The organism is Streptomyces sp. NPDC088732, assembly GCF_044751205.1.
In the GTDB taxonomy this organism is placed as follows: domain Bacteria; phylum Actinomycetota; class Actinomycetes; order Streptomycetales; family Streptomycetaceae; genus Actinacidiphila.
Genome location: NZ_JBIVLI010000024.1, coordinates 57,672 through 115,030, shown reverse-complemented (window position 1 = coordinate 115,030; position 57,359 = coordinate 57,672). Strand labels below are relative to the sequence as shown.

General features: G+C 72.5%; 48 protein-coding genes and 3 pseudogenes (2 of these 51 cut by a window edge). 20 read left to right on the top strand and 31 right to left on the bottom strand.

The features are described from left to right. Positions 1–44, top strand: the end of a protein-coding gene (locus tag ACIP9H_RS33165) for a thioesterase II family protein (protein WP_401962528.1). Its footprint begins 235 nt before the window's first position; 44 of the gene's 279 nt are visible here — the last part of the coding sequence; its start codon lies beyond the left edge, outside the window; its stop codon occupies positions 42–44. Here the strand turns inward: ACIP9H_RS33165 and ACIP9H_RS33160 are convergent. The 5 genes from ACIP9H_RS33160 to ACIP9H_RS33140 all read right to left on the bottom strand — a co-directional run bounded on the left by ACIP9H_RS33160 (position 10) and on the right by ACIP9H_RS33140 (position 9,630). Next, positions 10–5,475, bottom strand: coding sequence for an amino acid adenylation domain-containing protein (locus tag ACIP9H_RS33160; RefSeq protein ID WP_401962525.1), 5,466 nt, complete (start codon positions 5,473–5,475; stop codon positions 10–12). The two genes, ACIP9H_RS33165 and ACIP9H_RS33160, sit on opposite strands and share 35 nt — an antisense overlap. Then, a complete protein-coding gene (locus ACIP9H_RS33155; RefSeq protein WP_401962523.1) occupies positions 5,472–7,526 on the bottom strand; it encodes a non-ribosomal peptide synthetase in 2,055 nt (684 codons plus the stop codon). The genes ACIP9H_RS33160 and ACIP9H_RS33155 overlap by 4 nt, the downstream gene beginning before the upstream one ends. Before the next feature lie 504 nt (positions 7,527–8,030). Beyond that, entirely contained in the window at positions 8,031–8,396 is a 366-nt protein-coding gene (locus ACIP9H_RS33150; protein ID WP_401583458.1) for a YciI family protein, read from the bottom strand. 62 nt (positions 8,397–8,458) lie between these two features. Then, on the bottom strand, positions 8,459–8,893 hold the full coding sequence (locus tag ACIP9H_RS33145) for a protein-tyrosine phosphatase family protein (protein WP_401962520.1): 435 nt from the start codon (positions 8,891–8,893) through the stop codon (positions 8,459–8,461). 14 nt (positions 8,894–8,907) lie between these two features. Then, positions 8,908–9,630, bottom strand: coding sequence for an FAD binding domain-containing protein (locus tag ACIP9H_RS33140; protein WP_401962517.1), 723 nt, complete (start codon positions 9,628–9,630; stop codon positions 8,908–8,910). 308 nt (positions 9,631–9,938) lie between these two features. Here ACIP9H_RS33140 and ACIP9H_RS33135 point away from each other — a divergent pair, with 308 nt between their 5' ends. The 3 genes from ACIP9H_RS33135 (at position 9,939) to ACIP9H_RS33125 (ending at position 14,178) form a co-directional block, all read left to right on the top strand. Next, positions 9,939–10,499 carry an NADPH-dependent FMN reductase gene (locus tag ACIP9H_RS33135; RefSeq protein ID WP_401583816.1) on the top strand — a complete coding sequence of 187 codons (561 nt, stop codon included), beginning with the start codon at positions 9,939–9,941 and terminating at the stop codon, positions 10,497–10,499. A gap of 174 nt (positions 10,500–10,673) precedes the next feature. After that, positions 10,674–12,959 (top strand): SpoIIE family protein phosphatase, encoded by a 2,286-nt coding sequence (locus ACIP9H_RS33130; RefSeq protein WP_401962514.1) that lies wholly within the window; start codon positions 10,674–10,676, stop codon positions 12,957–12,959. Between the two features lie 61 nt (positions 12,960–13,020). Beyond that, entirely contained in the window at positions 13,021–14,178 is a 1,158-nt protein-coding gene (locus ACIP9H_RS33125; RefSeq protein ID WP_401962511.1) for a methyltransferase, read from the top strand. 22 nt (positions 14,179–14,200) lie between these two features. Here ACIP9H_RS33125 and ACIP9H_RS33120 read toward each other — a convergent pair whose 3' ends face one another. Further along, the gene (locus ACIP9H_RS33120; protein ID WP_401583465.1) at positions 14,201–14,695 is read right to left on the bottom strand and encodes a hypothetical protein; all 495 of its coding nucleotides are present in this window, start codon (positions 14,693–14,695) and stop codon (positions 14,201–14,203) included. A gap of 447 nt (positions 14,696–15,142) precedes the next feature. Here ACIP9H_RS33120 and ACIP9H_RS33115 point away from each other — a divergent pair, with 447 nt between their 5' ends. The 6 genes from ACIP9H_RS33115 to ACIP9H_RS33090 all read left to right on the top strand — a co-directional run bounded on the left by ACIP9H_RS33115 (position 15,143) and on the right by ACIP9H_RS33090 (position 20,119). Continuing rightward, on the top strand, positions 15,143–15,517 hold the full coding sequence (locus tag ACIP9H_RS33115) for a hypothetical protein (RefSeq protein WP_401583466.1): 375 nt from the start codon (positions 15,143–15,145) through the stop codon (positions 15,515–15,517). A 196-nt stretch (positions 15,518–15,713) separates the two neighbouring features. Next, positions 15,714–16,094: an ArsR/SmtB family transcription factor gene (locus ACIP9H_RS33110; protein ID WP_401583467.1), complete on the top strand. Its 381-nt coding sequence runs from the start codon at positions 15,714–15,716 to the stop codon at positions 16,092–16,094. A 211-nt stretch (positions 16,095–16,305) separates the two neighbouring features. Beyond that, positions 16,306–17,466, top strand: coding sequence for an acyl-CoA dehydrogenase family protein (locus ACIP9H_RS33105; RefSeq protein ID WP_401583469.1), 1,161 nt, complete (start codon positions 16,306–16,308; stop codon positions 17,464–17,466). Further along, positions 17,463–18,317, top strand: coding sequence for a phosphate/phosphite/phosphonate ABC transporter substrate-binding protein (locus ACIP9H_RS33100; RefSeq protein WP_401583470.1), 855 nt, complete (start codon positions 17,463–17,465; stop codon positions 18,315–18,317). The genes ACIP9H_RS33105 and ACIP9H_RS33100 overlap by 4 nt, the downstream gene beginning before the upstream one ends. After that, positions 18,314–19,531 (top strand): ferritin-like domain-containing protein, encoded by a 1,218-nt coding sequence (locus tag ACIP9H_RS33095; RefSeq protein ID WP_401962507.1) that lies wholly within the window; start codon positions 18,314–18,316, stop codon positions 19,529–19,531. The genes ACIP9H_RS33100 and ACIP9H_RS33095 overlap by 4 nt, the downstream gene beginning before the upstream one ends. Before the next feature lie 165 nt (positions 19,532–19,696). Then, a complete protein-coding gene (locus tag ACIP9H_RS33090) occupies positions 19,697–20,119 on the top strand; it encodes a hypothetical protein (protein WP_401583474.1) in 423 nt (140 codons plus the stop codon). A gap of 10 nt (positions 20,120–20,129) precedes the next feature. Here ACIP9H_RS33090 and ACIP9H_RS33085 read toward each other — a convergent pair whose 3' ends face one another. The 3 genes from ACIP9H_RS33085 to ACIP9H_RS33075 form a co-directional block, all read right to left on the bottom strand. Further along, positions 20,130–20,501 (bottom strand): ClpX C4-type zinc finger protein, encoded by a 372-nt coding sequence (locus ACIP9H_RS33085; RefSeq protein WP_401583475.1) that lies wholly within the window; start codon positions 20,499–20,501, stop codon positions 20,130–20,132. A gap of 298 nt (positions 20,502–20,799) precedes the next feature. Beyond that, the gene (locus ACIP9H_RS33080) at positions 20,800–21,372 is read right to left on the bottom strand and encodes a TetR/AcrR family transcriptional regulator (protein WP_401583477.1); all 573 of its coding nucleotides are present in this window, start codon (positions 21,370–21,372) and stop codon (positions 20,800–20,802) included. Positions 21,373–21,564: 192 nt separating this feature from the next. Further along, entirely contained in the window at positions 21,565–22,533 is a 969-nt protein-coding gene (locus ACIP9H_RS33075; RefSeq protein WP_401583479.1) for an SDR family NAD(P)-dependent oxidoreductase, read from the bottom strand. 462 nt (positions 22,534–22,995) lie between these two features. Between ACIP9H_RS33075 and ACIP9H_RS33070 the strand changes: the two genes are divergently transcribed. After that, on the top strand, positions 22,996–24,732 hold the full coding sequence (locus ACIP9H_RS33070; RefSeq protein ID WP_401583480.1) for an MFS transporter: 1,737 nt from the start codon (positions 22,996–22,998) through the stop codon (positions 24,730–24,732). A 526-nt stretch (positions 24,733–25,258) separates the two neighbouring features. Here ACIP9H_RS33070 and ACIP9H_RS33065 read toward each other — a convergent pair. The 11 genes from ACIP9H_RS33065 to ACIP9H_RS33015 form a co-directional block, all read right to left on the bottom strand. Next, a complete protein-coding gene (locus ACIP9H_RS33065; protein ID WP_401962502.1) occupies positions 25,259–25,858 on the bottom strand; it encodes a TetR/AcrR family transcriptional regulator in 600 nt (199 codons plus the stop codon). Beyond that, complete coding sequence (locus tag ACIP9H_RS33060) at positions 25,855–26,538, bottom strand: hemerythrin domain-containing protein (protein ID WP_401962499.1); 684 nt, start codon at positions 26,536–26,538, stop codon at positions 25,855–25,857. The genes ACIP9H_RS33065 and ACIP9H_RS33060 overlap by 4 nt, the downstream gene beginning before the upstream one ends. A 95-nt stretch (positions 26,539–26,633) precedes the next feature. Next, positions 26,634–27,059 (bottom strand): OsmC family peroxiredoxin, encoded by a 426-nt coding sequence (locus ACIP9H_RS33055; RefSeq protein ID WP_401583486.1) that lies wholly within the window; start codon positions 27,057–27,059, stop codon positions 26,634–26,636. A gap of 205 nt (positions 27,060–27,264) precedes the next feature. Beyond that, positions 27,265–28,542 (bottom strand): VWA-like domain-containing protein, encoded by a 1,278-nt coding sequence (locus ACIP9H_RS33050; protein WP_401583488.1) that lies wholly within the window; start codon positions 28,540–28,542, stop codon positions 27,265–27,267. Then, on the bottom strand, positions 28,539–29,801 hold the full coding sequence (locus ACIP9H_RS33045; RefSeq protein ID WP_401962495.1) for an AAA family ATPase: 1,263 nt from the start codon (positions 29,799–29,801) through the stop codon (positions 28,539–28,541). Before ACIP9H_RS33045 ends, ACIP9H_RS33050 begins: the two co-directional genes overlap by 4 nt. Before the next feature lie 70 nt (positions 29,802–29,871). Then, positions 29,872–31,221, bottom strand: coding sequence for a hypothetical protein (locus tag ACIP9H_RS33040; protein ID WP_401583491.1), 1,350 nt, complete (start codon positions 31,219–31,221; stop codon positions 29,872–29,874). 95 nt (positions 31,222–31,316) lie between these two features. Continuing rightward, on the bottom strand, positions 31,317–31,904 hold the full coding sequence (locus tag ACIP9H_RS33035; protein ID WP_401583493.1) for a hypothetical protein: 588 nt from the start codon (positions 31,902–31,904) through the stop codon (positions 31,317–31,319). A 494-nt stretch (positions 31,905–32,398) separates the two neighbouring features. Then, entirely contained in the window at positions 32,399–32,911 is a 513-nt protein-coding gene (locus tag ACIP9H_RS33030; protein WP_401583495.1) for a DinB family protein, read from the bottom strand. Positions 32,912–33,023: 112 nt separating this feature from the next. Then, positions 33,024–33,380 (bottom strand): 5-carboxymethyl-2-hydroxymuconate Delta-isomerase, encoded by a 357-nt coding sequence (locus ACIP9H_RS33025; RefSeq protein WP_401583497.1) that lies wholly within the window; start codon positions 33,378–33,380, stop codon positions 33,024–33,026. Between the two features lie 147 nt (positions 33,381–33,527). Next, complete coding sequence (locus ACIP9H_RS33020; RefSeq protein WP_401962491.1) at positions 33,528–34,601, bottom strand: FkbO/Hyg5 family chorismatase; 1,074 nt, start codon at positions 34,599–34,601, stop codon at positions 33,528–33,530. A 256-nt stretch (positions 34,602–34,857) separates the two neighbouring features. Beyond that, positions 34,858–38,232: an amino acid adenylation domain-containing protein gene (locus ACIP9H_RS33015; RefSeq protein WP_401962489.1), complete on the bottom strand. Its 3,375-nt coding sequence runs from the start codon at positions 38,230–38,232 to the stop codon at positions 34,858–34,860. 411 nt (positions 38,233–38,643) lie between these two features. Between ACIP9H_RS33015 and ACIP9H_RS33010 the strand changes: the two are divergent. The 4 genes and pseudogenes from ACIP9H_RS33010 to ACIP9H_RS32995 all read left to right on the top strand — a co-directional run. Then, positions 38,644–38,787, top strand: a pseudogene (locus ACIP9H_RS33010) (transposase); the annotation flags it as partial. A gap of 111 nt (positions 38,788–38,898) precedes the next feature. Continuing rightward, positions 38,899–39,504, top strand: a pseudogene (locus tag ACIP9H_RS33005) (non-ribosomal peptide synthetase); the annotation flags it as partial. 74 nt (positions 39,505–39,578) lie between these two features. Then, positions 39,579–39,735, top strand: a pseudogene (locus ACIP9H_RS33000) (IS5/IS1182 family transposase); the annotation flags it as partial. Positions 39,736–39,758: 23 nt separating this feature from the next. After that, entirely contained in the window at positions 39,759–40,988 is a 1,230-nt protein-coding gene (locus tag ACIP9H_RS32995) for an amidohydrolase family protein (RefSeq protein ID WP_401962486.1), read from the top strand. A gap of 422 nt (positions 40,989–41,410) precedes the next feature. Here ACIP9H_RS32995 and ACIP9H_RS32990 read toward each other — a convergent pair whose 3' ends face one another. Continuing rightward, positions 41,411–41,635, bottom strand: coding sequence for a hypothetical protein (locus ACIP9H_RS32990; protein WP_389244354.1), 225 nt, complete (start codon positions 41,633–41,635; stop codon positions 41,411–41,413). A 118-nt stretch (positions 41,636–41,753) separates the two neighbouring features. Next, entirely contained in the window at positions 41,754–42,005 is a 252-nt protein-coding gene (locus ACIP9H_RS32985; RefSeq protein ID WP_401583504.1) for a hypothetical protein, read from the bottom strand. A 168-nt stretch (positions 42,006–42,173) separates the two neighbouring features. Here ACIP9H_RS32985 and ACIP9H_RS32980 point away from each other — a divergent pair, with 168 nt between their 5' ends. The 4 genes from ACIP9H_RS32980 (at position 42,174) to ACIP9H_RS32965 (ending at position 44,109) form a co-directional block, all read left to right on the top strand. Next, positions 42,174–42,659 carry a DUF6188 family protein gene (locus tag ACIP9H_RS32980; protein ID WP_401583506.1) on the top strand — a complete coding sequence of 162 codons (486 nt, stop codon included), beginning with the start codon at positions 42,174–42,176 and terminating at the stop codon, positions 42,657–42,659. 44 nt (positions 42,660–42,703) lie between these two features. Further along, complete coding sequence (locus tag ACIP9H_RS32975) at positions 42,704–43,087, top strand: hypothetical protein (protein ID WP_401583508.1); 384 nt, start codon at positions 42,704–42,706, stop codon at positions 43,085–43,087. A gap of 156 nt (positions 43,088–43,243) precedes the next feature. Continuing rightward, positions 43,244–43,636 (top strand): hypothetical protein, encoded by a 393-nt coding sequence (locus ACIP9H_RS32970; RefSeq protein ID WP_401962483.1) that lies wholly within the window; start codon positions 43,244–43,246, stop codon positions 43,634–43,636. A 14-nt stretch (positions 43,637–43,650) separates the two neighbouring features. Then, positions 43,651–44,109, top strand: a complete 459-nt coding sequence (locus tag ACIP9H_RS32965) for a hypothetical protein (RefSeq protein WP_401583512.1) — start codon at positions 43,651–43,653, stop codon at positions 44,107–44,109. Between the two features lie 40 nt (positions 44,110–44,149). Here ACIP9H_RS32965 and ACIP9H_RS32960 read toward each other — a convergent pair whose 3' ends face one another. After that, positions 44,150–45,346: an MFS transporter gene (locus ACIP9H_RS32960; protein WP_401583514.1), complete on the bottom strand. Its 1,197-nt coding sequence runs from the start codon at positions 45,344–45,346 to the stop codon at positions 44,150–44,152. 77 nt (positions 45,347–45,423) lie between these two features. Here ACIP9H_RS32960 and ACIP9H_RS32955 point away from each other — a divergent pair, with 77 nt between their 5' ends. After that, the gene (locus ACIP9H_RS32955; protein WP_401962479.1) at positions 45,424–46,395 is read left to right on the top strand and encodes a transcriptional regulator; all 972 of its coding nucleotides are present in this window, start codon (positions 45,424–45,426) and stop codon (positions 46,393–46,395) included. A gap of 7 nt (positions 46,396–46,402) precedes the next feature. Here the strand turns inward: ACIP9H_RS32955 and ACIP9H_RS32950 are convergent, their stop codons facing one another. The 8 genes from ACIP9H_RS32950 to ACIP9H_RS32915 all read right to left on the bottom strand — a co-directional run. Then, a complete protein-coding gene (locus ACIP9H_RS32950) occupies positions 46,403–48,028 on the bottom strand; it encodes a glycoside hydrolase family 13 protein (protein ID WP_401962478.1) in 1,626 nt (541 codons plus the stop codon). Further along, positions 48,025–49,245: a Gfo/Idh/MocA family protein gene (locus ACIP9H_RS32945; RefSeq protein ID WP_401962475.1), complete on the bottom strand. Its 1,221-nt coding sequence runs from the start codon at positions 49,243–49,245 to the stop codon at positions 48,025–48,027. The genes ACIP9H_RS32950 and ACIP9H_RS32945 overlap by 4 nt, the downstream gene beginning before the upstream one ends. Continuing rightward, positions 49,245–50,258 (bottom strand): glycosidase, encoded by a 1,014-nt coding sequence (locus ACIP9H_RS32940; RefSeq protein WP_401583819.1) that lies wholly within the window; start codon positions 50,256–50,258, stop codon positions 49,245–49,247. The genes ACIP9H_RS32945 and ACIP9H_RS32940 overlap by 1 nt, the downstream gene beginning before the upstream one ends. 87 nt (positions 50,259–50,345) lie before the next feature. Next, positions 50,346–51,242 carry a carbohydrate ABC transporter permease gene (locus ACIP9H_RS32935; protein WP_401962473.1) on the bottom strand — a complete coding sequence of 299 codons (897 nt, stop codon included), beginning with the start codon at positions 51,240–51,242 and terminating at the stop codon, positions 50,346–50,348. A gap of 1 nt (position 51,243) precedes the next feature. Then, a complete protein-coding gene (locus ACIP9H_RS32930) occupies positions 51,244–52,206 on the bottom strand; it encodes a carbohydrate ABC transporter permease (RefSeq protein WP_401583522.1) in 963 nt (320 codons plus the stop codon). 9 nt (positions 52,207–52,215) lie between these two features. Further along, positions 52,216–53,487, bottom strand: coding sequence for an extracellular solute-binding protein (locus ACIP9H_RS32925; RefSeq protein ID WP_401583524.1), 1,272 nt, complete (start codon positions 53,485–53,487; stop codon positions 52,216–52,218). 129 nt (positions 53,488–53,616) lie between these two features. Further along, entirely contained in the window at positions 53,617–54,648 is a 1,032-nt protein-coding gene (locus ACIP9H_RS32920) for a LacI family DNA-binding transcriptional regulator (RefSeq protein ID WP_401583526.1), read from the bottom strand. A gap of 412 nt (positions 54,649–55,060) precedes the next feature. Then, positions 55,061–57,359 carry the 3' portion of a M14 family zinc carboxypeptidase gene (locus ACIP9H_RS32915; RefSeq protein ID WP_401583527.1) on the bottom strand. The gene runs 656 nt beyond the window's last position, so only the last 2,299 of its 2,955 coding nucleotides appear in the window; the start codon falls outside the window, past its right edge — the gene reads right to left on this strand; the stop codon is at positions 55,061–55,063.

Below are 57,359 nucleotides of genomic sequence, written 5' to 3'. Positions count from 1 at the left end.
CCGAGACGGTCAGCGCGGTGCTGCGGCCCCGGCTTCTCGCCTGAGCCCCGCCGTCGCCTCGGCTTCGTCCTGCAGAGCGTCCGCCTGGCTCTGCAGGACGTCGAGGTCCTCCGAGATGACGCTTCCGGTGGGGATGTCCGGCAGCCGGTCCTCGATCTCGCGCAACGGGCGGTAGCGCAGCCCGAAGACGCCCCAGCAGGCCAGCAGCAGTCCGCCCATGACCATCAGCAGCCCCATGCCGCGGCCCGGTCCGCCGCCCAGCACGGTCTGAAGCGGCGCGCTGCCGGCGACCAGTGGGCCGAAGACGTGGTCGTTCAGGACCGGGGTGAGCAGGAAGCCGAGCGGCATCATGGCGGTCGCCAGCATCTGGTTCGTGGCGACCACCCGGCCCTGCAGCTCGAGGCCGACCTTCGCCTGGATGATGCTCAGCCAGTGCGCGTTGAGCACGGCGTTGCAGGCCCACCACAGGAACAGACCGATGCCCATGAGCAGCGGTGTGGGCCGCAGGCCGATGAGGGCCGTGGCCAGTCCCAGACCCACGGTGGTGCCGATCATGCCGTCGGCGCGACGCCGGGTGCCGCCCCAGAACGCCATCGTGAGCCCACCGACAACCGCGCCGAGGCCACCGGCGGCGACCACCAGGCCGAGGACCGCCGGGGTGCTGGTGGACAGCACCAGCGGGGCGGTCAGCACGGTGGTCGTGGCGGTGATGTAGTTGACCACCACGAAGAAGACGACCATCGCGACCATCGGCCTGCGGCGCACGATGAAGCGCCATCCGCCGGTGAGCGCGGCGGCAAAGGTCTCCCGCCGTCTGCGGAACAGCCGGTCCGGGAACCGTACGGCCAGCAGCACCGCCGCTCCGCACACCAGGGCGGCGATGTCCACGCAGATCATCCCGGTGAGGCCGACCAGTGTGATCAGCGCACCGCCGAGCACGGGGGCGATGAGGGTGCTGAGCGCGGTGCCCAACTGGGCGACTCCGTTGGCCTGCCCGAGATACGGCTTGGGTACGAGCTGGGCGACGGCGGCGAGATAGGCGGGGCGCTGGAACGCCGCCGTGAGCGAGGTCAGTCCCGCGAAGAGCGCGACCTCCCACACATGGAGACTGCCGGTCGCCGCCGCCGTGATCAGCCCGGTCAGGGCCACGCCGTACACGGCGGTGCAGCCCAGCAGGACCCGGCGGCGCTCGTAGCGGTCGGCGACCGCGCCGCCGAGGGGCGCGGCGAAGACCGCGGGGAGCAGCGCCAGCATGGTGATCACGGAGTAGTAACCGACCTGGTGCGTGCGCTGGTAGACCCAGACGCCCAGGCCGAAGGCGGTCAGACTCGCACCCGTCAGCGAGATCGTCTGGCTGAGGGCCAGCAGTGCGAACCGGCGCAGGTCGCGCAGGTCCTGGCGCCCCGGTCGCTCGCGGGCGGGCGGCCGCACTTCCGTGGGCCCGTCGGCCGGCACCGAGACGGGAGCGGGAGCTGCGTCGGCTCCTGGTGCGAGCCGCGCGGAGATCAACTCCGCCAGTTCGGCCGCCTGGTGTTTGACGAAGTAGTGCCCGGCGCCGCCGATCCGCGCCAGGTCGACCTGCTCGGCGAAGCCGTACCACTCCGCGTACCGCTCCTCGGACAGTTCCGTGGTGCGGTCACGGTCGCCGACGACACACAGCACCGGGGTGTTCAGCCGGACCGCGTCCGGGACGGCCAGCCGGGTGCTGAACCAGTCGACCGCCTGGCGGACGTCGTGCCGTACGCCGCGGATCACGGCCTCCTGGGTCGCCTCCTCCAGCTGTCCGCCGAGTGCCTGGAGCACCTCCCGGTAGGCGCGGTCGGAAGTCCAGCGGTCGTTGGGGAACCAGCGGTCCACCAAGGAGGAGAAGCGGCCGGGAAGCCGCGCGATGGGAAAGGCGGCGCCGAGGACCACGCCCGCCAGTTCGGTGCCGTCGGCCTCCAGTTCCAGGGCGATGCCCACCGCCGTGGCGGTTCCGACGCAGTGCCCGTACACCAGGACCGGTCCCGCCGCGCGCTCGGCGAGTTCGGCGCGGCAGCCGTCGATCAGTTCGGGCAGGCCCGGCATGACCTCGTCCGGACGAGCCGGGTCGTGGCCCGGCGGCTCCAGTGCGAGGATCTCGGCGCCCGGGTGGCGTACCGCCAGTTCGGCGGCGAGCGGCCCGTACGAGGCGGCGGAGCCGCCCGCGTAGGGGACGCACAGCACCGTGAGGGTCACCGCGGTCCCTTGCGCCGGTCCCGCCAGGCGCTGCAGGAGCCGGGTGTCCCGGTCGCCGGGCCCGTCCAGGAAGAGGGCGAGGTCGCGGACGGTCGGGCGGGTGAACAGGTCGATGACACGCAGGTCCGGATCGATGGCCCGGGCGGCCCGCAGGGCGCGGAAGGAGTCCCCGCCGAGGGCGAAGAAGTCCTCGTCGATGTCCACGTCGGCGTCAGGGAGTCCGAGCACTTCCTGCCAGACGGCGGCGATACGGCGCTCGGTCTCCGTACGGGGCGTGACCCGGTCGGTGGGCGCGGCCTCCGTCGGCCGGGGCAGCGCGGCGCGGTCGACCTTGCCGTTGGGGGTCAGGGGGACGGCCGAAATGCCGACCAGCGCGGTGGGGACCATGTGGCCGGGCAGGGCGGCCCGCAGTGCCGTGCGGACGGCCTTGACGTCCAGCGGCTCGTCGCCCGCGGGGACCAGCCAGGCGGCGAGCTGCCGCTGGTGGTCGGCGCCGACGGCGAGGACGACGGCCTCGCGCACGCCCGGCAGGGCGCGGCAGGCCGCGGCGACCTCGCCGAGTTCGACACGGTATCCGCGCACCTTGACCTGGTCGTCGAGGCGGCCGAGGAACTCGATGAGGCCGTCGGCACGCACCCGGACGCGGTCGCCGGTGCGGTAGCAGCGGCGGGTGCCGTCCAGCGGGTCCGGTACGAAGGCGCGCCGCGTGGCCTCCTCATTGCCGAGGTAGCCGCGCGAGACACCCGGTCCCGAGATGAGCAGTTCACCGGGAACGGTGGGCGGCAGGAGCCGCCCGGCCGGGTCCACGACGTAGCAGACGGCGTTGGGGAAGGGCGTGCCGAGCGGGGCCACCGGACCGCCGCGCCGCCGCGGGTCCACCTGGCCGAGGTCGCAGCCCAGTACCGAGACCGTGGTCTCGGTCGGGCCGTAGTGGTTGTGCAGGACGAGGTCCGGGCGGGCCGCACGGATGCGGTCGGCCAGTTCCCACGGGCAGGGCTCGCCCGCCAGTACGAGGGTGCGTCGCGGCAGGACGGCCGCCAAGTCACCGTGTGCGGCGAGCAGTTCGACGTGGCTGGGCACCATCTTGACCACGTCGACCGGGTGCGCGGTGAAGTACGCCGCGAGCCGCTCGGGATCGGTGGCCGTGTCCCGCTCCACCATGTGCAGGGTGCCGCCGCCGGCCAGGGCGCCGAAGACCGAGAGGTATCCCAGGTCTGCGGCGGCGGTCGACAGCAGCGCGAAGGAGCGCCCGTGTCCGTCGACCCGCTCCAGGCCGCCGCGCACGTAGTGCACGAGGCTGCGGTGCTCCACCGCGACGCCCTTGGGCGTTCCGGTCGAACCCGACGTGAAGATCACGTACGCGAGGTCGTCCGGCCCGGCTTCCGTCGCCGCGGGAGTGGCCGGCAGCGTGCTGTCGCCGGCGATCTCGCCGATCTCGCCGATCACGGCGATGCGGTCCGCGGGGACGCGGCCGGTCAGGCCGGCCTCGACGAGCAGATGCCCGGCTCCGGCCGCGGCAAGGGTGCCGGCCAGCCGCTGGTCCGGATAGGAGGGCTCCAGCGGGACGAAGGCCGCCCCCGCCTTGAGCACACCCAGCACCGCGACCGTGAAGTCCCTGCCGCGCTCGGCGAGCACGGCCACCGGGGCCTGCGGACGCACTCCGGAGGCGAGCAGCCAGTGCGCGACGCGGTTGGCACGCATGTCCAACTGGGCGTACGTCAAGGAGCCGTCGGCGGCGACGACCGCCACCGCGTCCGGGGTATCGCGCGCCCAGTCCTCGACCAGGGAGTGCAGCGGGCGGTCCAGGGTGAACTCACGGACCGGACCGTGGACGATCCCGGCCTCCGGCGCGGCGGGAGCCAGCGCGCCCACGGGCGCGTCGGGGTCGGCCAGCAGCCCGTCCAGCAGGCGCAGGTACCAGCCCGCGAGGCGCCGCGCGCTGTCGGGTTCGAACCGTTCGGCGCGGTACTCCAGGATGCCGCTGAGCGTGCCGTCGGACTCCCGCTCGAAGAGCTGAAGGGCCAGGTCGGCCTTGACCGAACCGGTCGGCACCTCGCGGAACTCGGTCGTCAGACCGGGGAAGAGCGCGCCGACGTCGGGGCGCCGGTAGAAGTTGGCCATGGTGTCGAACAGCGGGTTGGCGGCGGCGGACCGCTGCGGGCGCACCCGCTCCACGACCCTGTCGAACGGCACGTCGCCGTGCCCGATCGCGTCCAGGACCGTGGTCCGTACCCGGTCGAGGAGTTCCCGGCCGGTGGGGTCGCCGGACAGGTCGCCCCGCATCACCACCGTGTTGACGAACAGGCCCACCGCCCGGTCGCTGCCGGGCGCGCGACGCCCGCCGTCGGGAACACCGACGGGAATGTCGGTGCTGCCGGATATCCGCGCCAGGAGCGCCTGCCACACGCCGAGCAGCACCATGAACGGCGTGCAGCCGGATGCCGTGGCCAGGGCCCGCAACCGTTCCTGCGCTGCGGTGGACAGCGCCAGCGGCACCTTGCCGCCGGCGTCCGACGGGATCGGACGGTGCGGGCGGTCGGCGGGCAGGTCGAGCCCGGCACCGCAGCCGGAGAGCCTCCGCTCCCACCAGTCCAGCCGGTCCGCCTCCAGTTCAGCGGGGCGCCGGTCGTTCACGGCCGCGTACTGCGGCGCCGGTTCCGGTGCGGGCCGCAGGCCGAGGCGGGCGGCGTACAGCGCGGCCAGGTCCTCGACGAGCAGACCGTTGGACCAGGCGTCGGTGGCGATGTGGTGGACCACCAGCAGGAGCGCATGGTCCTGCTCGCCCAGTGCGAAGCACACGGCCCGCAGCGGGCACTCCCGCTCCAGCGAGAAGGCCCGGCCCACGCGGACGCGCACCTGCCGGTCCAGTTCAGCCTCGGCGTCGGCGTGTCCGGCGAGGTCCACGGTCTCCACCGGGACGTCCCCGGCCGGACGGGTCACCATCACCGGCCGCGGGCCCGAGGCGTCGACCACACCGCGCAGCACACGGTGCCGCTCGGCGAGGTCGCGGACGGCGCCCAGCAGGGCGTCAGGGTCGAGCACCCCGCGCAGCCGGAGCAGTACGGGCACCAGGTAGGCGGGGCTGTCGGGCTGCAACTGGGCCTGGAACCACAGGCCTTCCTGGGCCGGGCTGAGCGGTGCGGGACCGTCGCCGGCCTCGGTGGGGTGCTCCTTGCGGGCCGCCGCGGCCCGGGTGGCCAGCAGGGCTCGCAGCCGGTCCTGGTTCCCGGCCTCGACACGAGTGGTGGGGGCGCTCATCGGGCACCGGCTTCCGTGTCCATGGCGACGAGAACCGGGCGCTCGACATCCGCCGGCATCCCGGACAGCGGCGACATCCGGCGCTGCTCGGGCGACGCGTGTGCGGCGTCGGTGGGGGTCCCGGGCAGGTCGGTGGGACGGTCGGCGAGGGCCACGGCGGCGTGGAGCTCGGCCAGCGTGGGGTCGTTGCGCAGGAAGTACCCGGCCGGCAGGGAGACGCCGAGCCGGTCGTGGATCTCCGCGGCCAGCCGCGCGCCCAGCAGGCTGTGCCCGCCCAACGACACGAATCGCGCCTCGGCGCGGCCCTCGGCCGCCTGCGGAAGCACCTCGTACCAGATCGAGGCCAAGGCGCCCGGGTCCTCCTCCTCGGCGGAGGCGGCCGTCCGTCCGGACCGTTCGCGCATCAGCCGCTGCAGGAGCGGTCGCCCGCCGTCCGCCGGACGGGACGCGACCGGGGTCCGCGCGACGTTCAGCTGCTCCTCCGCACGCTGCCGCAGCTGCTTGCGGTCGCGCTTGCCACTGCTGCTGAGGGGGAGTTCGGGAACGATCAGGAACCGGGTCGGCACGTACGCGGGCGGCACCCGGTCCGCAAGGTGCTCCCGCAGCCTTCGCGGCAGTCCTTCCGGCACCTCGGCAGTCGGCTCGGCGGGCTGGATCCAGGCCACGAGTTCCACGTCGTCCCCGATGCGCGCGGCGACGACGGTCCCCGCGGCGACCTCGCGGTGGCTGCCCAAGTGGTGCTCGACTTCCTGCGGTTCGATGCGCTGGCCGCGGATCTTCACCTGGTCGTCGACGCGGCCCAGGTACTCCAGGCCCCCGTCCGCCAGCCGCACCCGGTCCCCGGTGCGGTACCAGGTGGGCACGGACGCGTCGGCCCCGGCGGGGACGAACGCCTGGTCGGTCAGGTCCTGCCGGTTGAGGTAACCCAGCGCCAACGGCATTCCGCCGATGCGCAGTTCGCCCTCCTCCCCGGCGGCGACGAGAACGCCGTCACGGTCGAAGACGCCGAGGACGCAGTTGTCGACCGGCTGCCCGATGAGGATCCGGTCGATGTCGGCTGCCCGCTCCGGACAGGTCCAGTGCGTGACGTCGATGGCGGCCTCGGTGGGGCCGTACAGGTTGTGCAGCCGCGCCGGCAGTGATGTGGCGAAGTCGCGTGCCACGGCGACGGGCAGTGCCTCACCGCTGCAGAACACGTGGCGCAGCGAGGTGCAGCGTGCGGCACCCGGCCCGCGCAGGAACTCGCGGAGCATGGACGGGACGAAGTGGCACACCGTGATGCGGTGCTCCTGGACGGCATCCGCCACCCGTGCAGGGTCGCGGTGCTCCTCCGGGGGCAGGAACACGCAGGTGGCCCCCGCGATCAACGGGAGCCACAGCTCCCAGCCGGAGACGTCGAAGGTCACCGGGGTCTTCTGCAGGATCCGGTCCTCCGGCCCCACCGCGTAGGTGTCGCGCATCCACAGCAACCGGTTGCACAACGCCAGGCTGGGCAGGACGACGCCCTTGGGCGCACCGGTGGAGCCCGAGGTGAACAGCACGTACACGGGCTGCTCGTCGGGAACGACGGGCAGCGGGTCGAGCGGAAGCACGGAGGCGTCCCCCGCGGGGCGCAGGCTCTCCACCTCGACGGTGCGCAGCCCGTGTCCGGCGAGCACGGGCTCCGTCGGCGCGCTGACGAGCGCCACGCGGCTGCCCGCCGTCTCCAGGACACCGGCCAGCCGCACCGGCGGATCGGCCGGGTCGACCGGAAGATACGGCAACCCGGCCTTCAGGACGCCCAGCAGCGCCGCGAGCAGCGCGTTGCTGCGCGGCACGGCGACCACCACCGGCAGCCCCTCCGGCGCGTCCGTCCGCAGCACCCGGGCGATCGCGTCCGACCACGCCTCCAGCCGGCGGTAGTTGAGGGAGTCCCCACCGGACCGGACGGCCTCGCGTTCCGGATCCCGTTCCGTGACCTCCCTGACCAGGCCGGGCAAGCCGGTCGAACAATCCCGTATGACCTGGGGCCCCGCCATTTCGACGGCTCCGGTACCCGACAACTGTGGCACGTCCCTTGCTCCTCTCGCCCCAACAGGGCACGCTCAAAGCCTAGGAACGCCGCGAGTCGGGACAACCCCGCTGATGCATCCTTAACAACGGGACAAGCGGACGCCTTCATACAGATTCGTCCGCAAATGCCAGGCGGTCCGGCACATCGTGCGCCACCCTTGCCGCCACGTCGGTGGCCATCACGCGCCCCGGGCCTCACGGCCCCGGACCCCGCTGGGACACGCCGGCACCCGCCTCACCCCCGTGAACGGGCAACGCCGCTGAATTGTCGGCCTCCTGACGCGCTCCTCGACGGTATGCGTGGTCGCCCTGACCGGCGCCGCCGAAGGAGCGAACGGCCCCGCCGCCGGCGGACGCCGCACCCGGTGGCAACGGCCCTCCGTCCCGGCGAGGGAGTTCCTTGCGTCACGCACGAGCGCGGTAGCGGGCCCGCACGCGGGAGGCGGGCCGGCCGCCCCCGCGGCCGCTCCGTACGGCCACCTCACGTCGCGCGGACCGGCGGATCAGCCCTCGTCCATCCCGAACGAGTCGTGCACGGGCCGCACTTCGACCGCCACGACATGGAAGTCCACGACGCGTGCGGCGATCTCGCGCGCCCGCTCCGGGCTCGCGCACTCGACCACGTAGTACGCGGTGAGCTGGTCGGTCGCCTCCGTGAGCGGCCCGTCCGCGGAGGTCGATCCGTCCCCGCGCCACCGGATCGTCGTGGTGTCCCTCGGGTAGGCCAGTCCCGCCCCGTTGAGCATCTCGCCGGAGCCCGCCAGGTCCTGATGGAGCGCCTCGTGCCTGCGGAACACCTCCGCGCGCTGCGTCGCCGACATCGCCTCGGTCGCCGCGGGATCGGCATACATCAGCACCATGTACTTCATGCGGCCACCCTGGCACCGTACGCGGTCACGGCACCAGACCGGGCCAGGGTGCCGACAGCCCGTCACAGGTCCTGGAAGCGGCGCACGAACCGCCGTTGCCACGGGGTCTCCACCGCGCGGCGGTCGTAGCCGCGGCGGACGAACGCCACCGCCCGGTCGGCCGGCACCCCGTCGAGGACCGCCATGCACGCCAGCGCCGTCCCCGTCCGGCCTCGCCCTCCGCCGCAGGCGATCTCCACACGTTCGCACGCGGCCCGGGCCAGCGCCTCGCGCAGCACGTCCCGCACCTCCCGAGGATCCCTGGGCAGCCCGAAGTCGCGCCAGCGCACCCACCGGGCCTCCCACGCGACCGGCGGAGGCCGCCTGCCCAGCAGGTACACCGCGAACGAGGGCACCGGCCCCGCGGGCAGCGGATCACGCAGTCCCCGGCCCCGCACCAGCACACCGGAGGGGAATCTCACGATCCCGCCGCCTGCCGTGTCCCAGTCCTCCGCCACCTCCGTGCCGCCCCTCAGCTCCCGGCGGGCCCGGTGACGATGCCCGAGACCTGCTCGCTCACCAGGTCCCGGGCCGCGGCGGGCAGTGTGCCGATGCCGGTGGACTCCAGGGCGTGCAGGGCCTGTTCGGCGCCGGCGTCGCACGGGACGGTCGCGCTCAGGACGTCGTAGCCGTCGCGGACGGCGACCCGCAGCCGGCTCCCTCCGGCGGGATCGGCGTGCACCGCGGCGGCCACGACGAGGGGCGGCGGCCCGCCCGCTTCGGCGGGCTGCTTGCGGTACCCGCTGGCGATCGGCTCGCGCCACCGGATGCCGAGCAGGAGGTGGTGCTTGGCCAGGGCGTCGGACAGGTCGGTCTCGTAGACCCCGTCCGTTTCGAGGGTGACGGCACGGGCGTCGAGGACGAGCGCGGCCGGCAGCAGGCAGCGCAGGGCGCTGCCGACGAGGTTGCCGCCGACCGTGGCCGTGCGGCGAACGGCTCCGGTGCCCACGCTCGCGGCCGCCCGGCGCAGTGCCTCCGGCACGCGGTCGTCGATCCGGTGCAGCACCACGGCCGCGCCCAGCGCCTCCCGTTCGATGCCGTTGGCCTCGGGCAGTTCCCGCAGCGACATGGCGTGCTCGGGGAAGCCGTCCCGCTGCCAGCCGGCCCACACGAGGGTCGCCCCGCCGATGGGCACCGCGTCCCTGGCCATGCACTCCTGGGCCTCGGACACCGTCGTGGGCAGATGCAGCAGCACGGCAGTCGACCTGCTTTCTGGGGAGCGGGCGGTGGAAGGAGATCGCTTCGCCTGTCCGATCGCCTGAGGTGCGTATTCTCCCCCGGCGGGCAGATCGGCGTACAGGGCACGGCAGTTGCGCTCTCCGGCCGCACCGGGGGCGGTCGCCGTGACCGGCGTCTCACCGGCAACCCGACACACTTACTTGACGCGTCAATCACATCGGACGTACTTTCTCTTCGCAAGCATCTACTTGACGAGGCAAATAGATGGCCGCGTCGTTCACGCTGTCCACGCTGTTCAGGACGAAGAAGAAGAAAGAGGCTCCCATGACCAGGATCGGCATCATCCTCGGCAGCACCCGCCCGGGCCGCAACGGCGAGGCCGTGGCCCGCTGGGTCCACGAGCTCGCCGCGCAGCGCACCGACGCCGAGTTCGAGCTCGTGGACCTGGTGGACTACAATCTGCCGCTGCTCGACGAGGCCTACCCGCCGGCGATGGGGCAGTACTCCCAGCCGCACACCCACGCCTGGGCGCAGAAGATCGCGTCCTTCGACGGCTTCGTCGTCGTCACCCCCGAGTACAACCACTCGGTGCCCGGCGCGCTGAAGAACGCGATCGACTTCCTGCACGCCGAGTGGGTCGACAAGGCCATCGGCTTCGTCAGCTACGGCTCGACCGGCGGCACCCGCGCCGTGGAGCACCTGCGCCTGATCGCCGCGGAACTCCAGATGGCCGACGTCCGCTCCCAGGTCGCCCTCTCCCTGTTCACCGATTTCGAGAACTTCAGCACCTTCAAGCCCGCCGACGGTCAGCGCGACACCCTCGCCACGACCTTCGACCAGGTCGTCCGGTGGGCCGACGCCCTCGCTCCGCTGCGCGCCGCCTGACACCGCACCGCGGCACCGGGAGAGGACCCCGGGCGGCGTCCCGTGGTCCTCTCCCGCCGCACCTCGCGGCACCCGTCCCTGGTGGGCGGGGCTGCGCCGATCGGTGGGACGGCCGGGCGGGCGGGCCTGCCGCCGGGAGGGGCTGGGCAGGCATGGGGGCGGAGGTGCTGTCGCATGCCCAGCGGTGACATGCTCGCGCTCGTCGATGAGAGCGGCCGGGTGGTCGAGTGGGGTCCCGCGGCCGAGGAACTGCTCGGCCGGTCGCCCGCGGAGGCCGTCGGACAGTCCGTGACCGCGCTCATGGGCGCTGCCCCCGGGCCGGGCGCCGGCGGACTGCCCGGAGTGCTGGTCAAGCCGGTGCAGCGCGGCACGTCCCTGCTCTGGCAGGTGCTCTCGGCGGGCGATGCCGCGCCGGGGCCGGACGCGGCGGTCCTCCAGGCCCTGTTCGCCCACGCGCCGGTGGCGCTGTACGTCCTCGACGACCGGCTGCGCGTGGTGCGGATGAGCGCCGCCGGCCGCGGGCCGCGGGCCGTGCCCGCCGGACACCGCGTGGGCGGGCCCTTCACCGCGGTGTGCGCGTTCGAGGACCCGGAGGCGGAGGCCGACGTGGCGCGAGCCGTCCTCGACAGCGGGGAGCCCGTGGTGGACCGGCTCGTCCGGAGTGTGCGGACGCCGCAGGAGGCCAGGGACCGCATCCGCTCCTTCTCGTACTTCCGCCTCGAGGACGCCCGCGGCGGTGTGCTCGGTCTGGTGGCGTCGGCCGTGGATGTCACGGAGCGCGAGAAGGCGCTGCACCGGCTGGCGTTCCTGGACAGGGTCCGGGCCCGGGTGGGGCACCGGCTGAACGTCGCCACGGTGTGCCAGGAAGTGGTGGAGGTGGTGGTGCCCGCCTTCGCGAGCGTCGCCGTCGTCGAGGTGGTGGACGACGTCGTCCGCGGAGAGGAACCCCCCGCCGCCCCCGCCCGCCCGGACATTCCGCTGCGCCGGGCGGCCTTCAAGGGGATCGTCTCCGGTCACCCGGTCGGAGACGTGCGCTCCCTGCCGTCCGGCACGCCGTTCTCCCACGTCCTGGCCGACATGAGGCCGCGCCTGGTGCGGATCGACGAGGACAGCCGGTGGCTGGACGTCGACCCGGACCGGGGCGATGCCATCAGGCGGTCGCTCACCCGTTCCTTGATCGTCGCGCCGCTGGAGCTGCGCGGCCAGGTGCTCGGCGTGGTCAGCTTCTACCGCCAGCTGCACGAGGACCCCTTCGAGGAGGACGACGTCCAGGTCGCGGCGGCGGTCTGCGCGCACGCCGCGCTGTGCATGAACAACGCCCGCCAGTACATGCGCGAGTGGATCATCGCGTCGACCGTCCAGCACCGGCTGCTCCCCCAGCGGTCCACCGCGCCGGACACCCTGGAGGTCACCGGCCTGCACCTGCGCAATCCGGAGAACGCGGGTGCGTGGTTCGACGTGATCCCGCTGTCTGGCGCGCGGACCGCGCTGATCGTCGGGAACGTCGCGGGGCAGGGCATGACGGCGGCGATCGTCGTGGGACTGCTGCGCACGGCCGTCCACACGCTGGCCGCCCTGGACCTGGAGCCCGACGAGTTGCTGGCCCGCCTGAGCGACACCGCGACCCGTCTGGCCGCCGCGTACGCCGCCCTGCCCCCGTTCGACCCCGGCCCGCCCGGTCCCCTGACCGCCGGCTGCCTCATCGCGGTGCACGACCCGGTGGCCCTCACCTGCACCGTCGCCCGCGCCGGCCTGCCGGAACCCGTCGCGGTCCTTCCCGACGGCACGACGCCGGGCGGTTCCGTCCCGCCGGGCCCCTCGCTCACCGGACCGGGCAGGGCCCCCTTCCCGGCGACCACGCTCAGCCTCCCCGAAGGCACCACGCTGGCCCTGGCGACGGCCTCACTCGCGGACCAGGTGCTGGCGCCGGCCGGCCCACTGCGTCCGCTCCTGGACGGCGCCCACACAACCACGCTGCCCGCCTTGCACGACGCCATCGCGTCGGCAGCCAGGGACGACAACGACGCCGCCGAGACGGTGATGCTGCTCGCCCGCACCAAGGCCCTGCCCGCCGGACGCGTGCTGACCCTGCCCCTGCCCGCGAACGCCGAGGCCGCGCCCGTCGCCCGCGCGGCGACGCTGCGGCAGTTGGAGGCGTGGGGCGTGGACGAGGAGACCGCGTTCACCACCGAACTCGTCGTCAGCGAGTTCGTCGGCAACGCGGTCCGCCACGGCGCTCCGCCGCTGCGCCTGCGCCTGATCCTGGACCGGATGCTGACCTGCGAGGTCAGCGACGGCGCGCCCAGCTCACCGCGGGTGAAACACGCCCGCACCGTCGACGAGACGGGCCGCGGGCTGTTCATCGTCGCGAGCCTCGCCGAGCAGTGGGGCACCCGCCACCACGCGCACGGGAAGACCGTCTGGGCGGAGCTGCCGGTGCCGGCCGCCCCGGCGCCCTGACGGGCGGTCCCGGGGCCCGCCGGACAGCGCAGGTGCGCGCAGCCCGTACGCTGAGGGGGCGATGAACGTCTTCAGCACGCCGTGGGGCGCCCTCGAACTGACACGCTTCCCTGCGGACCCGCGGGAGTCGCTGCGCGCATGGGACGCCGCGGACGACTACCTGCTGCGGCACCTGGCGGAGACCGGAACCGACCTGACGGGCGAGGTCGCGGTGCTCGGCGACCGCTGGGGAGCGCTGGCCACGGCGCTGGCCGCGCACCGCCCCACGCAGATCGCCGACTCCCACCTCGGCCAGCAGGCCACCCTGGCGAACCTGCGGCGCAACGTTCCGCAGGCCGAGGCCGGCGTACGGATGCTGACGACGCGGGACGAGCCGCCCGCACGCATCGACGTCCTGCTGGTCAGGGTGCCCAAGAGCCTCGCCCTGCTGGAGGACCAGCTGCACCGGCTGGCGCCCGCGCTGCACGCCGGGACCGTCGTCGTCGGCACGGGGATGGTCACCGAGATCCACACCTCGACGCTGAAGCTCTTCGAGCGGATCGTCGGGCCGACGCGCACCTCGCTGGCCGTCCGCAAGGCCCGGCTGATCCTCAGCACGCCCGACCCCGCGGCGCGGCCCGGGGCGAACCCCTGGCCGCTGCGGTACGCGCTGCCCGACGACATCGGAGTGCTGTCGGGCCGCACGGTCACCAATCACGCGGGCGTCTTCTGCGCCGACCACCTCGACATCGGCACCCGGTTCCTGCTCCGGCACCTGCCCTCACGGCAGGGCCCCGACAGCGTGGTCGACCTGGGCTGCGGCAACGGCGTCGTCGGGACCGCGGTGGCGCTCGCCAACCCGGCCGCCGACGTGCTGTTCGCCGACGAGTCGCACCAGGCCGTGGCCTCCGCCGAGGCCACGTTCCGCGACAACCTGGGCCCCGCGGCCAAGGCCCGGTTCCTCGTCGGTGACGCCGCGGACGTCCTGACGGCGGTCCCGCCCGGCGGGGCCGACCTGGTGCTCAACAACCCGCCGTTCCACTCCCACCAGTCGGTCACCGACACGACCGCCCGCCGCATGTTCCACACCGCCAGGGAGGTGCTGCGTCCCGGCGGCGAGCTGCTGGTCGTCGGCAACCGGCACCTGGGCTACCACGTGCGCCTGCGGCGCCTGTTCGGCGACTGCGACGTCGTGGCGTCCGACCCCAAGTTCGTGGTCCTGCGGGCCGTCAGGCGCTGAGGGCCCCCGCCGCCCCGGCCGCTCACCCGAAGGCGGCCTCGTCGAAGGAGCAGCCGCCGCGGTCCGCGGCCGGCAGGGCGTAACGGGACGTCAGCCGGGGCGCGTGGCGGAAGTACTGCCGGAAGCCGGACGCCCGGAACCTCAAGTCGAAGGCGTGGCCCTCGACATGCCAGTGCGGCAGGTCCTGCCGGCCGTCCTCGGGGGCCAGCCGGTGCAGGGCGTCGATCTCCAGCTCCGGCGACCGGCCCCGGAACCCGAGCCCCCCTTCGAGATCCTGGACGTCCTCGAAGACCAGCGTCGCCGGGGACACCCAGAAGGTGAAGTGCTTCTCCGGGGGCAGCGGCTGGACCCATCGGACGATGTAGTCCAGGTCGAGCAGGAGACGCGGGGAGTCCGCGTCGGTCCGCTGCACGTGGAGGCCGTGCACGGTGGCGTAGTGCCACCACATGTCCTCGAAGTCCGCGTCGCTCCACACCCTCTTCGAGAGACCTGATTCCTGGTGATCATCTGCGCTCATGGCTGCATCCAACCAAATCTTCGCCCGGCAGCGGCAACGAGGGGACGGTGTGACAGACCGGGGTACGGGGCGGGTTGGCCGGACTGCCGCGGGTGGACCGGTGGACGACGGCACCGGTCGCGGCCCCGGAATCGGGGAGCAGGGCGGGCGGAGCCCGGTGTGCACGCTCGCCGCGAGGGTCTCGTCGCTCGCGGCCGGGCGGGCGCGGGACCCCCTCGCCGAGGCGGCCGGAGAATCCCCGGACGGCCCAACGCGGGCGGCAGGACGGGGGACGCGCTCGTGCCCGGCGGCTGAAGGGCGGCGCCGCATCCTACAGGGGGCCGTACGCGGCCCTGGCGGGGATCGCAGTTCCCCGCTCCACCCCGCACACGTTCCGTAGCCTCCCCGTCACAAGCGCCCGGCGGTCCGCCTGCCGGGGCACGAGCAGCGAGAGCAGGAGAAGTGACGATGGCGAACATCGAGACCTCCCTCAAGGAGACGATGACCTCGATCGAGGGCAGCGTGGGGGCAGCCCTGGTCGATTACACCAGCGGCATGGCGCTGGGCACGATCGGCGGCGGGAAGGACCTCGACCTGAACGTCGCCGCCGCGGGCAACACCGATGTGATCCGCGCCGAGACCCGCATCATGAAGGAACTCGGCATCAAGGAGGAGATCGAGGACATCCTGATCACCCTGGGCACCCAGTACCACCTGATCCGGCCGCTGAAGAACCGGAGCGGCAAGGGACTGTTCCTCTACCTCGTCCTCAGCAGTGCCAACGCCAACCTCGCGATGGCCCGCCACCAACTCAGGCGCATCGAGGCCGAACTGGAGATGTAGCGACACGACTGCCACCCGGGATCCGCATGCCCGTGAATTGAAGAATCTTTCAATTGGGCACATCCTCATCCTGAGAAGCCCGCAAATCCATCGGTGTGCGGGTCCCGGGGGCGGAAGGATTGGACAGCAGCATCGCGTCGGCCGCCCCGGTGGCCGGCGCGGAACGGCGTCGAGTCCGGGCAGGAGCAATCACACGATGCAGGTACCGCTGTACCAGGCCAAGGCGGAGTTCTTCCGCATGCTCGGGCACCCCGTGCGCATCCGGGTCCTGGAGCTCCTGCAGGACGGCCCCAAGCCGGTGCGCGAACTGCTCAACGAGATCGAGATCGAGCCGTCCAACCTGTCCCAGCAACTGGGCGTGCTCCGGCGCTCGGGCATCGTGGTGTCGATCCGCGAGGGCTCCACCGTCAGCTACGCCCTCGCGGGAGGCGACGTGGCGGAGCTGCTGCGCGCCGCGCGCCGCATCCTCACCGAACTCCTGGCCGGACAGAGCGAACTGCTCGCCGAGTTGCGCCAGGCCGACACCGGGAGCGGCACCGACCACCCGGCCGAGCAAGCCGTCCACCGAGCGGGCTGAGCGCGACCGGAGCGGCGCTTCGTCGCACTCCGCGGGCGGTTCCGGGCGCGGCTTCCCGGTCGTCCACCGTCCGCCGCGCGGGCCGGAGTTCCCCGGAACCCGATCATCACTCTTCTGGAGGCGGCGGCGCGCGCTCCCACCGGTGGTGCGGACGGACTGCTTGGGTGGGGACCCGCCACCCGGCCTCCGTCACCCTCTCCCTGGGGAACACATGCTGCACACCACCGAGGCGACACCTCTCGCCACCGCGCCACCGGATGTCGACTCCGTTCTCCGCGACCGCGTACGGCCGTTCGCCGACGAGGTCGACCGCGCGGGCCGCTTCCCCCGCGAGAGCGTGCGCGCGCTCGCGGACGCCGGTGCCCTCGGCCTGCTCAGCTCTCCGGCGCTCGGCGGGGCCGGCGGCGACCTGCGGCAGGCGGCCTCGCTCGTCGAGCGGGTGGCGGGGACCTGCGGCTCCACGGCGATGGTCCTGCTCATGCACTACTCGGCCGTGTCCGTCATCGAACGCCACGGGCCGGACGACGTACGGCGGGCGATCGCCGAGGGCCGCCACCTGAGTACGCTCGCCTTCTCCGAGCGCGGGTCGCGCAGCCACTTCTGGGCACCCGCGGGCACCGCCGTCGCCGGAGAGCCGGGCACCGTGCGGCTGGACGCGGTGAAGTCGTGGGTCACCGCGGCGGGCGAGGCCGACAGCTATGTCTGGTCGAGCCGGCCGCTGCGGGCCGACGGCCCCATGACGCTGTGGCTCGTCCCGCGCGACCTCCCCGGGCTGTCCGTGCGGGGCGACTTCGACGGTTTTGGGCTGCGCGGCAACGCCTCCTGCCCGGTCACCGCCGAGGGCGTGTCCGTGCCTGCCGAGGCAGTGCTCGGGACCGACGGGCAGGGCCTGGCGACCGCGCTGGAACTGGCGCTCCCCTGCTTCCTCGTGCTCAGCGCCGCGTTCTCCCTCGGGGTCATGGAGACGCTGACGGACCTGACCGCCCGCCACCTGCGCACCGCTCGCCTGGAGCACCTGGGCGAGACGCTGGCGCAGCAGCCCGTCTCCCGCCGCCAGTACGCCCAGTTGCGCCTGCGCACCGACTCCGTGCGCACCTTCCTGGACGCCACTTTGGACGCGATGGCCGCCGGGAGCCCGGAGGCGACGGTGCGGGCGCTCCAAGTGAAGGCGCTGGCCGGCGAGGCCGCGGCCGAGGTGGCGGACGGCGCCATGCGCCTGTGCGGAGGATCGGCCTTCCGCCGGGACCTGGGTGTGGAGCGCCGGTTCCGGGACGCCCTGGCGGCACGCGTCATGGCGCCGACCACCGAGGCGCTGTACGACTTCTGCGGCCGGGCCGGGCTGGACCTGCCGCTGTTCGAGGAGGCCCAGTGACCGGCATCGTCCTGGGCGCCGTCGCGTACGACCCGAAGGTCGTCACGATCTGGTCCGGTTTCCGCTCCTGGCTGCGGGAGCACGGCCTCGACCTGGACTTCGTGCTCTACTCCCACTACGAGCGGCAGACCGAGGACCTCGTCGCCGGGCGCATCGACGCGGCGTGGCAGTCGCCGCTGGCCTGGCTGCGCTCCTGCCGCCTGGCGCGGGCGGCGGGCACGGACGTCAGGCCGCTCGTCATGCGCGACACCGACCGCGACCTCACCTCCGTGATCGTGGTGCGGTCGAACGGGCCGGTCGCCACGGTCGCCGACCTCAAGGGCGAGACCGTCGCCGTCGGCGCGATCGACTCCCCGCAGGCGACGCTGCTGCCGCTGCGTCATCTGAGGGACGCCGGCCTCGTTCCGGGGGCCGACTTCCGCGTCCGGCGCCACGACACCGGCGTCGGCCTGCACGGGGACCACATCGGGGGCGAGCGCGAGGCGGCCAGGGCGGTCCTCGCCGGTGAGGTCGCGGCGGCCTGCATGAGCGACGCCTCCCACCTCACCTTCGGCCTGGAAGGCGCCCTGCCCGCCGGTACCACGCGCGTGCTGGCGCGTACCGCCCCCTTCGACCACTGCGTGCTCGCCGCCGGGCCCTCGCTCGGCGCGGAGCGCGGCGAACGCCTGTCGGCGCTGCTGGAGTCGATGTCCTACGCGGACCCCGACGTGCGTCACCTGCTCGACCTGGAGGGGCTCAGGCAGTGGCTCCCGGGACGGGACACCGGCTTCGGCGACCTGGCGACCGCCGTCGACGAGGCGGGCTTCTACGACGCCGAGGGCGCCGTCACGATCGCCGGCTACCGGCCGTGACCGCGGGCGAGGAGCCCTCCGGCCCCGTACTGGACCTGGCGGGCACCGGTTTCGACGAGGGCGCCCACCTCCTGCTGCGCCGCTCGCTGAGCCAGGTCGCGGCCGGGAGCCGGGTCTCGGTCGCCGGCATGGGTCCCGCGCTCCTCGCCCCCCTCACCGCCTGGTGCCGCCGCGAGGGCCACACCGTGACCCTCGCGGCGCCGCACGAGGCCCCGGTGCGCGCCCATGTGCACCGGGGTCACTCGGCCGTCGCCCGGTGGGAGGGCGCCGAACGTGCCGGGGGGCCGGACGCGCGGGAGGTCGCCGGGCAGCCGCCCCTGCACTGGGGCCTGGCCGCTCGCGGTGCCCTGGTGGAGGCCGGCGGACCCGAGGTGCCCTTCGCGGTCGCCGACCGTGACGTCGCCTGGACGGATCTCGCGCCGCGGCTCTACCGGCAGGCGGCGGCCGCGCAGTGGGACCCGCTGACCGCCGTCCCGTGGGACACCGTCTTCGCCCTGCCGGACGAGGTCGAAGCGGCCGTCGTACAGGTCATGACGTACCTGGTGGAGAACGAGCAGGCGGCGCTCATCGTGCCCGCACGCCTGCTCGTGCAGGTGCACCCGCACTTCCGCGAAGTGCTCCAGCTCCTGGCCGTGCAGGCCGCGGACGAGGCCCGGCACATCGAGGTGTTCACCCGCCGGGCGCTGCTCAAGGGCGGCAGCATGGGAACGTCCACGGTCGGCGGCCGGGCGTCGCTGACGACCCTGCTGAGCGAGCCGGACTTCTCGATCGCCTCCTTCCTGCTGTCGGTGCTGGGCGAGGGCAGCTTCCTCAATCTGCTGGCCTTCCTCGAACGGCACGGCCCCGACCCGGTCACCCGCCGGATCAGCCGGCTCGTCCGCCAGGACGAGGCCCGGCACGTGGCCTTCGGCCTGGGGCACCTGGAGCACCGGGCGGGCGTGGACCCGCGGCTGCGCGGCCGGCTGCGGGCCGCGGTGGAGCGGCGGCACGACGCGCTGGCGGGCTCCGCCGGCCTGAACCAGGACGTCTTCGACGCCCTCGTGCTCCTGGCGGCCGGTTCATGGGATCCGGCGGCCGTCGCCCGCGGCTGGCGGGCGGTGCAGCGCCTCCAGGCGGACATGGACGAGGCGCGGCGCCACCGGCTCTCCCGCCTGGGCTTCCCCGACGACGAGGCCACCGCCCTGTCGGCGCTGCACACGCGCAACTTCATGTGACGGCGACGGCGGCATGCGGCCGCCGGGGCCGCGCGCGGGCACGACGGGGCGGTGCGTCCTACGATGGTCGAAACGGCCCCTCGCGCCCGCCTGTCCCACTGTGCCGCCCCGGCGGTCACCAGGCAGCCGACGCCCAGGGGTTCGCCGGCCGAGGGAGGCAACTCCATGTCGCGCAAGCCCGTTTCGTGCTTCCTGCTCGCGCTCGCCGTCGCCCTCGTTCCGGCGGCCGCCGTGGCGCGTGCGGATGCGCCGATGCTCCTGGACGACCTGACCCGGCGGCCTTCGGTCATGCCGTCGACCTTCGAGGCGACGAACACGGTCGCGCTGGAGGGCCTGAGCTGGTCCCACTGGGGGTCCGCGACGGCCACCGGCCGGGGCACGCTGAGGATCAACACCTGTGAGCCCAACTGCGCGGAGGGCCGCGTCCGCGTCCTGCCGGGCTCCGACCTCCAGGTCCAGGGCGTACGGATCGACCAGGGCCGGCACTACTACCGGCAGTACCGGATCCTGAACGCGTCCTTCTCCCCGTCGGACCGCGCGCTCTACTCGCACTGGACCGACGCCTACACCCCCGGGGACTTCCGCTGAGGCCGGGGGATCATTCCTCTCCGGAGAACCGCTCCCACGCGGACTGGCGGGTGATCCCGAGAGTGCCCCCGATCCTGTGCCACGTGACGCCGCGCCGGCGCAGTTCCTGCACCCACGAGCGAAGGTCGGCCTCGGCCCGGTCGATGTGCCCCGCCACGCGCGGGATGTGACCGAGCATCTCCTCGTCCGTCATCGACTCCCAGATGGGCACGGCCGGACCCGAAGGGGTGCCGAGGCTCCCGTCGACGATCGAGGCGGACAGGGCCACGCACTCGTTGCAGATGTACACACCGGGCCCGGCGACCAGCTTGTCGATCTCGGCGGCCGACTTGCCGCAGAAGGAGCAGTGGGTGAGTTCCGGCAGGGTCTCGGACACGGTCATGACGCGCCTCCAGACTGTGGACGTGCGTGAACTCTAGGCCGTCAGGGTGCTCCTGACAAGATGTCAGACATGATGATCCGTCAAAGGGTGGGTGGGTCAGACAGGTTCGACTTCCCGTCCCCGCGGACAGCTGTCGCAGCCCGTTCTCCAGCAGCGCGAACGCGTGCTCCGCATCGGCGAGCGCACCCTCGTCACGCGCGTCGGCCGGCTCCCCGTGGGCCGTGCGCTCGGCATTGGCCTGTGCGAGCGCCCCGTGGACGGAGACGATCCGGACGGCGGCCAGTCGTGCGGGGCCCGGTCAGCCGGAGTGCGGCAGCAGCCGGTCGGTCATCGCGGCCACGGCGGCGACAACGGCGGCGCGGTGGCGGTCGCGCCGGGCGGCCTCGTCGTCCCCGGGCGGGTTCCTGATCCCGGGCGGCGTGAAGAGCCAGGACTGCGCGGCGGACAGGGCGATCATCAGCGCGTCCATGCCCGCTTCGAGGCCCGCGCCCCGTGCGTCGGCGACGGCCTGCGCCTTGGCCAGGTGGTTGTCGCGTTCCGCAGCCGACGCTTCCGGCCGCTCCAGCGCCTTCCACTGGGTCAGCCGGATCAGGCCGGGGTCGTCGGTGAAGGCGTCGAACAGCGCACCGGCGTACCCGGCGAGGTCGTCGGGGGTGAACGGGACGACGTCGGCCAGCACGCGCAACCGGGCTTCGAGCACGGCGTCGAAGAGTTCGTCCTTGGAACCGAAGTAGGCGTAGATCGCCTGCTTGTTGGCCGGTGCGGCCTTGGCGATCCGGTCCACCCGCGCACCGGCGAGACCGTGCGCGACGAATTCGCCGTATGCGGCCTCGATGAGGCGGGCGCGCGTAGCGGCAGAGTCGTAGACCATGGGGACAGCCTAAAATATCCGCGCCCGGACAAAGAGACGGGCCTTTCGCGCGGCGCGGGAATCCGGCTCCGGATCAGGTGCCGCCCCGACGGGCGGTCCTCCCCGGTGCGCGCGGCCGCGACCGAACTCCGCCGGCGCGGCGCCCGGTTCCTGAGGTGCCGGTCCGGGGCCGGGCGCCGCCCCGGTCGCGGCTCAGAAGCCCAGTTCCTTCGTGATGTCGCCCCACAGACGGTCGGCGGCGCTCTCGTCGGCCGCCCAAGCGGCGATGCCGCTCCTGCCCGGCGCGGGGTCGGGCTGAGGCGCGGCCACCTGGCAGTCCTCGAAGTAGCGGCCGGTGACGCCGTCCACGAGCGGCGAGGCGGCGAGCAGCACGGAGGTGGCGGCACCCTGCTGCGGCGTCTTCCAGCCCGGCGGCACCTGGAGCTTCCGGCCGGCCTCGTCGGTCGCGCCGACGAAGCGGAGCTGCTCGTCGCTGAGGTGGCGCTGGAGGTTGGTCATGATGCCGCCGGGGTGCAGCGCGTTGGCGGTGATGCCGTCGGCCGCCCAGCGTCGGGCCAGGGCGACGGTGAACAGGATGGCGGCGGACTTGGACTGCCCGTAGGCCGTCCACGCCTCGTAGGGGCGGCGGGTGAAGTGGATGTCGTCGAAGTCGACGGGGGCCATGAGGTGCGCGGAGGAGCTGACCGTGACCACGCGTGCGCCGCCCGCCGCGCGCAGGGCGTCGTACAGCCCCAGCGTGAGGGCGGCGTGGCCGAGGACGTTGACCGCGTACTGCCTCTCCCAGCCCTGCTCGGTGCGGCTGAGCTCGGGCAGCGCCATGATGCCGGCGTTGTTGACGAGGATGTGCAGCGGGCCGCTCCAGCTCTCGCCCACGGCCCGGGCGCCCGCGGGGTCGGCCAGGTCCACCTCGGCGACATGGACGTTCCGGCTGCCGGTCTCCTGCCGGACCCGGTCGGCGGCGTGTTCCCCGCTTTCGGGATCGCGTACGGCCAGGATCACCTCCGCCCCGGCCCCGGCGAGGGCCAGCGCGGTTTCCAGCCCGATACCGGACGCGCCGCCGGTGACGAGGGCGCGCCTGCCGGTCAGGTCCACGCCGTGGACGACCTCCGCGGCCGTCGAGTGGGCTCCGAAGGGAATGCGGGGGGACGACGCAGGGGACACGGGGACTCCAAGGGGTTGCGGTGAGCGCCGGACGAATTTAAATCCATCCGGTTGGTTGGAACCATAGCCCGCCGTGGTGCCAGAAAACAACCATCCGGTTGGATGCATGTCCGGCGGGCGCAGCCCGTCACCGGGGAGGCCGCGCCCCGCGCGCGGCCCCCAGGGGCCCGGGGCAGGCTGAGAACGCGCGGCGGCCGTGGTACGGAACCCGCCACAGCCCTCACGCCACAGGTCGGCCCCCGCCACGGCACGGTGGCGGGGGCCGACAGCGCGCCGGCCCCTGGCACGACGTCTCCGGCGGACCCCCGGCGGACCCCAGGACACCCCCAGGACACCGCCGGTCCGCCCGGGCGCATTTTCGTCCGGCGTGCCCGGAATAGTTGCCTCGACATACGGGTTTGCACGGGGTGGTGGTGTAACCACCGACGCCATGTCCTCTTCCCGGCCCGGAGGCCCCACTCAATGACCCACACGACGACCGACCAGCCCACGCGGAGAACCACCGCGGCCGTCGTCCCCGTTCTCGCCTTCGCAGGCATCGTTGTCGCGGTCATGCAGACGCTGCTCGTCCCCGTCATCAAGGACCTGCCGCAACTGCTGGACACCGCCCCGAGCAACGCCACCTGGGTCCTGACCTCGACCCTGCTCTCCGGTGCCGTGGCCACCCCGATCATGGGCCGCCTCGGCGACCTCTACGGCAAGCGCCGGCTGCTGATCACCAGCCTCGCGATCATGGTGGTCGGCGCCGTCATCAGCGCCGTCACCAGCGAGCTGCTCACGATGATCGTGGGCCGCACCCTGCAGGGCTTCGCCATGGGCGCGATCCCGCTCGGCATCGGCCTGATGCGCGACATGCTGCCGCGCGAGCGGCTCGGCTCCGCGATGGCCCTGATGAGTTCCTCGATCGGTGTCGGCGGCGGCCTCGCGCTGCCCGGCGCGGCCCTGATCGCGCAGCACAGCGACTGGCACGCCCTGTTCTACGCCGCCGCGGGCCTGGGTGTGATCGCGATCGCGCTCACCCTGGTCGCCGTGCCCGAGTCCCCGATGCGCGCGAAGGGCTCCTTCGACCTGCCCGGCGCGATCGGCCTGACCGCCGGCCTGGTGCTGCTCCTGCTGCCGATCACCAAGGGCAGCGACTGGGGCTGGTCCTCCGGCACCACGCTCGGCCTGTTCGGCGCGGCCGTCGTCATCCTGCTGCTGTGGGGCCTGATGGAGCTGCGGGTGAAGGCACCGCTGGTCGACCTGCGCACCACCGCGCGCCGCGAAGTGCTCCTCACCAACCTGGCCTCGATCATGGTCGGCGTCAGCTTCTACGTGGTCTCGCTGGTCCTCCCCCAGCTGCTCCAGCTGCCGGCCGCCACCGGCTACGGTCTCGGCCAGTCGATGGTCGTCGCGGGCCTGTGCGTCGCCCCGCTGGGCCTGACGATGATGCTGACGGCCCCCGTCTACGCCCGGCTCTCGGCCCGCTTCGGGCCGAAGGTCACCCTCATCATGGGCATGCTGATCATCGCGCTCGGCTACGGCGGCGGCCTCGGGCTGATGGACTCCGCCTGGCAGACCGTGATCACCGCGGTCGTCCTGGGTGCCGGCATCGGCCTGGCGTACTCGTCCCTGCCCGCACTGATCGTCGGCGCCGTCCCGGCCTCCGAGACGGGCGCCGCCAACGGGCTCAACACCCTGATGCGGTCGATCGGCACCTCGGTGTCGAGTGCCGTGATCGGCATGGTGCTCGCCAACACCGCGGACCACGTGAACGGCGTCGCCCTCCCGACCATGCACGGCTTCCGCGTGTCGTTCCTCATCGCCACCGCCGCGGTCGGCGTCGGCGTGCTCCTCGCCCTGGGCCTGCCGGGGCGGCGGGCGGCCACGCTCCAGCTGCGGGTCAGCAGCCAGGAGGAGGCCAACCTGGCGAACGCCGGTGCGGTCCTGCGGGGCTTCCGCGGCCGGGTGCTGGCCGCGGGCGGCGCGCCCGTCGCCCGCGCCAAGGTGACGCTCATCGACCGCCGCGGCCGCCAGGCGGGCGCGACGATATCGGGCGACGACGGCACGTACACCCTCACCGTCCCGGCCGAGGGCCACTACGTCCTCGCCGCGCGCGCCGTGGGGCACGGCCCGCTGGCCTCCTCGGCGACCCACCCGGGCCACGACCGGCTGGTCGACCTGGACCTGTCGCTGCCCGGCGAGACGGTCACCGCCTGATCCGAACCCGGACGTGAGGCGAAGGCGGCCGGTGTGCCACGGGGCACCCGGCCGCTCCGCACGGCCTGCGGGCCGCTTCATGGGGGCGCCGCGGGCCCGGCTTCATCGGCCGACTTCACCCTGCCGTCGCCCGCCGGAACGCCCCCGGCCGCCCCAGCGCCGTGAACCGGCCCGGCGCCGTGAACCGGCCCGGCGGCCTCGGCCCCAGGGCGGCGACTCTGCTGGGCCGCGACGTGGTCTTCGCCAAGACGCCCGGCAGCGCCCCGGACGGCCTCTTCGCCGCGGAGGCGGCGGGACTGCGACCGCCGGCCGCGCCGAGGTGCGGGCGGCCGACCGGCACACCCTGGTCCTGGAGTGGATCCACCCAGGCCGAGCGGCACCGCGGGCCCCGGCTGCATCGGCCGGCTCCCCTCGCCGCCGGCAGCGGGGCCGTGGAGCGGGTCCGCGCACGGCTGCCGCGGATCGCGGGCGCCCCGGAACCGCCCGCGCTGATTGTTCGCCGCGGACGGCGCGCCCGGCTTCGGCGTCACAGGGGGCGCAGCGCCGCCCGGGCCAGGCGGGTCAGGCAGCTGCGCATCCGGTCCTCGCCCACTTCTGCGAGCACGGCGGTCACCTGCGCGGCGGACAGATTGGCGAGCAGCGCGTGGGCCGCGGCCTCCGGATCGGCCGGGCCGTCGAGCAGGGTCACCAGGTGGCCGTGCCAGAAGCGGTACGGCTCCGCCCCGCGGCGCGTGCCCGTGCCCGCGGCCGCGGTCTCGCGCAGGCGCGCCACATCGAGGTGCCGCATCACGTGGTCGAGGTAGGCGTCGAGGAACGCGGTGAGGCGGTCGCCGGCCGGGGCCCCTGGCCCGAGCGGGGGCGGCCCGTGCGTGACGGCTTCGCGCAGGTCCCGCTCCCGTTCGGCCAGCAGGGCCGCGGCCAGTCCCGCCCTGTCGCCGAAGCGGCGGAAGACCGTGCCCTTGCCGACCCCCGCTGCCATCGCCACCTGGTCCATGGACACACCGTCCGCACCGTGTTCGGCGAACAGCCCGGCGGCCGCCTCGAGGATCGCGGCGCGGTTGCGCGCGGCGTCCGCCCGTTCCCTCAGGGGTCCGGTCGCGACCTGCGGGTCCGGGACCGTGCTCACCCGCCCACGCGGGGCGGGGTCGGCGTGCCGTGCACGCGCCTGGCGTGCGCGGCGTAGGCCCGGGGGCCGACGATCGGCATGATCATGCGGGCGACGAAGGGGGCGTGCGAGAGCGCCGCCTTGACGACCTCCGGCTCGCCCTCGTACGCCATCATGCCGAAGGCGAGCACCAGGTCCTTCTTCGGCGTCTTCTCCAGCCCGTGCTCCGCGAGGAGCATCCACTCGGCGGCGGTGATGTGCCGCTCCGCCAGGGGCAGGATCTCCTTCTCCTCCAGGGCCATGTGCTCCAGCAGCGCGCTGAGCAGCCGCTCGAAGGCGGCGGCGAGCTCGTCGCCGCCCCGAGCCGTGGAACGCCAGCCCGCGAGGAGTTCCGTGGCGTCGCCGAGTGCCTCGTCGATCCCGTGGTGCTGCTCCTCCATCGTGGGCACGATCGCCGCGGTCCCCTCGCCACCGCGCTCCAGGAGGCGCGGCCACAGGACCTCGTCCTCGCCCTCGTGGTGGAGGTGCAGGATCCGGCACACCGTGTCGGCGTGGGCCGCGACGACTTCGGCACGCCGCGTGTCGCCCGCCGGCACGTCCCGCACCAGCTGCGGGAGCAGCCGGAACTCGCGCCGCATCATGGTGTGGGCCATGTACATGTCCCGCACATCGGCCATGTTCCCGTTCGCTGCCTGGTCCACCGTCACCCGAACCTCGTTCTCACCTTGTGAATGCTTCGTTGCCGCCGGAAGGCGCGAGCCGCCTCCGGGGTCCTGTCCTCGATCGCGTCCGTGTGTCAGGCGAGCGTGGCCGACAGCGTGATCGTCGTGCCCGCGAGGGCCTGGCTCACGGGGCAGTTCTTCTCGGCGTCCTCGGCCGCGGCCACGAACGCGTCGTCGTCCATGCCGTCGACGCGGCCCTCGACGGTCAGGTGGACGCCCGTGATGCCCGTGCCCGGCACGAACGTCACGTCGGCGGAGGTCACCAGCCGGGTGGGGGGCGTCCCGGCGCCGGACAGACCGTGGGAGAGGGCCATCGAGAAGCGGCTGGAGTGCGCGGCGGTGATCAGCTCCTCGGGGCTGGTGCGGCCGTTGGCCTCGTTCGCGCGCGAGGGCCGGGGCACCGGCCGCGTGCCCCTGTCCGAGGAGTCGAGGGTGACGACTCCGCTGCCCTCCGGCAGGTCGCCGTCCCGGACGCTGTGAGCGCTCCGCACGGTTGCCACGACGCCCCTTCCGCATGCTGCCACGGCCCGGTGGCACGGCCCGGTAGGGGACCTGCCATGGGGCCACCGATCTTGTTCGCGGGACGATGCTGTCAGGACGGAGTCCCCTGGCCATCGGGAGGATTCCGCATTTTGTGCGGGCCGGCGGCAGCGGTACAGCCGCCGCGCGCCGGCCTGCATGGGGAGAAGTCCCGACCCCGCCGGGTCAACCGATCTCCACCACACGCGCCCAGTCCGGGGGCGCGTCGGGGACGTAGACGGATTCGCCGTCGTCGCCGTCGTCGTAGGACGGCACGGACGACGACCACCGGGTGAACAGGCCGACCACCGTGCGGCACGCCGGGCGCGCCCGCGGCCACGGCGTCTGACCGTCCGTCAGGACAACGACGACGTCCGGACGGGGCCGGGCCCGCAGCGCCGCGGCGAAGCCGGCCCGCAGGTCCGTACCCCCACCCCCCAGCAGCGGAATCCCTTCGGCACGGCACAGTTGGTGCGCGACGGGGGCCGACGCGTCGCACGGCACGACGGTGACCATGTCGCGGCGGCCCCCTACGGCCTGGCAGATGGCGGCGACTTCGAGGAGGGCACTGCCGAGTTCGGCGTCGCTGACCGAGGCGGAGGTGTCGATGACCACGGACACCCGCGGCGGTCTGCGCCGCAGGCTCGGCAGGACGACTCCGGGCACGCCGGCGGAGCGGCGGGACGGCCGGCCGTACGAGTAGTCCTCCCCCGCGCCGGAGCCGGAGGCCGCCGAGCGGACCGCGGCGCCCAGCAACTCCCGCCACGGCTGCGGAGCATGGAAGGCCTGCTCCGCCCAGCGCTCCCATTGCTCGGAAGCCGTCCCCGGCCGGCCCCTGATGCCCTGCGCCACGCGGAACCGCACCGCGTCCCGCTCCTGTTCGCTGAGGCCGTCCGCGCCCTCCGGTCCCAGGTCCCAGCCGCGGTCGAGGCCGTCGGCGCCGCTGCCGCAGTCCAGCCAGACCATGCCCTGGGTGTGCGGCCCGAGCCGGAACCGGCTCACGTACTCCTCCATCAGCTGGTCCTCGGGCAGTCCCAGCGTCCCGGGCACGACGGCGTCCGCGGGCCGCACCAGCCCGTCGCCGTACACGTCGTCGTTGATCTCGCAGTCGGCGGCGATGTTCATCCGCAACCGGTCGCCGGGGCCGGTCAGGCCGCGCTCCTTCGCCAGGCGGTCGCTGCGCCCGTGGTGGTCGCGCAGCAGGTGGGAGACCTCGTGCACCCAGACGCCGGCCAATTCCTCCACCGGTGTCCGGTCGACGAACGCGGGCGAGACATAGCACCGCCAGTGCCGGTCGACCGCCATCGTGGGCGTCCGCGGCGACTCCACCGTGCGCAGGGCGAACAGCGCCGTCGCCAGGTACGGGCGGGCACGGGCGGCGTGCAGCCGGGCGGCGAAGAGCTTGTCGCGGTCCAGCGCGCCGGGGGTGCCGGGCGCGGGAGCCGGCGCGTCGTACGCGGTCACCGGCCGGCCTTCGCGGCGGCCGCGACGCGGGCCGCGGCCCGGTCGGCCCGGCGGGACAGGGCCACCGTTCCGGCGAGCCGCTCGATGGAGGCCGGTACGTCCCAGTCCTGGCGGCGCAGTGTGGCGAGAGTGGTCGCGGGGACGACGACCAGGTCCGGCGCCCCGGTCTCCACCGCCCGCACCAGCAGCGCCCACGCCGCGTCCCAACGGGACTTGTCCGGTCTCGCGCGCACGGCCTGCACCACGCCGTCGAGCACGGCCTGCCGCAGATCCCCGCGTTCGGGCAGGACGGCGCCCGCGGGGTCGGCGAGCAGGTCCTCAGGGTCGGGGAGGTCCATCCGGTCCGTGCTGGCCAGCAGTTCCAGCCCCGGCCCGTCCCCCACCGTTCCTCTCACCAGCAGGGACAGCACGTCACGGGAGGAACCGGCCGCGGTGGCGAAGGCGATGAGGCGCAGGGTCATCTCCCAGCTGCGGGGCGAGGGCCAGGCGCCGCCGCGGCGCGTCTCGTTGGCGGGCAGCTGGTGCACGAGGGCGGGCCGGGCGGCCAGCAGTCCGCAGACCGCGCGGCGCGCGAAGGCCACCGCCTCCGGCAACCGCCGCGGGTCGAGCGTCGGCAGCGTGGCCCTCGGCCAGGTCCCGCCGAGGCCGCGCACGACGACCTCGTGGTCGTGGGTCCACTTGAGGTGCACGAACCGGTTGGCCAGCGGCGGGCTCAGCTCCCAGCCGTCCGCCGCCGAGGACCGCGGATTGGCGGCGGCCACGATCCGTACCCCGGGCGGGAGTCGGAGCGCGCCGATCCGCCGCTCCAGCACGAGGCGGAGCAGCGCCGCCTGGACGGCGGGCGGGGCGGTGGACAACTCGTCGAGGAACAGCAGGCCCCGGCCCGCCCGCACCAGCCGCACGGCCCAGTCCGGCGGGGCCATCGGGACGCCCTGCTCGGCCGGATCGTCCCCGACGACGGGCAGGCCGGAGAAGTCGGCCGGCTCGTGGACGCTGGCGATGACCGTGGTCAGGGGGAGGTCGAGGGCGGCGGCGAGTTGCGTCAGGGCCGCGCTCTTGCCGATGCCCGGTTCGCCCCAGAGCAGCACGGGCAGGTCGGCGGCCACCGCCAGGGTCAGGGCCTCCAGTTGCGGATCGGGGCGCGGTTCCGTGGTCGTGTCGCGCAACAGGCCCAGCAGGGCGCCGGCGACGTCGAGTCGGGAGGTGCGGTCGGGGTCGAGTGGCATTCCGGCCGTGGGCAGTGGGGCAGTTGTGGGCATGAGGCATCACCTGGGATTCGTGAGGGAGGAACGGCAGATGGACGGGAGGGACGCGGTTCGCGGACCCGGGTCAGCGGAAGGTCGCGGACCGGGGGCGGGAGCGGCGGTCGCGGGACCCGCCCCGGTCCGGGACACGGCGGGACCTGGGCTCGGCCAGACCCGCCCGGAAGAGCCCGTGGACGATCCGCCGCTCCGCGGCCGCCTGGAGTTCGTCCCGCAACGGGCCGTCTCGGAGCACGGCTTCGGGACCGAGCAGGCCCTCGACGACCGCGAGCGCCCCGGCGGTGTCGCCGTGGTCCAGGCGCTCACGGACGCCGGGGAGGCAGTCCGGACGGCGGTGCACCTCGTCGATCGCCTGGAGACAGGGAAGCGGGGTGCCGGTCAGCGCGGCCAGCAGTTCCTCCCTGCGGATCTCGTCCGGGCCGTGGTCCAGCGGGACGAGGATCCCGTCGACCTGACCGATCCGGTGCCGGGCGCCGCGGCACTCCACCAACCGCGGATCCCCCGCCGTGCCGGGGGCCCGGCGGGAGTCCGGCGGCACGTGCCCCGGCACGAGAGCGGCGGCGACCAGCGGGTGCAGCCGGTCCGCCGTGACGGCCCCGGCGCGCAGCAGCTCCAGGTCGGGCAGCACCCAGGTCGCCGCGTCGGGCAGCACCGGCAGCCGGGAGGCCCGGTCCTCCGCACGAAGCGACGAAATGCGTACGGTGGGCGGACCGGAACCGTCCCCGGTCGCGGTCAGGTCCACGAGCAGCGGGTCCCGCGCGCCAGGTCTGACGAGAACGGCGCCGCTTCGCCGGCCCTCGGCCCGGAGCACGAGCTCGGCCTCCGCGGGCCATCGGCCGACGGCACACCGGGGGTCAGGGGACCGGTCGCCGGCGGGCGGCCGGTCCGCTCCCGACCGGATCCGCAACTCGTCGGCCCTGCGGGCGTCCCACAGGTGCCGGTGCAGGTCGAGCCGGAACCGGCGGTGCGGACGGGGGTGGGGGTGGGCACCCGCCGCGGCCTGACCTGCTTCCCACAGCGCGAGGCTGATGCGCTGACCGGCATCCGCCCAGGCCGGAGGCGTCCGCACCACGAGGTGCAGGGACCGCTCGCCGTCCTGGTACCGGGCCAGGGGGATCGTCAGCCCCGGCCGCAACAGGCCGTCGGGGGCGATCCTCGGCATGTGCCAGCGCAGCAGGTCGGGAGCCAGATGGCGCAGATCCGCGCGGACCCGGGCCGCGAGAAGCCCGCCGTGCGTGCGGGCCAGCGCGCGCAGATCGAGATCGACGTCGAAGCCCGCGGCGGCGCACGCGCCGGCCCAGTCCCCCGCGCGGCGGCGGGCGGTCGCGGCCTCGATCATGGACGGCGGCACGGCGTACTCGCGTACGCGCAGCCACAGCGAAAGACGGGAATCCCCGTACGCGTTCTGAGTGAGCATCAGCACTCACCTTGCGCGGACGGGACCCCCGATCTGTTGAGAGGGAAGGTCGTCATCGCGGGGAGCATAGCGCTCGGTTTCCGGCTCTGCCACACCTATTCGGCCGGCCGCCCCGGCCGCCGTTCGGTCCAGTAGCGGTGGAGGGCCCAGGCGGCACCGAGCGCGGCGGCCACCCAGACGATGGTCTGGGCGAGGACCGCGGGTGGGCTCAAGGGGAGGAGTGCCGGCCCGGGCGGCAGCACCACCATCTGCAGGGCGGCGCCCACCGGCACGGTCAAGGCGGCCGCCAGTCCGGCCACTCCGCGTCGCCTTGTGCTCGCGCCCACTGCCCCCAGGACCGATCCGAACAGCAGCGCCGCCACGCACCAGACCACCAAACCACCGCCCGCGTCCGCGACGAGGGAGTCCGTCGCGTAGTACGCACCCGTGGCGGCGACCAGGGACACCGCCCCAACCAGCGTGCCCTGGAGCGGCGTTCGGGCCATCGCACCCACCAGCACGGCCAGTGCGGCCCACGCCCAGCCCGCGTCCATCAGCAGGCTGAGCACCTTGGCGGCGTCGGCCCACACGGTGCCGGTGATCGGCGCGCCGATGTCCGAGTACGGGGAGGACAGCGCGTTGACGAGTGAAGTGGCGGCCCCGAATCCCGCACCGGCCCCGAGGCCGACCGCCATGATCCTCATGGCAGGACCATAGCCACCCGGCCGTCGCACGGCAGCGTGAAATGATCTTCGCGAAACGTTGCCAACAGCTCGCCTGCGGGCGGATCGGACAAATCCATCCTGGTCGGCGGCAGACGAAAAGCCCCTGGCAGGACAAGGTCTCACCACAAGATCTTGTCCGAACCACCAGAGGCTTTACGTTGGTTACCCATGTTGCCACGCTCGACGTTCCGCGCCATGTCGTGGATCAACTTTCCCGGTTGCCGGACGCGCACCGACGGCGGTTGGGCACTCCGCGGAGATCTCGTACGCTGAGTCCGTCCCGTCAGGCCGTGCTGGTCCTGCGCTGGTTCCGGGAGCGGGGCTGTGTGCACTGCCTGGCCCGCGACGCGCGGCGCCGGCATCGGCATCGGCATACACATTCCGGTCCGACGCCCCAAGGGCCAGTCCGAGCAGGCCCTTCACGCCGACACCCGCACCACGAACATGCCCCGGCGATGACAGGATGGAGCCGCCTACGCGTGTTCCAGCTGGCGGCGCATATCGAGTTGATGATGCCGCAACTCGTGCAGCGTGTGCACTGCGAACCAACGCAGGGATCGCACGGCCGTCTCGGGGTAGGGGACGCTCAGAGTGCGTTCCCAGTCCGCGGGTCCGAGCTGGTCGAGTCCGTGGGTGAACAGCAGGGCCGCGTCGTTCAGTTGACGAGCGACATCGGCCGGTTCCTGCTGAATGTATCCGTCGTGTTCGACCCGCTCGTCCCGCCCCATCGGCTCGGTGACCGGCGAGTCGCTGCGTCGCGCGGCAAGCAGCCGTTCTCGCTGGACGAACAGCACATCGCGCATGTGACAGGCGTACTCGAGGGGACTCCAGAGCTGAGGTGCGGCGCGTCGTCGGAGTACGACAGGGTCGGCGCGCAACAGTTCCACATATTCGGAGACATAGTGGTGGGTCAGCACCGACACTTTATCGGCCAACGCCAGATCGTACTCGTAATTACATTCAGTACAGTGCAGCATGGTATCCATAATATCTAATCCCGCCCCTCGGAATGAAGGAAAACGACTGTCTCGCTTATCCGCCGTTGAATCCTGATGACCTCTGGGACCCTGGCGCACACAGTCCCGCCCATGACCGAGATCAGGGGAGAAGGAGCTGATGATAGCCCTGCAGTTCCCGAATCTCAGTGGTTACTTGGACGGAGTATGCGCTGGGGATCGTGAGGTGCTCCTTGAGCAGGCCCAGTATCAGTTTTCCCAAGCGTTCCTTCAGCTCCTCGGGACGGCCTGGCAGGATGTCGACGATTGCGTGAACCATGTGGTGGTGGGGGCTTCCGTCGCCGACAACAGTCTCGTCGAGGACGAGGAACCGGGTCTTGAATCCCCCCAGCGCGCTACTGATCAGGTCGGAGGCCGCAGCATGCGTGGCCAAGGCGAACCCTCTCCTGTCGAAACCCGCCGCCAGGGCTTCCGGGTACTGGACCGTGATCTGTGGCATGCCTACACCTTCCCGTAATCAAAAGACCCACCAATAGCGCGGCGGTGTGATCGCGGGTCGAACTCGTCCGAGTCGCTCAGCTCGGACGCAGTGGTCGAGCCTGCCGCGGTCACCGCGCCGCCCACCTCACCCTGCTCCGGCCACGGCCTACTCGCCGACATTCCCGACCGATTCGGAGCTGCCCGGCTCCCGACCGGATATCCCGACACCATCGACATCCGCCATCAGCTCAGCGGCGACTCGCGCATCCGGGTCCGAACTGGCCGGGCGCTGCCGGCACACCCCCTCGATCTCCACGAGCAGGTCGGGCCGGCACACGTCGACGTTGAAGTAGGCGATCTCGGAGTCGGCGCGGAACACCTGCGCGCAGATGTCGCGAACGGTGGCAAGGTGCTCGGGATCGCGGACGTAGACCTTGACCTGGTCGAGATCCCGCGCGGCGTAACCGTGGCCTTCCACGCCGTGCCGGTGCAGATTGTCGCGACCGACGAGTGCGTCGATGTTGCAGAGGGTCTCGAGGGTCTGCCGTGTGACGTCGTCCGCGTGCACGGTGTCCTCACCCAGGATGCTGGCCGTGCCCGACACGAACACGCTCCCCGTCTGCTGCCCCCGCAGGAACGTCGCGCGGGCGAAGCTCGGAGACTTCGGTCCGTACCGTGACGGGTACTGGTAGGCCGGGGTCTGCCGCGGATTTTCCAGGTGGACGGTCCGGCCCTGTTTCGCGGCGAGGACACAGAGGTCGATGCCGGGACTGAGCGTGCCGATTCCGGTGGCGGCCGGCAACTGCGGGAACTGTTCGGCCCAAGCAGCGAATGCTTCGGCCCGGCCGACGCAGAAGTCGCGGTAGATCTCGACACCTTCCGCGTTCGGGCCGGTGATGTCGCCGATCAGGTTCCACATGCGTACCAGGTGGGTGTAGCCGCTTTCCCACATGAACCGCAGGGCGTCATCGTACAATTCGCGCACCGGCTCCCGGTACACCGGCTGCGGCCCGAGGCGTACGGCGTAGAACAGGTACTCGCCGTCCTCGGAATAGACGGCGTCCCCCGACGTGCCGGAGCGCGCGGGCCGGTCGGTCCGCCAGACCTCCTCGATCGGAGCGCCACTCCCGTTCGCCATGTGGGTGGTCAGGCAGGGGATCCCATCGACCAAGGTGGGCTCGGCCGGTCTGTCGGCGAAGATGATCCGCCCCAGCACACTGCCGCCCGTCGCGTCGGCCACACCGGCAATGCTCGGGACCAGATCGGACCGCAGCCCCCGCACACGGTTCCGAAGTTGTGAGTGATTCAACGTATCTCCAAAGCTTGATCCAATGACGGCGGCGCCCGCCGCGAGGCGCAGCAGGGCGCATCTGAATCGGGTTCCGGTCCGACGAATTCGACCAGCACAAACCAGTGGAACGGCGCTCAGGACGGGTCGCAGCAAGCCCGAGTTGCCTGCGTCCTCGGCCATGCGATGCCTGTGCCGGTGGCCGCGCTCAGGGCGCGACTCCCTCCTCGGTCGCCAGCACGGCGAGTGCCCGCTGCTCGACCACCGCGGCCAGATCGACCAGCACCGGAAACTCGAACACGGTGCGGACGGAGACGTCGACGCCCAACGCGTCGAAGATCTCCCGGGTCACCCGGATCGCGGTCATCGAGCTGCCCCCGCACTCGAAGAAGGAGTCGGAAGCGGCCACCCCCTGCACTCCGAGCACCTGTTCCCACGTTGCCGCCAGAAACTCCTCCACCACGGTCGCGGGCTCCACCCGCTTGCGCCCCGCCGGCTCGCGCTGCGCCCCGGGGAGCGCATCCGGCTCATGCGATGGCGGAACGGGCACCGCGAACGCCGAGCAGACACGGTCGGGATGGGCGCTGCCCTCGGTGAGGACCTGGAAGAATCCATCGAGCAACGCCGAGGCGGTCGCCTGATCGAAGCGCTCCACGTCGTAGCACAGCTGCACCTCGGTCCCGGCGACCGTGTCGTTGACCAGGAAGGTGGCTTCGTTGGGAGCCGCGCCGGAGTCCCGCTCGCCGAGCACGTGGAGCTCCGCGGCACCTGACCGCAGGCGTACCGGCAACCCGGACGGGCGCACCGACAGGACCACCGGGGTCAGCGGTACTCCCGGTGGCCGCACCACGCCCGCGGCGTCGGCTGCGTCCGACAGTGCCGCGGACGGCAGATCGCGGTGCGTCAGTGAGCGGTTGCGTGCCAGCGCCGCCTCTGCCACCACCGTCCGGAAGCTCTGCTCGGCTTCCCACCGCACCCGGACGGGCAGGGTCGCGATCAACGGACCGACCACGTGGTCGAGTTCCACCACATCGCGTCGCGCCGCCGGCACCCCGACGAGAACGTCACGGGTACCGGTCCACCTGGCGAGCAGCACGTCCAACGCCGCCAAGTACACCGCGAAGGGGCTCAGCCCACTGAGTGAACCCAGCTTGCGCACCGCGTCGACCGTCTCCGGTGCGAGTGGACGGCTCAGGCGCTTTCCCCGGCAGCTCAGAGCACCGCCCCGGGCACGGCGGGACACGTCGTACGGCGGCCGCGCGCCGGCCAGTTCCTTCGTCCAGAACTCCCGATCGGCGGTGGTGTTCGCGGCGAACAACGTTTGTTCCCAGCGGGCCACGTCACTCAACTGCACGGCTGGTTCCGCCATCGACTGCCCGGACCCGGCGAGGTGCGTGGCCAGTTCCTGCAGAAGGATGCCGGCGGACCAGCCGTCGAAGGCCACATGGTCCACCGCGATGACCAGGGTGGCCGTGTCCTCCGCGGTCCGGACCAAGGCGGCGCGCAGCAGCGGCACGTCGACGTCGAGCGCGAAGGGCTGCCGGGCTGTCTCGTCGAGGACGGAGTGGATCTCCTCGTCGCTCATGGCCTGCGCGTCGTACTCGGTGAACGGGACCCCGGCCGGCGGGCGAACCTCGCCCGTCACCTCCGTCCCGTTCGCCCGCACCACCGTGCGCAGCGCCTCGTGTCGGACGACGAGAGCATTCAGGGCGGCGGTCAGGGCGGCCGAGTCGACCCGGCCGGTGATGCCGATCGCGAACGCTTCTGCGGTGGCGCCGGGAAAGCCGCTGACCTGGCGAGTCATCCACAGCTGGCGCTGCATGTCGGTCAACGGCACACTCGCGGCGCCGAAATGCCGCACCGGTGGGGGCAGGGCCGTCCCGGCATCAGCCAGCCGGCGCGCCAGGCCCGCCACGGTCGGCTCGGTCAGGAACGCTCCGGGCTGGACCGCGGTGCCCAGTTCCGCACGGACGCGGGCGACCACCCGGGCGGCGGCCAGCGAATGGCCACCCAGGACGTCGAACCGCTCCGACCGGCCCACCCGGGGCAGGCCCAGCACGTCCGCGATGATGGCGGCCACCTGCTCCTCGACCGCGCCGTGCGGCTGCTCACCGTCGCCGCCACCGGTGCCGCCGGTGCCGGTGGCGGGGATGGGAGGCAGCGCTGCCCGGTCCGCCTTGCCGCTCGAGTTCAGGGGCAGGTTCTCCAGCACCATGATGCGAGCAGGGACCATGTAGTCGGGCAGCCTGCCGCGCAGGTGATCGTGAAGCTCGGCCTCGGTGACCGGCGCGGTCCCCGCCGGCGCCTCCACATAGGCGTGCAGCGTGCGGACGCCCTGGGGGTCCGCCGGGGCGGTGGCCACGGCGTTGCGCACGCCCGGGTGCGCGGCCAGCGCGGACTCGACCTCGCCGAACTCCACCCGGAAACCGCGCACCTTGACCTGGTCGTCCAGGCGGCCGAGGTAATGCAGGACACCGTCGACGCGGCGGACGAGGTCGCCGGTGCGGTAGCGCCGCGCACCCAGGGAGGCGGGGTCCTCGACGAATCGCTCGGCAGTCAGCTCCGGCGCGCCGAGATAGCCGCGGGCGACGAGTGGTCCTGCCACCCACAGCTCGCCAGGTGTCCCGTCGTCGACCACCTGCTGATCGGCGTCGCGGACGGTCAGCTCGCTGCCGGCGACGGGCTGTCCGATGGGCGGGTTCCCGTTCTCCGCCCGGCCGATGACGTGTGTGGCACAGAAGACGGTGCACTCGGTCGGCCCGTACACGTTGACGACGGTCTCCACTCCCGGCTGTGCGTACAGACGGTCGACCAGCGAGCGAGTGGCCGCCTCGCCGCCGAGGTTCACCCGGCGCACCCCGCTGGGCAGTGGCTGTTCCAGCAGGGCGGCGATCGCGGAAGGCGGCGCGCCGATCATCGTGACCTCGTCGCGGGCCGGCAGCGTCGGCAGGGCAAGGATGTCGTCGGCCAGGACTACGGAACCACCGGTGCTCAACGGCCCGAAGATCTGGTGGACCGATGCGTCGAAGCTGAGCGATGCAGTGGCCAGTCCCGCTCGCAGATGCGCGGGATCACTCGTGCGTTCCACCCACCGCAGGAACGCGACCACAGAGGAGTGCTCGACCGCCACACCCTTGGGTGCGCCGGTGGAGCCGGACGTGAACAGGACGTACGCGAGACCGTCCGCTGGCACAGGGGCCCCGCCGCTGTCGTTCAGGTCCTCGACGATGACGGGCTGGGCACCGGTCGCCGCGCAGGTGGGGGCCAGCTCGCGGGTGGTCAGCACGTACCGGATCGCCGCCTGCTGGACCATTTCCTTCCGGCGGGACAACGGCAGTAGCGGGTCGAGCGGGACGTAACCGCACCCTGCCCGCCACACCGCGAGAATCCCCGCGACCATCCGCTCATCGCGGGGGAGACAGACACCGATCAGGTTCCCCGCGGGCTCGGCCAGGCCCTGCGCGAATCGGGCGGCCAGGGCCGTCAACTCCTGATAGCTGGTCCGGCGTTCGCCTGCGATGACCGCTGTGGCGGTGGGAACACGTTCGGCCTGGGCGGCCACAAGATCATAGACAGTCGTCATTGCGTTCTCTTCGAGAATTGGGGCAGGGATGGTCCAGTTCGCCGGCCGGACTGGTGGCGCCGGAAGCCGACCTGACGTGGTTTCTTTTCGGCGTGGACCGTCTCGGCCCCAAGTTCAGCAGTACCTGTGCACGACGGGATAGCCCGGCTTCGGCATTCATACGGAGAACTAACGGGCGCCAAGTTCCGGCAACCGGACCAGGCACACCGGTCAGGATCACCAGCGCAGGCGGGCAAGGGATCCGCGACTACTTGACCAGGCCCGTGGGTCGGACCCCACCCCGCTCGCGATGACCCAGCAGGTCCGGACTTACGAGAGTGTCCAATGGGCGGCGGATCCGATGATCAAGGAGATGCCTGATGAGCGGGACCATCACCGAGCACGAGGCCGTGGAGGAGCCGGTCGTCGAGCGGGCTGTTGCAGCAGTTGACCAGGCGGGTGCTGGAGTCGGCCCTGGAGGGCGAGATCACCGATCACGTCGGCTATGGCAAGCACGATGCGACGGGCGGGAACAGCGGCATTTCCCGCAACGGCACCCGCTCAAAGACCGTGCTGAATACCCACAAATCGGCCCATCCGGTCCGGTTGGCCGAGACGTGTGACGGCCTGCACATTCCGTTCCGAACGCAGCGGACGAGTTAGCATGTCATTAAAGGCTCTTGTGCTGTGCTTCGCAGCCTCTATAGGTTTCGCGCTGAAATCAGCTACAGCAAGTGGAGCACACGTGCGGCCCCAACCGAACCCGGGCACAGCCGAGGTAGCAGGTCGACGGACGTCCCTGACTGCGTACTTCGCGTTGCCGACTCGGACGGCGGACCCTTCCCCGTCGGTGACGACGACGGCGAACTGTACATCGGGGGCGCTCCCCTTGCGCTCGGCTACCTCAACGATCCCGAACGGACCGCCCACGCGTTCGTGGCCGCGCCACCCGGATCGTCCGTGGACCGGCTCCACCGGACCGGTGACCGGGTACGCCTGATCGACGGGCAGTTGGAGTACCCGGGACGAACCGACGACCAGGTGAAGATCCGGGGGCGGTGCATTGAGCCGCAGGAGGTCGAACACCACCTGCCTTCCCACCCATTGGTCGGCGACGCCGCTGTGATGGCGGTCCGGGTCGTGGAGGACGCCGAACCAGTGGCATGGATCCGGGTGGAGGCCGGCACCTCGCCCCGCGAACTCTCCGCCGTCCTCCGCGCACACCTGGCCTTGCTCCTGCCGCCCGCCTATGTGCCCGGGCACTGTCCACTGCTCGACGAAGTGCCCCTGACCGGCAGCGGGAAGCCGGATCGGGCGGGGCTGCGGGCGCGAGCGTCTCTCCCCCACATGTCCGAGGTGCCTCCACACCCATCCGAGGTCTGCGGGGCCGCCCCCGCCGCAAACCCCGGCGCCTGTATGCCGACCGGGGCTACGACTTCGACGAGTACCGCCGACTTCCATCAAGGTCTCCTCCGACTTGCCTGCAGCATCACCTGTCTCCGACGGCTTCGGGCGGCATTCTGAAACGATTAGTTAAGGTCGAGTAAATGTCTATGGTGAACGAAACCGCACATCACGGCACCACGGTGCTGCGGGCGTCACGGCTGTTCGACGGCGAAACGGTCCTGCCGTGGGACGACCCCGTCGTGATCCTCAAAGGAACGACAGTAGTCGGAATCGGCCGTGCCGCGGATCTGCGGCTTGGAGAGACCGTCGTGGACTTTCCGGGCGCCACCCTCATTCCCGGTCTGATCGATCCCCACGTGCACCTCGCCTTCGACGCGGGCCCCGACCCGGTGAAGTCACTCGCCGATCGCGACGACGATGCTGTCGTGGCCGCGATGCGCGTCGCGGCCGCGACAGCATTGCGCGCCGGCATCACGACCGTGCGCGACCTCGGCGACCGAAACTTCCTGTCACTGGCCCTGCGAGGCGCGACGGACCTCCCGACCATCGTGGCGGCCGGGCCGCCGCTGACCACCGTGGCCGGGCACTGTCATTTCCTCGGCGGTGAGGTCGGGCCCAGCCCCGCCGAACTCCGGGTCGCGGTGCGTACCCATGTAGAACGTGGTGTCGACATCGTCAAGATCATGGCCAGCGGCGGCACGATGACGACGGCCAGCACCCCGGAGCAATCACAGTTCGCCCGGGAAGCCCTGCGTGCTGCTGTCATGGAGGCGCACCGGCACGGGATCCCCGTGACCGCGCACGCGCACGGTTACGACGCTGCACTCGACGCGATCGAGGCCGGGGCGGATGGTGTGGAACACGCCGGTTTCTGGTCGGCCGAAGGAGTCGTCGCGCCGGGGCGTGAACTCGTCGAGCGGATCGTCTCCCAGCGCGTCGCGCTCGGCGCCACCGCCGGAGCGCTACCCGGAACCGGCTCGGTGGTGCCCGCGGCCGTATCCCGGAGAATGCCTGAAATCATAGCCAACTTCGCGGCCCTGCACGCGGCGGGAGCGGTGATCGTCGCGGGCACGGACGCGGGGATCGGCCCGTACAAACCGCACGATGTGCTCCCGTACGCGCAGGATCGGCTGGCCGCATACGGAATGGACCGGATGGCCATCCTGCGGAGTATGACGTCGGTCGCCGCCGGTGTCTGCGGTCTTGGCCACCGCAAGGGCAAGCTGAAGCCGGGGTACGACGCCGATGTCGTTGTCGTACAGGGCGATCCGATCAGCGATCCCTCCGCCCTGCACCGGATTGCGGCGGTCTATTCCCGCGGCACCCGAGTCGATCCGCAACGCCGGCACCAGGGCCCTGCCTCACACTGAGCGCAGATGGTCCACACCCACGCAGATTCGTCCAGAGCCCGTCCTCGGGTGATCTCGCCCGGCCGTTCCGTCCCCACGGCACATCGAAGACTTCCGCAGTCCGGGCTGTCGGCGCTCCAGTTCTCGGACGGCCGACAGCCTCCGCCGATGCGGGTTGCGCGAGGTCGCCGGCCACGCTCGTCGAGGAGTGCTCAGCGCCGGTTGCCGCGTTGGGTGGTGACCCCGCGGCGGAGGTCGCCGTGGGGTCCAGTTGGTCCGCCGCACCGTTTTCCGGAAGCACCTGCACCGTGTCGGTGTGCCCTTCGGTGAACCGGCCTGGGACCACGGTCGTCGGTGTCGCGCGGGTCTCCCCGGCACGACAGCGGCGCCGGACAGGAGTCCTGCCCGGCGCCGCCCGCCCGTTCTCGGGTGTTCCGCCGACGTCAGGGAAGCCAGAGCGTCAGGAGGAAGCCCGGGCTGTCCCACGTGCACGTGTACTGGTAGGCCTGGCCGGAGTCGACGAACTTCTTGCCGGCCGTCTTGCAGGCCTCGCTCGTCGAATACACCTTGTACGGCACGCTCGCGTTCGCCGGGGCGGCGAGCGCCAGCATCCCGGTGAGCGTCGCGGCCACGGCCACGGCGACCGAGGCGCCCCTGCGCTTGTTCATGTCCCCTCCACGAAGAGCTCGTTGCTACGACTGGATCACCGGCATCCTCACACCGTCACAATGGACACGTCAAGAATGCGGATCATGTACCGGCCGCACGGGTCGATTCGGTGGGCGTTCACGATGCGGGTCTGTCGGCTGCGAGGACAACTCTGCGGCCCTCGGAGCAGCGGTAGGAGACGGTGTTCCGAGCGGCGTCATGCTCGCGGGGCAGCAGGATCTCCAGGGCGCCGCGCGACGCGTCCAGCGGTGTTGTGGGTGGCGTGGTTGTCGCAGACGAGGTGCACCTCGAGCCCGGCGGGTACTCCTTGTCGACCCGGATCAGGAACTTCTTGAACTCGATCGCCCGGCGGCGGTGCAGTGCCGGCATGACGGTGCCATCGGCGATGTCGAAGGCGGCGAACAGGTCGGCCGGCTGGGGCGGTTCACGCGGGGGCGTGCATCGGATTGTCGTACGTGGACGCGGTGCACGGGCTTCGTCGGCGTCCGCTGCGGGACTGCACAGTTCGCGTCATGCCGCCCTGGCACTGGAAATCCCATGGCTCTCGGCCGTCGATTCAGCCACTGTGCAGGAGTGAGCACTGAAGAGAGTCCCGTCGAACATCAGGACCGGTGGATCCTGAACCTCCGCGGCATGAGCGTCACCAAAATCAGCGTGGACGTCCGGCTCGTGCTGGCCCTCGACTCCGGCTGGGAAGTCGCGATGGAAGCCCCCGTCAAGCTCTCGCACGGGACGGCCCACGCCAACCCGTCCGTGCTCCTGAACCCGGAATCGCAGGACGTCGCAGCGTCCCTCGCGCTCTTCGGAGCGAAGGTCCTGTCGGCGGTCGCGTTCAAGACCGGCACCCTGCGTCTCGTTTTCGACACCGGCCACCACCTCACCTGCTCGTCCGATCCGTCCTTCGAAGCGTGGCAGGTCACGGGTCCCTCAGGATGGTGCTTCGCATCACTGCCTGGAGGCGACCTCGCCGTCTGGTCCGGCTCAGGAGTGAGCGAGTCCCAGTCGCGGCACGCGGACGACTGACTTCAACGAGACAGGACAGCTCAACGCGGGGCCAGGGAGGGCGCATGGGGCTGGTATTTTTTCCGGGCGACGGGGACACGAGCAGTCCTGATGTCCCCTGGTCCTACAGCGGTTTTGCCGCCTTCCGACAACGCCTGGCCCAGGCCGAGGGGTTCGCCCTCTCCGCGATGTGGGGGTTCGGCGGCGAACGGCCGTGGAGCGAGGTGACCACCGTGCTGAAGTCGCTCCTCGATCATCCGGACGACAGCGGTGACGACCTCTCGCCCGCCGACTGCGCGGCGATCCTGCCCCGTCTGGAGGTCATCGTCGATCAGTGGGCACAGGGCGGCGACGACCCGCTCCTCCACCGGCACGTCGAGGACGCCCGCCGGCTGGCGACCGTCCTACGGGTCTGCGTCGACAAGCACGTCCCCCTGCTCTTCCTGTGAGACACACCGACAGTCGTACTGTGGCCGAACAGGTTCGCCGGAGTGGGTGTGTTGTGCAAGGTGACGCTGTTGTGATCCATAATCCGTGTCGGCAGCTTCGGGGAGGGAGTGCCCATGCGGCACAAGGGTGGGTCTGCACGAACAGTCGGGCGAGTAGTGGCCGTTGCCTTTGCCGCTGTCCTGATGAGCGGCTGTTCGTCGAGCGAGCCGGCGCAGGCCAAGGAGTGGCAACAGGATTACTGCGGCAAATTGGGCTCCTGGCAGGATGCGAAGCACGCCGCCGCGGCGGATGACGCGGACGTCGACACCGGGGGTGGACCCGATGTGCGGTCGCCCGAGTCCGAAGACACCGAATCCGCGGGTCAAGCGGCCATCGACGCCTCGAAAAGGCTTGCCCGGCACGGCCTTGAGCACGGTGGCACCTCCGTCCTCGACGACACCGTCAATGCGGTGGGCGGCGACGTCGGGGCTGAGTCGCGTGCGGTGTCCTACTGCGACAGCTCAGGCTTCGAGACGTTGGTCGGTTCGGCCGGCTGGACCCAGCGGTGAGCAGGACAGTGCCGGTGACGTCCGGTGACGCGATGTTCTGGGCCTACGACGTGGCGCTCGGGGTTCTCTTCGTCGAAGCAGCGCGCGTCGGTGCGGAGATGCCGGCGGACCTGCGGCCCTCGTGGTGGCCGGAGTTGGAGAAGGTGCTCCGCACCCATGCGGTGGTGGGCGGCAGTTTCGCTGTCGTGCTCGATGACGTCGGCGTCGAGCAGCGGCAGATGTTCCTCAGCTGTGTTGTGGAGGCGGCTCGCCGGATCGAGGCGCGTGGTGGCGTGAGCCGGGACGAAGTCTCGACCTGGCCCGAGTTGGAGGAGAGCGCGACCAGCTTTCTGCGGGGTGCAGAACACATCGCCGCCGCGCCGCTTGTTGAGCTGGCGCAGGCTCTCGTCGATCTGGCTGCCGGCACGCTCTCTCCAGCCCCGGCCGAACGCTATTGGTACTACGGAACGCCGGAGGGCCGGATCGCGCGGTAGGCGCGGTTGGCCTGACAGGCCGTGTCCCGCGCCCCCGGCGTCAGGACACCGGTTGACGGGCCGCCGCTGCCGGGGCGCTCGGCGTGGGGCGCAGGCCGGGGGCGAGGAGGAGGGTGACCGTGACGGAGACGACGGCCAGGGCCGTCATCGCGGTGGCCGGGGAGCTGTGCTGGGCGACGGTGCCGGCGAGGAGGGCGCCGAGGCCCTGCCAGGCGAGCATGCCGGAGGAGTGCAGGCCGAGGGCGTGGCCGCTGAGTTCGTCCGGGGTGAGGGCCATCAGGCGTTCCTGGAGCACCAGGCTCGCCGCGTAGCCGACCGACGCGAGGGCGACGACGGCTGCCGCGAGGGCCGGCGCGGGGTGCAGGGCGAAGAGCAGGTAGGGCGCGGCGAGGAGCAGCCGGAGCACGGCGCCCGCGCGGTCGCGGCATCGGGGCGGGAGGAAGCGGCCGGCCAGCGTGTCGCCGACGAGCATGCCGCAGGCGGCGGAGGCCAGCAGCGCCCCGGCGTGGGCGGGGGTGTACGGCACGAAGAGCGACTCGCAGCCCACGATGAGGCCGTTGGGCACCCAGAGCGCGAGGTACACGGTGCGGCGCGGACGGGACGACCAGAGCAGGACGTTGGTCCGCCAGGTCTCCGCGGGCGACGGGCGGCCGGCCGCGCGCGGCGGCCTGGCGGCGAGCCCGAACCGGGTGGCGGCCGAGGCGGCCAGGTACAGGACGGCACCGACGAGCAGGACGCCGCGCGGCGACAGGGCGGAGAGCAGGAGGCCGCCGACGGCGAAGCCGCAGATCTGCATGGTGCCGGTCGACATGTTGAGCACGGAACGGCCCAGCAGGAAGCCGCCCTTGGGGAGGATCTGGTGGAGCAGGCCGTAGCGGACCCCGCCGCCCACGGAGGCGACCAGGCCTTCGGCGGGCAGGATGAGGAAAGCGGCCCACAGCGGGAGACCGGGGACGGCCAGCGCGGCGGTACCGAGGGCGAAGAGCAGCGAGACGGCGCTCAGCGCGGCCCGCGGCGGCAGGCGGTCCGCCGCGGACAGCAGCAGGGTGGCCCCGGCCACTTGCGCGAGGGACGGGCCGAACATGGCCAGCGCGGACAGCAGCGGGGAGCGGGTCGCGTCGTAGACCAGGGTGCTCAGGGCCAGTCCGCCCACCGTCTGCGCCGCCACCTGGGCGGTGGCGGCGAGGAACAGCGGGGTGAACTCCGGTGTGCGGAACAGCTCTCGGTAGGTGCGCATGCAACGGAGTGTCGGGGGCGGCGCGCCGTGCGCTTAATGTTTCGCACGGACGCGAAACGACAGGGAGGCGGGGCGGGATGGGCTGGTGGCAGGTCAACACCGAGACGCTGGTGGGCAGCCGCTTCGTGGTCTCCCCGCTGGCCGAGGCCATCGCGAGCCTGAAGCTCCTGGACCGGGGCAGCGCCGCGCACCCCGGGGAGCGGGCGTGGCTCGACACCCATCTGCCCGCGTACCGGGAGCGGGTGGGCGGGGACCCGGTGAACGCTCTGCTGGTGCGCGTCGCGCTGGGCGGCGCCTGGAACGCCGATTTCCTGACGCCCACGCCCGCCGGTGACGGCAGCCCCGGTTTCGAGGAGGAACTGTCCCCGGTCCGCGGGACGCCGCCGGACCTCGCCCTGGCGCACATGGCGGTGTCGGCCGGCGGCACGGTCCCGCCGCTGCTGCGCCGGCCGGATCTGGCGGTGCGTGCCGCGGACGTCCTCACGTGGGTGTGGACGCACACGGTCCTGCCGGACTGGCCGCGGCGGCGGCGCGTGATCGAGGCCGACATCGTGGCGCGGACGGCGCAGTTGAGCCGGGGCGGCTGGGCCGAGGCGCTGGACGCCATGCGCCCGGGGATGCGCTGGCTCGGCGAGGGCCGGTTGCAGATCAACACGCGGGACAACCCGCCGCGCGACGTGTCCGGGGCCCGGCTGATGTTCGTGCCGGTCACGCCGGTCGCCGGGTGGGTGTCGTGGGACGAGCCCCTGCGGTACGCGGTGGTCTACCCGTGCTCGGGGGCTCTCGCCGAGGCGGGCGGGCCGCGGGTCCCCGAGGCGCTGGGTGCGCTGCTCGGTCCCGGGCGGGCCGCGGTCCTGGTGCTCGTCGGCACGCCGAAGAGCACGACGCAGCTGGTCGCCCTCACCGGCCAGGGGCTGGGGTCGGTGGGGCGCCATCTGAAGGTGCTGCTCGACGCCCGCCTGGTGCGGCGGCGGCGCGCCGGCCGTTCCGTCCTGTACTACCGGACGGAGGCCGGCGACGCGCTGGTCGCGGCCCAGCACACGGACTGATGTGCCGTCAGGACGTGCCGCGCAGCCAGACCGTGGTGTCCGCGGGGACGACGCGGTCGTCGAGCGGGGCGCTGGCCAGCAGGACGTCGTCGCCGGGGGCGAGGGGCACGGGGTCGGGGCCGAAGTTCGTCAGGCAGCGCAGTCCGGGGCCGCGGCCGAAGGCGAGCCACGAGCCGTCGTCCGGGCCGTCGACCGCGAGGGCGGCGTCCGCGGGCGCGGTGTGCCGCAGGCGCAGCGCGGAGCGGTAGAGCTCCAGCATCGAGGCGGGGTCGTCCTCCTGCGCTGCGACGGTGAGGTCCGTCCAGTCGCCGGGCTGCGGGAACCAGCAGTGGTCCGCGGGGGCGGTGCTGAATCCGTAGGGCGCGGCGGTCCCTTCCCATGGCAGCGGCACGCGGCAGCCGTCGCGGCCGCGTTCGCGGTGGCCGGACCGTTCCCAGAGCGGGTCGCGGAGCCGGTCGTCCGGCACGTGGGCCTGGGGCAGGCCCAGTTCCTCGCCCTGGTAAAGGTAGGCGGCTCCGGGCAGGGCGAGCATCAGCAGCGCGGCGGCGCGGGCGCGGCGCAGGCCGCGGGGGCCGCCGCCGTACCGGGTGACGGGCCGGATCGCGTCGTGGCTGGAGGCGACCCAGGTGACGGGGGCGCCGACGGCGCGCATGGACGCCACGGAGCGTTCGACGACCGCGCGCATCTGCTCCCCGTCCCACGGGCATTCGAGGAACGCGAAGTTGAAGGCCTGCTGCATCTCGCCGGGGCTGACGTAGCGGGCCAGCCGGGCGGGGTCGAAGACGGCGGCCTCGGCGACCATCACCCGCTGCCCGGGCGGGACGGCACCGGGCGGCGCCGGGTGGGTGTCGAGCAGCCGTCGCCAGGTGCGGAACAGCGGGTGCAGTTCCTCCTGGTCGTAGTACGGCATCAGGTGGTTGCGCAGGATGTCCTGGTGCTGGCCGGGACCGGCGTCGGGGAGGCCGGGCGCCTTGTAGAGGGTGTGGGCGACGTCCACGCGGAAGCCGTCCACGCCGCGGTCGAGCCAGTGCCGCAGGATCCGTTCGAAGTCGGCGACGACCTCGGGGTGCCGCCAGTCGAGGTCGGGTTGCTCGGGTGCGTGCAGGTGCAGGTACCACTCCCCCGGGGTGCCGTCCGGTGCGGTGACGCGGGTCCACGCGGGGCCGCCGAAGGCCGACTGCCAGTCGTTGGGCGGGAGTTCGCCGTGCGTGCCGCGGCCGGGGCGGAAGAGGTAGCGGCTTCTGGCCGGGGAGCCCGGGCCGGAGGCCAGTGCCTCGCGGAACCAGGGGTGCGCGTCGGAGGTGTGGTTGGGGACGAGGTCGATGAGGACGCCCAGGCCGAGCTCGTGGGCGCGGGCGGCGAAGGCGTCGAAGTCGGCCTCGGTGCCCAGGTCGGGGGCGACGGCGGTGTGGTCGGCGATGTCGTAGCCGCCGTCGGCCAGCGGGGAGGGGTAGAACGGGGTGATCCACACCGCGTCCACGCCGAGCCTGCGCAGGTGGTCCAGGCGCGCGGTCGCGCCGGGGAGGTCGCCGACGCCGTCGCCGTTGCCGTCGGCGAAGGAGCGCGGGTAGATCTCGTAGCAGACCGCGTCCCTCCACCAGGGCGTGCGGGACTCCGGATCCGGGGTGCTCATACGGCCCTCTCGAACGTCGGCGGGGCGGGGACGGGTTCGGTGCGGCCGGTCGCCGCGGACCGGGTGGCGGCCTCCGCGACGGCGACCGCGGCCCGCCCGGACGCCGCGTCCGCGACGGGGGTGCCGCCGTCGGCCGCGCAGCGCAGCAGGTCGGCGAAGGCCGCGCGCACGCTCTCGGCGTACACGTGCTGCTTGCGCGCCTCGCCGCCCAGGTCGGCCACGCAGGTCACCCGGTGGGGTACGGAGCGCACCACGCCGCGGCCCCGGGCGGGCGCGGCGGAACCGGCGTCGCGCTCGACGGTGACGGTGACCCGTTCGCCGCCGTGCGGCCGCAGACCGGGGACGGCCAGCAGATCGGCGGCGCGTTCGGGAAGCTCCTCCCAGCGGCGCGCGCCGTCCTCGTCCGTCCAGGCCGTGATCGTGGCGTACGTCGGGATCCAGCCGGTGACGCGGGCCTCGGCGAAGCCGTAGTCCAGGCGCATCAACTGGCGTTCGGCGCGGTGGGCGTGGGTGAAGGAGTGCGTGTGGGTGGCGACGGCGCCGCCGGGATGGGTGGCGGTGGCGACCACGATGTCCACGGCGCCGACCGGCTCACGGCCTTCCCTGCGGACCTCCGTGCCGTGGACGGCGACGGGGTCGCTGCCCATCAGCGCGCGGGCGGCGTCGAAGAAGTGCACGCCGTGCTCGATGTGGATGCCGCCGCTGTGGGCGGGGTCCCAGAACCAGTGGCCGGGGTCCAGGGCCTCGTCGGCGGCGTCGTTCTCGAAGGCGAAGCGCACCAGCGGGTCCAGCAGCCCTTCCCCGCGCAGCCGCTGGAGCATCCGGAGCACGGGGTTGTAGCGCAGCACGTGGTCGACGACGAGCACACCGGAGGAACGGTCGGCCTCCGCCTCCACGCGCAGGGCGTCGTCGAGGCTGGTGGCCAGCGGCTTCTCGCTGAAGACGTGCCGTCCGGCGCGCAATGCGCCGACGGCGAGGTCCGCGTGGGTGGCAGGCGGGGTGGCCAGCGCCACCACGTCCACCCCGGGGAAGTCCGCCAGCGCGGCGGCGTCGGGGCAGACGGCCGCGCCGTGCCGCCGCGCGAGGGCGGCGGCACGGTCGCGGTCGGGGTCGGCGCAGGCCACGACGCGCACACCGGGCAGTCCGGCGATCGCGTCCAGCAGGTAGGCGCCGAAGGCGCCGCAGCCGGCGAGGCCGACACCGAGGGGGGTCGTCATCAGACGTGGTCCAGGCGGGCGACGCCGATGTGGGCGTCGGCCATGCCGTAGAAGACGTAGCGGACGCCGTCGATCTCCTCGATCGCGGTCGGGAAGACGACGTTGGGGACGGTGCCGGAACGCTCCTCCTCGGTCTCCGGCTCCATCAGGGGCTCGTCGGTGCGGGCCAGGATGCGCGCCGGGTCCTGCGGGTCCAGGATCATCGCGCCCGCCGCGTAGCTGACCTTCTGCTGCTGGGCGAACGGGTCGTCAATGCTGCCGGACACGCCGTGGTGGATGAGCAGCCAGCCCTCCTCGACGCGGATCGGGGCCGGGCCGGCGCCGATCTTGAGCTCTTCCCAGGGGTGCTCGGAGAGCGCGACCAGGCGGTGGTCCCGGGGACGGGCCAGGGCGCCGAGGTCCTTCTCGACCTCGGCCACGGGCACGTAGGAGATCCAGATGCCGGGGCGCTCGTCGGTGACGCCGGCCGGCAGGTGCACGCCCTCGCCGGGACGGAACCAGCCGAGGTCCCACATCGGGCGGTGCAGCATGGCGAAGGCAGGCTCGCCGTCCGGGCCCGGCACGGGCTCGGGGAAGTGCACGACGTCCTTGTTCGGGAACAGGTTGAGGTCAGTGTCCAGGTCGGCCTGGTAGGCGAACTGGATCGGGCCCAGCCGCTCCCAGGTGACCAGGTCCTTGGAGACGGCGAGGGCCGGCTTGGGGCCGAGCGGGCCGTACGCGACGTACGACATGACGTGCAGGCCCAGCGCCTCGATCCAGGTGGTGCGGGGGTCCTCCACGCCGGCGTTGTTCTTGCCGCGCTCCCATCCGGCGTCGGGGGCGAGGACGACGCCGCGGCGCTCGACGCCGGTGGGCACGCCGTCCTCGACGACGACCTCGGCGAGGCCGACACGGGAGATGTTGCCCTCCGCGACGAGGCGGGGCAGCAGGTGCAGGACTCCGTCGGGGGTGCGGCCGGAGGCGGGGTTGAGCACGCCCTCGGCCTCGTTCGCCTCGCCGGCCAGCGGGGACATCACGACGCCGACGCGGGTGAGGCGGTAAGGGACGGAGGTCGAGGCGGTGGAGCCGGTGGTACCGGTGGTGCGGTCGTTCACAGGGGTTCAGCCCTTCGTGGCGGAATCGATGTCGGTGGAGGTGAAACGGCTCTGGAAGACGAGGTAGAGGGCCACCGCGGGCGCGGCCAGCACGCACGCGCCGGCGAGGATCGCGCCGAACGGGTTGGCGGCGGAGGAGGAGACGGTGCTGATGTAGTTGGCCAGGGACACCGCGAGCGGCTGCATGTTCTGCTCCTTGGTGACCAGGAACGGCCACAGGAACTCGTTCCACGGCCCGGTGAAGCTCAGCAGCACCACCGAGGCGATGGCCGGCTTGCACAGCGGGATCGCGATGCGGAGCAGGATCTGCAGTTCGTTCGCGCCGTCGATGCGGGCGGCCTCGAACATCGCCTGCGGCAGTTGCAGGAAGAACTGCCGGAAGATGAAGACCGCGCTGGTGTTGATGGCGAACGGCAGGATCATGCCGAGGTAGGAGTCCGCGAGGCCGTAGTCCCGCACGATCAGCACGTACAGCGGGATCATGAGCAGCTGGAACGGGACGACCTGCACCAGCAGCACCATGGCGAAGGTGGTGCCCTTGCCGCGGAAGTGCAGCCGGGCCAGGGCATAGCCCGCCAGCAGGCCGAAGACGGTGGTGCAGATGATGACGCCGCCGGTGAAGATCCCCGAGTTGACCAGGGAACGGCCCAGCGAGATCGCCGAGTTGATCTCGGTGTAGTTGTGCAGGGAGAGGTTGCCCGGGCGGGGGAACGCCCCGGCCGGGCTGCTGTCGGGCTCGCGCTGGAGCGAGCCGATGAGCATGTAGTAGAAGGGGAAGAGGAACGCGAAGGCTCCGGCGAGCAGCGCCAGCCGCGACAGGATCCGGCGGACGCCGGAGTGCGTGTGCGGGCTGTGGTGCGCCGCCGGACGGCGCGTCAGCGTGGGGGCGTGGGCGTCGGCCATGTCAGTCCCTCTCCAGCACGCGGCGGTAGACGAGGGAGATCGCGGTGATCAGCACCACCAGGATCACCCCGATCGCGGCCGCCTCGTCGGGGTGGCCCTGCTGGAGGCCGCGCTGGTACATCAGCAGCACCGGTGAGGTGGTGGCGCCGTCCGGGCCGCCGCCGCTCGTCAGCAGATACGGCTCGGTGAACAGGTTCGCGCCCGTCACCGTCGCCATGACCAGCACCAGAAGGGTCGCGGTGCGCACGGCCGGCACGGTGATGGACCAGAACATCCGCACCTTGCCCGCGCCGTCGAGGGACGCCGACTCGTAGAGCTCTCCGGGCACGTTCTGCAGCGCCGACAGGTAGAGCACGATGAAGAAGCCCAGTTGCTTCCAGGCGACGAAGACCGCGATGGTCGGCATCGCCAGGTGCGAGTTGACCAGCCACGACGGGTGCGGCGCGAGCGGCCCGAGGGCCTGGTTCACCAGGCCGTTCGAGTTGAACAGGAACAGCCACACGCCGACGACCGCCACACTCGCGGTGATGTACGGCACGTAGTAGGCCGTGCGGAAGAACGCCCGCCCGCGCAGCTTGGAGTTGAGGGCCGTGGCGAGCACGAGGGACGCGCCCACCGTCAGCGGGACGTTGATGACCAGGAAGATCGCGATGTTGAGGAAGGAGTTCCACACCGCGGGATCGGTCAGGACGGCGGTGTAGTTGGCCAGCCCCACGAACGGGCGGTCGACCTGGGCGCCGGGCGCGGCGAAGAAGTAGTCGTGGAAGGACATCCACACCGCGAAGCCGAGCGGGTACAGGAAGATCGCGGCCAGGTAGAGCACGTACGGCGAGACGAAGGCGATGCCGATCGGGTGCCGGCCGGCGAGGCGCAGCCTGCCGGGCCGCGGCTCCCGTGCGGTCCGGGGGCGCGCCCCGGGCCGCGTGGGCCCGGGGCGGACGAGGTCATGCTGCGTGGAGGACATGGCGCCGGCTCACTGCTTCGCGAGGCCGTCGACCTTGCCCGCCGCCTCCTGGAGGGCGCTGCTCACGTCGCCCTTCCCGAAGATGACGGACTTGGTGTACGCGTCGCGGAAGGTCTGCCAGATCTCCACGGAGTTCGGGACGTTGGGGGCCTCGACGGTGTGGTCGGCCTGCTCGGCGAAGGTCTTGTAGGCCGGGTGGGAGGCGAAGTACTGGGGGTACGCGGCCGCGAGGTCCTGGCGCATCGGCATCTGGCCGGTGGCCTCCAGCAGCTTGCCGTCCTGCTCCTTGCTGGTGGCGAACTTCAGGACGTCCCAGGCGGTGCCCTTGTTCTGGCAGGCGGTGAACATGCCGATGGACTTCTCGTCGCTGAAGGTGCCCTTGGCGGCCGAGCCGGTGGCCGTGGGGACCGGCACGGCACCCCACGTGACCTTGTCGCCGTAGACGGAGACCGCCCACGGGCCGACGATCGCCATGGCGGCCTTGCCGTCGGCGAAGGAGTCGCCGTTGTACTGCTCGTTGGGCGCGAGGTGGTCCGCGTACATGGTCTTCCAGAACTCGGCGGCCTTGACGCCGTCCGGCGAGGCGAACTGGGCCTTGCCGTCCTCGACGAGCTGCTTGCCGGTCTGGGCCGCGAACAGCGGGTAGAAGTCGAACCAGGACTGGTAGAACTCGGAGGTCGGCGCGGGCCAGATGGCCGCGTGCACGCCGGACTTGACCAGGGTTCGCGAGGTGTTCAGGAAGTCCTGGTAGGTGGCGAGCTTGGGGTGCTCGGGGTCGAGGCCGGCCTTCTTGAACAGCTGCTTGTTGTAGAAGACCATGACGGGGTTGCTCTTCCACGGCATCTGGTAGTGCTTGCCGTCGGGCGAGGCGTACTGGGAGAGCCGGTCGCCGGTCCGCGCCTTCAGGTACTGCTCCGCGCCCGGGAAGTCGTCGAGGGCCACCAGGCCGCCCTGCTTCTGGAAACCGGGCACGGCGGCCGGAGCGGTGTTCAGGATCAGGCACGGGGCGTTGCCCGCTGTGATGGCCGCGCCGATGACCTCCTCGGAGCTCTTGCCCGCCGGTATCTCCTGCGCCTTGACCTTCTCGTCCGGGTGGGCGGCGTTCCAGTCGGCGACCATGCTCTTGCCCCAGGCGACTTCCTGGGCGTTGTTGGAGTACCAGACGGTGATCGGCCCGTGGGCGTCGTCACCGCCGGCGGAGCCGGACCCGCCGCTGCCGCACGCTGCGAGCGGCACGGTCAGGGCCACGGCGGAGAGAACTCCGAGGAGGGTCTTCTTCATTGCGGTGTGCTCCATCTTCTCAAATGCGGATGAAACGGCTGTTCCGGGGCGTCGTCCGGCCACGGGGACGGCCTTTCACGAGAGTGAAACGTTCGGGAGACGCGGGCCACGCGGGGCCGCGCGGGTCGGTCAGGGCTGCGGTCTCGTGACGGGCGCCGGGCCCGTGGAGTCGCGCAGCATCAGCGCGGCGGGGTCGAGTTCCACGTGCGGGGTGGCGCCGGTCTCGATCGTGCCGATCAGGGCGAGCGCCGCGGCACGGCCCCAACGGGCGGCGTCGGCACGGCCGGTGGTGAGCGAGGGCCGGGTCCACGAGGCCAGCGGGACGTCGTCGAAGCCGACGACCGACAGGTCCTCGGGCAGCCGCAGCCCCGCTTCCTGCGCGACCGCCATACCCGCGGTCGCCGACAGGTCGTTGGCGTACACGATGGCGGTGGGGCGGTCGGGGCGCGCGATCAGCTCCTGCGTCGCCAGCGCCCCGCCCTCGGCGGTGAATCCGCCGGGCAGCACCGGGCACGGCGGCAGGCCGGCCTCGGCGACCGCGTCCTGGCAGGCCTTCAGGCGCCGCTGCGCGTGCAGGTACTCCTCGGGGCCGGCGACATAGGCGATGCGCCGGTGGCCGAGCTCCACCAGGTGGCGTATGGCGCCGGTCACCACGGGGCGGTCGTCCAGGTTCACCGTCGCCAGGCCCTCGACACCGCCGTCGGCGCCCACGGCCACGCCCGGCAGGCCCAGTTCGCGCAGCAGGCCCGGCCTGGTGTCGTCCACGCGGAGGTCGGTGAGGAACACCCCGTCCACGCGCTGGTCGTCGACCAGGCGGCGGTAGGTGTCCGTCTCGTGCTCGGGCCGGCACACGTGCAGCATCAGGCCGTCGCCGGACTCGGCTATCACCGACTCGATGCCCGCCATGAACGCCGGGAAGAAGGGGTCGGTGCCGATCAGGTCCGGCTCACGCGTCAGCACCAGCCCCACGGCCCGCGCCCGGCCCGTGGACAGGGCCCGGGCGCTGCGGCTGGGCGTCCAGCCGAGCTTCTCGACGGCCGCCCGGACCCGCTGCTGGGTCGCGGCGGCGACTCCGGGGCGGTCGTTGAGGACGAAGGAGACGGTGGCCCGGGACACGCCGGCCAGTGCGGCGACATCGGCGATGGTGGGGCGTCGGGCCATGACGGACTCTCCGGGTACGGCTGCGAAGGGAAGCCACCACGGCATCGCGGGCACCGTCGGGCGACGTGCGCGGAGGCACGCCGTCCGGCGGCGACCTCGGCGCCGGAAGCAGCACGTTCTGCCGCCCGCATACCGGTGCAATCTTCGCGAAGCGATTGCTTCACCTGTCGTTTGAACCGGTTTAAACGAGCGATGTGAGGAACCCTGGACCTCGATGCCGAGGGGTGTCAAGAGTTTGTATGGGACCGCACAGCGATACGCGCTGGATTGAGTTGAATGTCCTAAATATTCCCCCGGTCGCGAGCGGCGGGGAAAAGGAACGGGCGGCCCGCTCCGCCGAAAAGGGAGCGGGCCGCCCGCCGGTCGATCCGTGCGCGCCCTCCGCGGTCGTCCGCGGAGGGCGCGCCGAGGGTCACCGGCCCAGGGAGTCCAGTGCCTTGCCGAGCAGATCGGCGCGGTCGCCCGCGGAGCCGAGGTGCTCCAGGCCGAAGCCCAGCAGGACCGTGTCCTCCGTGGTGACCGCGCCGTACGTCTGGAACAGCGCCCCGGTACGGCGCCAGTCACGGACGACGGCCGGGCTGCCCGGGGGCGGCCCGGCGACGGTCCACGGGCCGAAGGAGCTCTCGAAGCCCTCCGTCTCGGTGGCCGCACCGCGGATGACGACCGAGGCCTCGTCCGCCTGGAGTCCCTGGCCGCCGGAGCCCGGGTCGCTGACGTAGCTGAGCGAGACCTCGACCTTCTTGCCCGCGAAGGGGCTCAGGTCGAAGTTCACCTGCTGCCAGCCCTGGGAGGCGCCGGTGAAGCTGTTCCACGTGCCCGTGGTACCGCTCGCGGAGCAGCCGTCGGCCCCCGGGGTCAGGTAGTGCTTCAGCCACGGGTGCTCGGCGATGTAGAACCCGGCCTCGCACTCCGCCGGCACGTCGGTACGGGTACCGCCGTTGGTGTCGGGGAGCGTGGTCCAGTCGTCCGCGCCGACGGTGTGGATCTCCAGGAGCGCGTTGTCGTATCCCGGCTCGGTGTCCCAGAGCAGACGGGTGCGGAGCGCGGGCGCGTCGGCCGCGGTCACCCCCGTCAGGTCGATGGTGCGGGTCAGCCGGTCGTACGAGTCGTCCGCGTGGACGGCCGCCGCCATGAAGGCGCCGGCGTACGGTGCGTTCGGCGGCGCGGTCCCGTCGAACCTGCCCGCGCCCGCGCTCGCGAACTGCGGGTAGTCCGCGACCGACAGGTTGTCGGACGTGACGCGGTACGTGCCCGCCCGGTCCAGCGGGTTGCCGGGCGCGGCCCCGAGCGGACCGGCGAAGCCGCCCAGGACGCCGGAGCCGGTGAAGGCGGTGGCGCCGGGGGTCGAGGTGCGCGAGTAGGCACCCAGGTAGTACTGGCTGAAGTCGTCCGAGGGGTTGCCGCCGCCGAGGTCGACGGTGCCGCCGGCCCGCTCGCCCGCCTCGATCAGCTTGCCGCGCTCGTTGAGGTACGCGCGCAGCTGCAGCTGGGTGGCGTTGCCGGGGATGGCGCCGCCGGTGTAGTGCACGACCGTGCGGAAGTGCCCGAGGACACCGAGCGCGTCCGGCGCGCCCTGCGTGGCCACGTCCCAGACCGCCGCCTTGTGGCCGTTGGCCTTCAGCGCGTCGACGTAGGCCTGCGCCTGCGTCGCCGGGGCGCCCTCCTCGGCGACGACGAGGGTGTCCGCCTTGGGCCGGTCGGCCACGGTGTAGGTGAACGGCGTGCTGGAGACCCGCTGGCCGCTCTTGGTCTCGGCGGTGTACCACACCTCGACCTTGTCGCCCGGCTCGCCGTCCCTGACCTTCGCGCGGTACTCGTCGAAGTAGAGGTTGTCCTCGCCGCCGTAGGTCTCGCCGCCGTTCCAGGAGTGCAGCGCCTCGCCCTGCGTACGGCCGCCGTTGACACGGTAGTTGAGCGTCTTGTCACGCAGCGACTGGCGGATGACGACCGAGACTTCCTGGTCGGAGCCGCGGGAGTACGAGGTGCCGAAGGTCGCCGGGGTGAAGTCCGCCGCATCCAGGCCCACCGAGGAGGACGGGGTGTCGGGGTGGGCGGCGGTCTCCGCGACCGAGAGCGCGAAGGGGATGTTCTTCTCGAACTCGCCCTGGATCAGCCCCTCGTCGTCCGGGAAGTTGAAGACGGACTGGCAGTCGGCCGCCTTCCACTGGTCGTCCGGAACGCTGTTGGAAGCGGTCTGGCAGGTCGACATCTCGGGCGTGAACATCGCCATGCCGTTGACGTTGGCCGCGTGGCCGTCGGCCTCGCCGTTGGTCGTGTACAGCTCCGAGGAGACCTGCGGGTGGTAGCCCGGGATCGCGGAGTTGGCCGGGGTGCCGGCCAGCGACTTGTACAGGACGTCGTCGGGGGTGTCCGTCGCCACCTGCCAGCCGACGCCGTACAGCAGCAGTTCGGCGGCGGAGTGGTAGTTGATGCCGTAGGTGAAGTCGATGTGCTTCTCGAAGGAGTCCAGCGCCTTCGTCTCCGGCTCGGAGCCGGGGCTCGCGCCGCGGTAGGTCTCGCTGGCGGGGCTGGGGGACGAACCCTCGTCGTCGTAGCCCCACTTGTAGCCGAAGTTGCGGTTGAGGTCGACGCCGTCGCCGGCGGATATGACGCCGTCGCCGTTCACGTCCCGCAGGTTCTTGCGCCACAGGCGGTTGCCCGGGTCCTGGAACGTGTAGTCGTAGCCGTCCGGGTTGGCCGAGATGACGAAC

Coding starts and splice junctions, on each gene's coding strand:
- ACIP9H_RS33070 (WP_401583480.1), top strand. CDS start 22,996: ATGACCCACACGACGACCGACCAGCCCACGCGGAGAACCACCGCGGCC.
- ACIP9H_RS33090 (WP_401583474.1), top strand. CDS start 19,697: ATGTCGCGCAAGCCCGTTTCGTGCTTCCTGCTCGCGCTCGCCGTCGCC.
- ACIP9H_RS33150 (WP_401583458.1), bottom strand. CDS start 8,396: ATGAAGTACATGGTGCTGATGTATGCCGATCCCGCGGCGACCGAGGCG.
- ACIP9H_RS32940 (WP_401583819.1), bottom strand. CDS start 50,258: ATGTCCCCGCTGGCCGGCGAGGCGAACGAGGCCGAGGGCGTGCTCAAC.
- ACIP9H_RS32950 (WP_401962478.1), bottom strand. CDS start 48,028: ATGAGCACCCCGGATCCGGAGTCCCGCACGCCCTGGTGGAGGGACGCG.
- ACIP9H_RS33110 (WP_401583467.1), top strand. CDS start 15,714: ATGCAGGTACCGCTGTACCAGGCCAAGGCGGAGTTCTTCCGCATGCTC.
- ACIP9H_RS33045 (WP_401962495.1), bottom strand. CDS start 29,801: ATGCCCACAACTGCCCCACTGCCCACGGCCGGAATGCCACTCGACCCC.
- ACIP9H_RS32980 (WP_401583506.1), top strand. CDS start 42,174: ATGGCTCTCGGCCGTCGATTCAGCCACTGTGCAGGAGTGAGCACTGAA.
- ACIP9H_RS32975 (WP_401583508.1), top strand. CDS start 42,704: ATGGGGCTGGTATTTTTTCCGGGCGACGGGGACACGAGCAGTCCTGAT.
- ACIP9H_RS33130 (WP_401962514.1), top strand. CDS start 10,674: ATGCCCAGCGGTGACATGCTCGCGCTCGTCGATGAGAGCGGCCGGGTG.
- ACIP9H_RS33085 (WP_401583475.1), bottom strand. CDS start 20,501: ATGACCGTGTCCGAGACCCTGCCGGAACTCACCCACTGCTCCTTCTGC.
- ACIP9H_RS33160 (WP_401962525.1), bottom strand. CDS start 5,475: ATGAGCGCCCCCACCACTCGTGTCGAGGCCGGGAACCAGGACCGGCTG.
- ACIP9H_RS32930 (WP_401583522.1), bottom strand. CDS start 52,206: ATGTCCTCCACGCAGCATGACCTCGTCCGCCCCGGGCCCACGCGGCCC.
- ACIP9H_RS32920 (WP_401583526.1), bottom strand. CDS start 54,648: ATGGCCCGACGCCCCACCATCGCCGATGTCGCCGCACTGGCCGGCGTG.
- ACIP9H_RS32960 (WP_401583514.1), bottom strand. CDS start 45,346: ATGCGCACCTACCGAGAGCTGTTCCGCACACCGGAGTTCACCCCGCTG.
- ACIP9H_RS32985 (WP_401583504.1), bottom strand. CDS start 42,005: ATGCCGGCACTGCACCGCCGCCGGGCGATCGAGTTCAAGAAGTTCCTG.
- ACIP9H_RS33030 (WP_401583495.1), bottom strand. CDS start 32,911: ATGGATACCATGCTGCACTGTACTGAATGTAATTACGAGTACGATCTG.
- ACIP9H_RS32925 (WP_401583524.1), bottom strand. CDS start 53,487: ATGAAGAAGACCCTCCTCGGAGTTCTCTCCGCCGTGGCCCTGACCGTG.
- ACIP9H_RS32990 (WP_389244354.1), bottom strand. CDS start 41,635: ATGAACAAGCGCAGGGGCGCCTCGGTCGCCGTGGCCGTGGCCGCGACG.
- ACIP9H_RS33080 (WP_401583477.1), bottom strand. CDS start 21,372: ATGGTCTACGACTCTGCCGCTACGCGCGCCCGCCTCATCGAGGCCGCA.
- ACIP9H_RS33035 (WP_401583493.1), bottom strand. CDS start 31,904: ATGAGGATCATGGCGGTCGGCCTCGGGGCCGGTGCGGGATTCGGGGCC.
- ACIP9H_RS33025 (WP_401583497.1), bottom strand. CDS start 33,380: ATGCCACAGATCACGGTCCAGTACCCGGAAGCCCTGGCGGCGGGTTTC.
- ACIP9H_RS33040 (WP_401583491.1), bottom strand. CDS start 31,221: ATGCTCACTCAGAACGCGTACGGGGATTCCCGTCTTTCGCTGTGGCTG.
- ACIP9H_RS33115 (WP_401583466.1), top strand. CDS start 15,143: ATGGCGAACATCGAGACCTCCCTCAAGGAGACGATGACCTCGATCGAG.
- ACIP9H_RS33120 (WP_401583465.1), bottom strand. CDS start 14,695: ATGAGCGCAGATGATCACCAGGAATCAGGTCTCTCGAAGAGGGTGTGG.
- ACIP9H_RS32995 (WP_401962486.1), top strand. CDS start 39,759: ATGTCTATGGTGAACGAAACCGCACATCACGGCACCACGGTGCTGCGG.
- ACIP9H_RS32955 (WP_401962479.1), top strand. CDS start 45,424: ATGGGCTGGTGGCAGGTCAACACCGAGACGCTGGTGGGCAGCCGCTTC.
- ACIP9H_RS33135 (WP_401583816.1), top strand. CDS start 9,939: ATGACCAGGATCGGCATCATCCTCGGCAGCACCCGCCCGGGCCGCAAC.
- ACIP9H_RS33105 (WP_401583469.1), top strand. CDS start 16,306: ATGCTGCACACCACCGAGGCGACACCTCTCGCCACCGCGCCACCGGAT.
- ACIP9H_RS33125 (WP_401962511.1), top strand. CDS start 13,021: ATGAACGTCTTCAGCACGCCGTGGGGCGCCCTCGAACTGACACGCTTC.
- ACIP9H_RS32945 (WP_401962475.1), bottom strand. CDS start 49,245: ATGACGACCCCCCTCGGTGTCGGCCTCGCCGGCTGCGGCGCCTTCGGC.
- ACIP9H_RS32935 (WP_401962473.1), bottom strand. CDS start 51,242: ATGGCCGACGCCCACGCCCCCACGCTGACGCGCCGTCCGGCGGCGCAC.
- ACIP9H_RS33015 (WP_401962489.1), bottom strand. CDS start 38,232: ATGACGACTGTCTATGATCTTGTGGCCGCCCAGGCCGAACGTGTTCCC.